Origin of the sequence: Georgenia sp. EYE_87 (assembly GCF_023148685.1) — a bacterium.
In the GTDB taxonomy this organism is placed as follows: Bacteria; Actinomycetota; Actinomycetes; order Actinomycetales; family Actinomycetaceae; genus Georgenia.
Window position 1 is genome coordinate 57672 of sequence record NZ_JAHXNL010000010.1, and the last position, 57671, is coordinate 115342.

General features: G+C 72.3%; 44 protein-coding genes (2 of these 44 cut by a window edge). 24 read left to right on the plus strand and 20 right to left on the minus strand.

The window, feature by feature from the left end; all coding sequences use genetic code 11:
- Nucleotides 1-1165, minus strand: the 5' portion of a protein-coding gene (locus KZX45_RS14565) for a polysaccharide pyruvyl transferase family protein (protein ID WP_248258478.1). The gene continues 140 nt to the left of window position 1, outside the view; 1165 of the gene's 1305 nt are visible here — the first part of the coding sequence; its start codon is at nucleotides 1163-1165; the stop codon falls past the left edge of the window.
- A gap of 195 nt (nucleotides 1166-1360) precedes the next feature.
- On the opposite strand from KZX45_RS14565, the gene KZX45_RS14570 reads away from it, so the two are divergent.
- Genes KZX45_RS14570 through KZX45_RS20365 form a run of 4 tightly spaced genes read left to right on the plus strand, consistent with a single transcriptional unit; the run spans nucleotide 1361 to nucleotide 8095 of the window.
- Nucleotides 1361-2314 (plus strand): class I SAM-dependent methyltransferase, encoded by a 954-nt coding sequence (locus tag KZX45_RS14570; protein WP_248258479.1) that lies wholly within the window; start codon nucleotides 1361-1363, stop codon nucleotides 2312-2314.
- On the plus strand, nucleotides 2311-3903 hold the full coding sequence (locus tag KZX45_RS14575) for a glycosyltransferase (RefSeq protein WP_248258480.1): 1593 nt from the start codon (nucleotides 2311-2313) through the stop codon (nucleotides 3901-3903). The genes KZX45_RS14570 and KZX45_RS14575 overlap by 4 nt, the downstream gene beginning before the upstream one ends.
- Nucleotides 3903-5261 carry a glycosyltransferase family 4 protein gene (locus KZX45_RS14580; protein WP_248258481.1) on the plus strand — a complete coding sequence of 453 codons (1359 nt, stop codon included), beginning with the start codon at nucleotides 3903-3905 and terminating at the stop codon, nucleotides 5259-5261. Before KZX45_RS14575 ends, KZX45_RS14580 begins: the two co-directional genes overlap by 1 nt.
- Nucleotides 5258-8095 carry a YfhO family protein gene (locus KZX45_RS20365; RefSeq protein ID WP_248258482.1) on the plus strand — a complete coding sequence of 946 codons (2838 nt, stop codon included), beginning with the start codon at nucleotides 5258-5260 and terminating at the stop codon, nucleotides 8093-8095. The genes KZX45_RS14580 and KZX45_RS20365 overlap by 4 nt, the downstream gene beginning before the upstream one ends.
- 168 nt (nucleotides 8096-8263) lie before the next feature.
- Here the strand turns inward: KZX45_RS20365 and rfbB are convergent, their stop codons facing one another.
- Both rfbB and KZX45_RS14595 read right to left on the minus strand, forming a co-directional pair.
- Entirely contained in the window at nucleotides 8264-9259 is a 996-nt protein-coding gene (gene rfbB / locus KZX45_RS14590) for a dTDP-glucose 4,6-dehydratase (RefSeq protein WP_248258483.1), read from the minus strand.
- 65 nt (nucleotides 9260-9324) lie between these two features.
- Nucleotides 9325-10647: a UDP-glucose/GDP-mannose dehydrogenase family protein gene (locus KZX45_RS14595; RefSeq protein WP_248258484.1), complete on the minus strand. Its 1323-nt coding sequence runs from the start codon at nucleotides 10645-10647 to the stop codon at nucleotides 9325-9327.
- A gap of 88 nt (nucleotides 10648-10735) precedes the next feature.
- On the opposite strand from KZX45_RS14595, the gene KZX45_RS14600 reads away from it, so the two are divergent.
- From KZX45_RS14600 to KZX45_RS14620, 5 genes are all read left to right on the plus strand, one after another.
- Nucleotides 10736-12967: an N-acetylmuramoyl-L-alanine amidase gene (locus KZX45_RS14600; RefSeq protein ID WP_248258485.1), complete on the plus strand. Its 2232-nt coding sequence runs from the start codon at nucleotides 10736-10738 to the stop codon at nucleotides 12965-12967.
- A gap of 43 nt (nucleotides 12968-13010) precedes the next feature.
- Nucleotides 13011-15626: a glycosyltransferase gene (locus KZX45_RS14605; RefSeq protein ID WP_248258486.1), complete on the plus strand. Its 2616-nt coding sequence runs from the start codon at nucleotides 13011-13013 to the stop codon at nucleotides 15624-15626.
- An 87-nt stretch (nucleotides 15627-15713) separates the two neighbouring features.
- Nucleotides 15714-16895, plus strand: a complete 1182-nt coding sequence (locus KZX45_RS14610) for a glycosyltransferase family 2 protein (protein WP_308221747.1) — start codon at nucleotides 15714-15716, stop codon at nucleotides 16893-16895.
- Entirely contained in the window at nucleotides 16892-18073 is a 1182-nt protein-coding gene (locus KZX45_RS20370; protein WP_248258487.1) for a glycosyltransferase, read from the plus strand. Before KZX45_RS14610 ends, KZX45_RS20370 begins: the two co-directional genes overlap by 4 nt.
- Nucleotides 18070-19017 (plus strand): lysylphosphatidylglycerol synthase domain-containing protein, encoded by a 948-nt coding sequence (locus KZX45_RS14620; RefSeq protein ID WP_248258488.1) that lies wholly within the window; start codon nucleotides 18070-18072, stop codon nucleotides 19015-19017. Before KZX45_RS20370 ends, KZX45_RS14620 begins: the two co-directional genes overlap by 4 nt.
- Nucleotides 19018-19277: 260 nt before the next feature.
- On the opposite strand, the gene KZX45_RS14625 is transcribed toward KZX45_RS14620, so the two are convergent.
- The 3 genes from KZX45_RS14625 to KZX45_RS14635 form a co-directional block, all read right to left on the minus strand.
- The gene (locus KZX45_RS14625) at nucleotides 19278-20204 is read right to left on the minus strand and encodes a glycosyltransferase family 2 protein (RefSeq protein ID WP_248258489.1); all 927 of its coding nucleotides are present in this window, start codon (nucleotides 20202-20204) and stop codon (nucleotides 19278-19280) included.
- Nucleotides 20201-20818, minus strand: a complete 618-nt coding sequence (locus KZX45_RS14630) for a dTDP-4-dehydrorhamnose 3,5-epimerase (RefSeq protein WP_248258490.1) — start codon at nucleotides 20816-20818, stop codon at nucleotides 20201-20203. The genes KZX45_RS14625 and KZX45_RS14630 overlap by 4 nt, the downstream gene beginning before the upstream one ends.
- A 77-nt stretch (nucleotides 20819-20895) precedes the next feature.
- A complete protein-coding gene (locus KZX45_RS14635) occupies nucleotides 20896-22833 on the minus strand; it encodes a SpoIID/LytB domain-containing protein (RefSeq protein WP_248258491.1) in 1938 nt (645 codons plus the stop codon).
- A gap of 215 nt (nucleotides 22834-23048) precedes the next feature.
- On the opposite strand from KZX45_RS14635, the gene rfbD reads away from it, so the two are divergent.
- Nucleotides 23049-23894 carry a dTDP-4-dehydrorhamnose reductase gene (rfbD, locus tag KZX45_RS14640; RefSeq protein ID WP_248258492.1) on the plus strand — a complete coding sequence of 282 codons (846 nt, stop codon included), beginning with the start codon at nucleotides 23049-23051 and terminating at the stop codon, nucleotides 23892-23894.
- 21 nt (nucleotides 23895-23915) lie between these two features.
- On the opposite strand, the gene KZX45_RS14645 is transcribed toward rfbD, so the two are convergent.
- The 3 genes from KZX45_RS14645 to KZX45_RS14655 all read right to left on the minus strand — a co-directional run bounded on the left by KZX45_RS14645 (nucleotide 23916) and on the right by KZX45_RS14655 (nucleotide 28602).
- Complete coding sequence (locus KZX45_RS14645; protein WP_248258493.1) at nucleotides 23916-24938, minus strand: hypothetical protein; 1023 nt, start codon at nucleotides 24936-24938, stop codon at nucleotides 23916-23918.
- 146 nt (nucleotides 24939-25084) lie between these two features.
- Complete coding sequence (rfbA, locus tag KZX45_RS14650) at nucleotides 25085-25954, minus strand: glucose-1-phosphate thymidylyltransferase RfbA (RefSeq protein WP_248258494.1); 870 nt, start codon at nucleotides 25952-25954, stop codon at nucleotides 25085-25087.
- Between the two features lie 95 nt (nucleotides 25955-26049).
- Nucleotides 26050-28602, minus strand: a complete 2553-nt coding sequence (locus KZX45_RS14655) for a BNR-4 repeat-containing protein (RefSeq protein WP_248258495.1) — start codon at nucleotides 28600-28602, stop codon at nucleotides 26050-26052.
- 259 nt (nucleotides 28603-28861) lie between these two features.
- Between KZX45_RS14655 and KZX45_RS14660 the strand changes: the two genes are divergently transcribed.
- From KZX45_RS14660 to KZX45_RS14675, 4 genes are all read left to right on the plus strand, one after another.
- On the plus strand, nucleotides 28862-30079 hold the full coding sequence (locus KZX45_RS14660; protein ID WP_248258496.1) for a gamma-glutamylcyclotransferase: 1218 nt from the start codon (nucleotides 28862-28864) through the stop codon (nucleotides 30077-30079).
- Between the two features lie 55 nt (nucleotides 30080-30134).
- The gene (locus KZX45_RS14665; RefSeq protein ID WP_248258497.1) at nucleotides 30135-30800 is read left to right on the plus strand and encodes a hypothetical protein; all 666 of its coding nucleotides are present in this window, start codon (nucleotides 30135-30137) and stop codon (nucleotides 30798-30800) included.
- Nucleotides 30797-31417 carry a hypothetical protein gene (locus KZX45_RS14670; protein WP_248258498.1) on the plus strand — a complete coding sequence of 207 codons (621 nt, stop codon included), beginning with the start codon at nucleotides 30797-30799 and terminating at the stop codon, nucleotides 31415-31417. The genes KZX45_RS14665 and KZX45_RS14670 overlap by 4 nt, the downstream gene beginning before the upstream one ends.
- 125 nt (nucleotides 31418-31542) lie before the next feature.
- On the plus strand, nucleotides 31543-33147 hold the full coding sequence (locus KZX45_RS14675) for an FG-GAP-like repeat-containing protein (protein WP_248258499.1): 1605 nt from the start codon (nucleotides 31543-31545) through the stop codon (nucleotides 33145-33147).
- A 13-nt stretch (nucleotides 33148-33160) separates the two neighbouring features.
- Here the strand turns inward: KZX45_RS14675 and KZX45_RS14680 are convergent, their stop codons facing one another.
- Together KZX45_RS14680 and KZX45_RS14685 are read right to left on the minus strand one after the other, a co-directional pair.
- Nucleotides 33161-33931 carry a TIGR03089 family protein gene (locus KZX45_RS14680; protein ID WP_248258500.1) on the minus strand — a complete coding sequence of 257 codons (771 nt, stop codon included), beginning with the start codon at nucleotides 33929-33931 and terminating at the stop codon, nucleotides 33161-33163.
- A gap of 49 nt (nucleotides 33932-33980) precedes the next feature.
- A complete protein-coding gene (locus KZX45_RS14685) occupies nucleotides 33981-34811 on the minus strand; it encodes an inositol monophosphatase family protein (protein WP_248258501.1) in 831 nt (276 codons plus the stop codon).
- Between the two features lie 338 nt (nucleotides 34812-35149).
- Here KZX45_RS14685 and KZX45_RS14690 point away from each other — a divergent pair, with 338 nt between their 5' ends.
- From KZX45_RS14690 to KZX45_RS14705, 4 genes are all read left to right on the plus strand, one after another.
- Complete coding sequence (locus KZX45_RS14690; protein WP_248258537.1) at nucleotides 35150-35395, plus strand: WhiB family transcriptional regulator; 246 nt, start codon at nucleotides 35150-35152, stop codon at nucleotides 35393-35395.
- A gap of 17 nt (nucleotides 35396-35412) precedes the next feature.
- Nucleotides 35413-38991: a glycosyltransferase gene (locus KZX45_RS14695; protein WP_248258502.1), complete on the plus strand. Its 3579-nt coding sequence runs from the start codon at nucleotides 35413-35415 to the stop codon at nucleotides 38989-38991.
- Complete coding sequence (locus KZX45_RS14700) at nucleotides 38991-40862, plus strand: DUF5719 family protein (RefSeq protein WP_248258503.1); 1872 nt, start codon at nucleotides 38991-38993, stop codon at nucleotides 40860-40862. Before KZX45_RS14695 ends, KZX45_RS14700 begins: the two co-directional genes overlap by 1 nt.
- Before the next feature lie 70 nt (nucleotides 40863-40932).
- A complete protein-coding gene (locus KZX45_RS14705) occupies nucleotides 40933-41706 on the plus strand; it encodes a hypothetical protein (RefSeq protein ID WP_248258504.1) in 774 nt (257 codons plus the stop codon).
- A 42-nt stretch (nucleotides 41707-41748) separates the two neighbouring features.
- Here the strand turns inward: KZX45_RS14705 and KZX45_RS14710 are convergent, their stop codons facing one another.
- From KZX45_RS14710 to KZX45_RS14735, 5 genes are all read right to left on the minus strand, one after another.
- The gene (locus KZX45_RS14710) at nucleotides 41749-42339 is read right to left on the minus strand and encodes a TetR/AcrR family transcriptional regulator (protein WP_248258505.1); all 591 of its coding nucleotides are present in this window, start codon (nucleotides 42337-42339) and stop codon (nucleotides 41749-41751) included.
- 127 nt (nucleotides 42340-42466) lie between these two features.
- On the minus strand, nucleotides 42467-44725 hold the full coding sequence (locus tag KZX45_RS20375) for a cytochrome P450 (RefSeq protein ID WP_308221748.1): 2259 nt from the start codon (nucleotides 44723-44725) through the stop codon (nucleotides 42467-42469).
- Nucleotides 44726-44822: 97 nt separating this feature from the next.
- Nucleotides 44823-46031 carry a serine hydrolase gene (locus KZX45_RS14725; protein ID WP_248258506.1) on the minus strand — a complete coding sequence of 403 codons (1209 nt, stop codon included), beginning with the start codon at nucleotides 46029-46031 and terminating at the stop codon, nucleotides 44823-44825.
- A gap of 49 nt (nucleotides 46032-46080) precedes the next feature.
- A complete protein-coding gene (locus KZX45_RS14730; RefSeq protein WP_248258507.1) occupies nucleotides 46081-46893 on the minus strand; it encodes an SDR family NAD(P)-dependent oxidoreductase in 813 nt (270 codons plus the stop codon).
- A gap of 354 nt (nucleotides 46894-47247) precedes the next feature.
- On the minus strand, nucleotides 47248-47709 hold the full coding sequence (locus KZX45_RS14735) for a metallopeptidase family protein (RefSeq protein ID WP_248258508.1): 462 nt from the start codon (nucleotides 47707-47709) through the stop codon (nucleotides 47248-47250).
- A 92-nt stretch (nucleotides 47710-47801) separates the two neighbouring features.
- Here KZX45_RS14735 and KZX45_RS14740 point away from each other — a divergent pair, with 92 nt between their 5' ends.
- The 3 genes from KZX45_RS14740 to KZX45_RS14750 all read left to right on the plus strand — a co-directional run bounded on the left by KZX45_RS14740 (nucleotide 47802) and on the right by KZX45_RS14750 (nucleotide 49627).
- On the plus strand, nucleotides 47802-48215 hold the full coding sequence (locus KZX45_RS14740) for a DUF3499 domain-containing protein (RefSeq protein WP_248258509.1): 414 nt from the start codon (nucleotides 47802-47804) through the stop codon (nucleotides 48213-48215).
- Between the two features lie 138 nt (nucleotides 48216-48353).
- Nucleotides 48354-48581, plus strand: coding sequence for a Trm112 family protein (locus KZX45_RS14745; protein ID WP_248258510.1), 228 nt, complete (start codon nucleotides 48354-48356; stop codon nucleotides 48579-48581).
- A gap of 65 nt (nucleotides 48582-48646) precedes the next feature.
- Nucleotides 48647-49627, plus strand: a complete 981-nt coding sequence (locus tag KZX45_RS14750; protein ID WP_248258511.1) for a cation diffusion facilitator family transporter — start codon at nucleotides 48647-48649, stop codon at nucleotides 49625-49627.
- Here the strand turns inward: KZX45_RS14750 and KZX45_RS14755 are convergent.
- The 4 genes from KZX45_RS14755 to KZX45_RS14770 form a co-directional block, all read right to left on the minus strand.
- Nucleotides 49624-50121, minus strand: a complete 498-nt coding sequence (locus KZX45_RS14755; protein ID WP_248258512.1) for a glycine betaine ABC transporter substrate-binding protein — start codon at nucleotides 50119-50121, stop codon at nucleotides 49624-49626. The two genes, KZX45_RS14750 and KZX45_RS14755, sit on opposite strands and share 4 nt — an antisense overlap.
- A 15-nt stretch (nucleotides 50122-50136) precedes the next feature.
- Complete coding sequence (locus KZX45_RS14760) at nucleotides 50137-51054, minus strand: glycine betaine ABC transporter substrate-binding protein (RefSeq protein WP_248258513.1); 918 nt, start codon at nucleotides 51052-51054, stop codon at nucleotides 50137-50139.
- Nucleotides 51055-51181: 127 nt separating this feature from the next.
- On the minus strand, nucleotides 51182-52054 hold the full coding sequence (locus KZX45_RS14765) for a proline/glycine betaine ABC transporter permease (protein WP_248258514.1): 873 nt from the start codon (nucleotides 52052-52054) through the stop codon (nucleotides 51182-51184).
- A complete protein-coding gene (locus KZX45_RS14770; RefSeq protein ID WP_248258515.1) occupies nucleotides 52051-53364 on the minus strand; it encodes a glycine betaine/L-proline ABC transporter ATP-binding protein in 1314 nt (437 codons plus the stop codon). The genes KZX45_RS14765 and KZX45_RS14770 overlap by 4 nt, the downstream gene beginning before the upstream one ends.
- 422 nt (nucleotides 53365-53786) lie before the next feature.
- Between KZX45_RS14770 and KZX45_RS14775 the strand changes: the two genes are divergently transcribed.
- The 3 genes in view from KZX45_RS14775 to KZX45_RS14785 are tightly spaced (each overlapping or abutting the next) and all read left to right on the plus strand, a layout consistent with a single transcriptional unit that may run on beyond the window.
- A complete protein-coding gene (locus KZX45_RS14775) occupies nucleotides 53787-54563 on the plus strand; it encodes a metalloregulator ArsR/SmtB family transcription factor (RefSeq protein WP_248258516.1) in 777 nt (258 codons plus the stop codon).
- Nucleotides 54560-55810, plus strand: coding sequence for a hypothetical protein (locus tag KZX45_RS14780; protein WP_248258517.1), 1251 nt, complete (start codon nucleotides 54560-54562; stop codon nucleotides 55808-55810). Before KZX45_RS14775 ends, KZX45_RS14780 begins: the two co-directional genes overlap by 4 nt.
- On the plus strand, nucleotides 55807-57671 hold the 5' portion of the coding sequence (locus KZX45_RS14785; protein ID WP_308221749.1) for a multicopper oxidase domain-containing protein. It continues 883 nt past the right edge of the window; the window shows 1865 of its 2748 coding nt (coding positions 1-1865); its start codon is at nucleotides 55807-55809; the stop codon falls past the right edge of the window. Before KZX45_RS14780 ends, KZX45_RS14785 begins: the two co-directional genes overlap by 4 nt.

Here is a 57671-nt window from a genome sequence, read left to right on the forward strand (position 1 = left end):
CGGCCAGCTCAGCCCGCAGCACGCGCTGCTCGGCGCCAAGGGCCCGCACCTGTGCCGTCAGGTCCCCGGTCCTGCGGTGAGCTTCCGCGAGCGCGACGTCGCGGTCGCGCACCACCGCCTCCTGCTGCTGCAGGAGGAAGGTTCTGACGGTGAGCGGGTCCTCCGCCGCGGGAAGAAGCTTCGGCTCTGCTGCGCCGTTCGTGGCGGTGGCCTGACCTTCGCCTCCCTCGTCCGTGCGCTCCTTCTGACCCCCCGCGAGGGCCGCGACACGGGCGAACGCCTCGTGCACCGCGTTCCTGTCGGCCGCGATCTGCGCTGAAAAGTCTGGGCGTTCCTCCTCCGTCTGCCGGACGAGGTCCTTCAGGGACGCGCCGTCGTGGAAGATGCGTTCGGACAGGCCGCGGTCGTCGAGGTAGTTGCGCACCTTGCGTTGGTCCGCCGTGATGAACGGCACGTTCTGGGAGTACGAGAAGATCGTGCCGTGCAGCGTCGAGACGACGACGTAGGACATCTGCCGCATGACGGCGTGCAGCTCGAGCGGGTCCAGCCGCGGCAGCACGACCGCGCGGGAGCGGTCGAAGGGGAGCGACTCCATGAAGCTGTCGTCGTAGTTGTAATGCGTGAAGGGGATGAATACCTTCGGCCGGTCGATCGCGTCCACAATCTCGACCAGCTCGGGCACGAGGCGCAGGGTGTGGGGAACTACGTGGATGCCCACCGCCGGCTCGTCGTCCGGAAGTCCTTCGATCCTGAAGTCGGGCGACTCGAGCGTGGTGGTCGTGCACGGCAGCAGCTGGGCGTCCGGGACGGCGGAACGCAGCACGTCCACCTCGCGCGAGGTGCGGGCGCTGACGAACTCGTAGTCGCGCAGGTACTCCAGCTGGTCCGCGTCGTCCCACACGCCGGCGGAGTTGAGGACGGCCGGGCCGGACGCGCGGAATCGGTCGTAGAAGGGGTCGCCCAGGGGCCGGATGAGGTCGCCCCCCCCGACGACGACCAGCCGGCCTCGCGTATCGACCTCCTCGAAGGGGGAGAGGACCTGCGTCGTGCCCACGCCGTGCCGGGCGAGCTCCTGGCCGACGGCGATACCGATGGCCCGATCACCCGTGTTGGGACTGACCGAGTCGTACAAGGCACCGACGTCGGTGCCGCTCCTGGCTGGCATGGGTGAACGAGTCTCCTTCGTCGACTTCGGGTCGCGGCGTGGTCTTCGTGCGTGCGGCCTGACGCTGGCATGCTAGGACACCGACGTCGTCGCGCCTCCGCGGCAGGGGGCTGCAGCCGTTCGTGGCGCCGTGCCCCGGAGCAAGCACCCGGAGCGCGATGCGATGATGTGCCCATGCTGAGGAGAGGAACTCCAGTGCGGAAGGATCTGTCCGTTGCCGGACAGGCGCAGATCGTCGAGGCCGTAGGGGAGCGGCGTACCGTCCTCGACGTCGGCCGCACGCTCGGTCCCGAGGCGCTGATCCTGGCCGAGCGGGGCTGCGCCGTCACTGCGATCAGCACCGACCCGCGGGTGGACGGGGAGCCGGCGTCCTACCTCGCACGGACGGTCGTCGCGCAGGACAGGCCGTTCGACCCCGCCGCCGTGCTGGACGAGAACGACATGTTCGACGTCGTCGTCCTCGGCGAGGAGCTGGCGCGCTCGGAGGATCCGGTCGCGCTGCTCAGGGCAGTGCAGCCGCACCTCCGGCCGGACGGCGAGCTCATCCTCTCCGCGCCCAACCTCACACACGGATCGGTACGGCTGGCCGCGCTGGCCGGGCGATGGGACCCCGCCAGAGGCCCGGTCCGGAACCACTTCGCCCTCGGCACGCTGGCGAGGCTCGTCCAGGAGGCGGGCCTGGAGGTGGCGGCGGTACGCGCTACCGTGGCCGACGCGTTGGCGACGCCCTACGACGTACCCGACGACGTTCCGTCCGTCAGCGTGCAGTGGGTGCGCAACCAGCCTGAGGCGGCGTACTTCCACTACGTCCTATCGGCCCGGCGGCCGGCGAGCGGCCCGGTACCTCGGACGGAGATTCCGGAGGTGCTCGCCGACGGCGCTGTGCAGCCGGTCCAGGACCACCACGCCGAGGCTGTGGCTCGGGCCGAGGCACGCACGGACGACCTGCGTCACCGGGTCCTCACGCAACGCGACCACATCATCGGCCTCGAGGCCACCGCGGCCAGGGCCACCGCGGAGCTCGCACGGGTGCGGCGCGAGGCCGAGCAGGAGATCGCTGAGCTCCGGGCCACCACGACCTGGCGGGCGGGGCGGCTGGCCGTCGCGCCGGTTGCGAAGGTGCGCAGTCTCCTGGGTGGCCGCCCATGACGGCCCCGATGTTCTCGGTCGTCACACCTGTCTACAACCCGCCGGTCGGGGCCCTTCGAGAGATGGTCGCCTCGGTCCTCGCACAGACGTACGGCTCGTTCGAGCTGATCCTGGTGGACGACTGCTCGCCCGACGCCGAGGTACGCACGGTGCTGCACGAGCTCGCCGCGGCGGATCGGCGGATCGTGCTGGTGGAGCGCGAGAAGAACGGCGGCATCGTCGCCGCGTCGAACACGGCGCTGGAGCAGGTGCGCGGCGAGTTCGTGGTCCTGGTGGACCACGACGACCTGATCGAGCCCCAGGCGCTCGCACGGGTTCGCGAGCGGCTCGACGCCGAGCCGGAGATCGACTACCTCTACACCAACGAGGACAAGGTCGACGACGCCGGCAGGCGGTTCGACGTCTTCCTGAAGCCCGACTGGTCGCCCGAACGGCTGCGTGGGCAGATGTACACGTCGCACCTGTCGGTGCTGCGGACCGAGCTCGTGCGTGCCGTCGGCGGGTTCCGGCCCGGCTTCGAGGGTTCCCAAGACCACGACCTGGTGCTTCGGGTGGTCGAACGGGCACGACAGGTCGCGCACGTCCCCGAGGTGCTGTACCACTGGCGCGCCCACCCCGGGTCGACGGCGGCGAACTATCAGGAGAAGTCTTACGCATGGCTCGCCGGGCAGCGGGCCGTGCAGGACCACGTCGACCGGGTGGGGATTCGCGCGACGGTCGAGCTCGGAGAGCTCCCCGGCACCTACCGGCTCGACCGGCGGGCGCCGTCGGGTCTGAGCGTCAGCGTCGTCATCCCGACGAACGGCTCGGCCGGGATGGTGTGGGGCGAGGAGCGGGTCTACGTCGTCGAGTGCGTCCGTTCGCTGCTCGAGCGGCTTGGCGGCGTCCATCTCGAGGTGGTCGTCGTCTACGACGAGCCGAGCACGCCCGGGGCGGTGCTCGAGGAGCTCGAGGAGATCGCCGGCGCCTCGCTGGTGCTGGTTCCCTACCGCCGCCCGTTCAACTTCTCGCAGAAGTGCAACGTCGGCTTCCTGGCGGCGACCGGTGACGTCGTCGTCCTTCTCAACGACGACCTCCAGGTCGTCTCGGACGGCTTCCTGGAGCAGCTCGTGGCGCCGCTGAGCGAGCCGGACGTCGGCATGACGGGGGCGCGGCTGCTCTTCGCGGACGGGACGCTCCAGCACGGAGGTCACCAGTACTCCCGCGGCGACATCACGCATGTGTTCCTGGGGGCCGACGGCACGTGGGGCGGGCCCTTCTCGGAGCTGACGATCAACCGGGAGTGCTCCGGGCTCACCGCTGCCGCCGCCGCGCTGAGGCGCGAGGTGTTCGAGGAGGTGGGGGGCTTCTGCGAGGCGCTGCCGGGCAACTTCAACGACGTCGACCTCTCGCGCAAGGTGGGCAGCGCCGGCTACCGCATGGTGTGGGTCGCGGGCGCCAGTGCGTACCACTTCGAGTCCCGCACGCGCGAACCGAGCGTGCGCAGGTGGGAGTACGAGAACCTGCTCGCGAGGTGGGACTTTTCGGGCGACGACCGGTACATGCCCGTCTCCCTGACTGGAGCGTTCCGCGAGAGGATCGGGCGGTAGTGGCCGCCGCCGTCCTGATCGCCACGCTGGACACCCTCGGTGACCGGATGGCGGGTCCCGCCATCCGTGCCTGGAAGATCGCCACGGCCCTGGCCGCCGAGAACGACGTTCACCTGGTGACGTTCGCCGCATGCGATCGCCGGGCGGAGCAGTTCACCGCACGGCACGTCTCCGTCCCCGAGTTCCGCGCCGAGGTCGAGGGCGCCGACGTCGTCATCATCCAGGGATACCTGCTCCGCAACTTCCCATGGCTGGCGGCCTCGGAGAAGGTCATCGTCGTCGATCTCTACGACCCGTTCCACCTCGAGAGCCTCGAGGTCCTGCGGAACCACCCCGAGGAGGAACGGCGCGGCGCGATGGCCGGGGCTCTGGCGGAGCTCCACGCCCAGCTGCGGAGGGGCGACCTGTTCCTCTGCGCGTCGGAGAAGCAGCGGGACCTCTGGCTCGGGCACCTGGCGATCGCGGGCAGGATCACCCCGGCGACGTACGACGCCGACCCCTCCCTGCGGGAGCTCGTCACCGTGGTCCCCTTCGGGCTCGACCCGGAACTGCCCGTCCGGCGGGCGCATGGGATCAAGGGCGTGGTGCCAGGGGTCGGTCCCGAGGACCCCGTAGTCCTCTGGGGCGGCGGTGTGTACAACTGGTTCGACCCGCTGACGGTGATCGACGCGGTCGCGCGCGTGCGCGAGCGCGTGCCCGCCGTCCGACTGTACTTCCTCGGGATGAAGCACCCGAACCCCGACGTCCCCGAGATGGCGATGGCGGTCGCGGCGAGACGGCGCGCGGACGAGCTCGGGCTGACCGGCCGGCACGTCTTCTTCAACGAGGAGTGGGTGCCCTACGAGCGGCGCGCCGACTACCTGCTGGACGCCGATGTCGCTGTGAGCGCCCACTTCGACCAGATCGAGACGGCCTTCAGCTTTCGCACGCGGATGCTGGACTACCTGTGGGCCGCACGGCCGATCGTCTGCACGGCGGGTGACACGTTCGGCGATCTGGTCGACGCCGAGGGCCTCGGAGCCTCCGTCGAGGCGGGCGACGTCGTCGGCCTCGCGGCGGCCCTCGAACGTCTGCTCACCGAGCCCGCGGCATGGCACCGTGCGCACGAGAATGCGCGGCGGGTTGCCGAGAACTACACGTGGCACGTGGCGCTGGCGCCGCTCGTCGAGTTCTGCCGCGCGCCGCGGCGGGCGCGGGACGCCGGGCAGCCGTCGCTCGCGCCGGTGACCGGGACGAGGACCGGTGCCCTCCTCCGCCGGACGCGCTCGGACGTGGCGGCCACCGTGCGGCACCTGCGCACGGGCGGGCCGCGTGCCGTCGCCAGCCGGATCGCCTGGCGACTCGGACGCTCCTCGTGAGTCGGCGTGGCGAGCGTCGCCAACCTGCCCGTCGTCCGCTCAGCGCTCTCACGGCGTGGCTCGCGCCCGTCCTGCTGCTGCTCGTCCTGGTGGGACCGGCTTTGGCCGGGCAGCAGGTGTTTGCGGCGGGCGACCTCATCGACCGCAACGCGGCCCCCTGGACCGAGTCGTCCACGGTGGAGGAGATCACCAACGTCTGCGTGTCCGACACCGTCGACTCCACGCTCCCGTCGGCGCTCGTCTTCCGTGACAGGGTGGCCGACGGGGACGTCGCGCCGCTGTGGGACAACTCCGCGTCGGCCGGGGCGCTGCTCGGCGCGGCGCCGCCGCAGGGGACCTCCTCACCCATCTTCCTCGCCACGCTGCCGTTCTCGGACACCTCCTTCACCGCCTGGATGAAGGTGCTGGAGACCGCCGTCGTCCTGACTGGCACCGTCCTGTGGGCCCGCCGTCTCGGCCTGAGCTCGGCTGCGGGTGCGGTGGCTGGTGTCGTCTACGCGTTCGGCGGCTTCATGGTCATGTGGACTAACTGGCCCCAGTCACGCACCGCGGCGTTCCTGCCCCTGCTCTTCTGGGCGCTCGAGCGCATCGTCCAGGACCGCACCCTCCGCTCTGCGCTGCCGCTCCCGCTGGTGGTGGCGGCGCTGGTTCTCGGTGGGTTTCCCACCGTGGTGGTGTACGGCGTGTACTTCGCCGCCGTCTACGCCATGGTTCGGCTGGTGGCGGAGAACCGGCGTCGCGCACGCTCGCGCACCCTCGACGGCCCCGTCGACCGCCCCGGAGACGGCACCGGAGGCCGGGTCTGGCGCGACTGGCTGAAGCCGCCCGCCCTCGCCGCGGTCGGCGGAGGGCTCGGAGCGCTCCTCGTCGCCTTCCAGCTGGTGCCCTGGTTCAAGCAGCTCACCGCGACGGACCTCAGTTACCGCGAGAACATGTGGGCCGGCACGTTCAGCTGGGGCGAGTTCCTCACTCTCGCCTACCCGCAGGCGCTCGGCACCTGCGCCTCGGACGCGCTGCGCTGGGGCTCGGTCATCCCGGTCGAGGGTGTCTCCTTCGTCGGCGCCGGGGCGCTCGTGCTGGTCGTCGCCGCGCTCATCCTTCCGGCTGCCGGTGGACGCATGGCGGGCACGCGGCCGGTCTTCCTTCTCGGTGGCCTCCTGACGCTCGCGGTCACCTTCGTGGGCGGCATGCTCAACTATCTGTTGCACCTCCTCCCGCTCATGGCGACGTCGCCGATGCACCGGATGCGCTCGGTCGGGATCCTGATGTTCGCGATGCTCGCGGCAGCCGGATTTGACGCGGTACGCCGATCCACCGGGGAACGGCGGTGGCTGCCCTGGGCCGGGGTTGTCGCTGCCGCCGCCGCACTCGTGCTTGCCGCCCTGGCGGTGTACCGGCTCGCGCCCACGCCGGAGGCCTGGGCGCAGGCTCGTACCCCCCTCGCCCTCGGCCTGGCCTGCGGAGCCGGCGTCGCCGCGGCGTGGGCCTGGATCATGTCCGGCATTCCCGGACGGCGGCTGGCGGCCGGCTTGATCCCGCTAGCCCTCCTGGTCGACGCCCTGGCTTTCACCACTGCCTACTGGCCCCGCAGCGAACCGGGCACGTTCTACCGGGAGACGGCCACGGGGCAGTTTCTCAGGGACAACCTCGGCCACGACCGGATGGTGGGAGCGGGCTACGCGTACTGGAACGGTGCGAACAAGGTGGCGGGCATCCGCTCGTTGTCCGGGCACACCTTCGTCCCCGCGCACTGGAAGGAACTGCTGGACCAGATCGACCCGACGATGTTCCTCACCCCGACGAACCACACCCTCAACGACCTCACCGCGCTCGACAGCCCGGCGCTGGACCGTCTGGCCGTGCGGTACGCCGTCATGGACACGACGTTGATCCCGCCGGGGCAGATTCTCGGTGTCGAGGACCAGGACCGGGCCGTCGCGGTGAAGCTCCAGCACCGGCCCGGAGAGCGCAAGCTGCCCGCGGGGACGGCGCTCAGGGGTGTCGTGGTGGAACTGACGCAGCCGGTGGGTGACATCGACGAGGACGACGCCCCGACGCATTTCGTCGCCGAGGTGCTCGACGACGCCGGGAACGTCCTCGTGACCGGCGAGCGGCGTATCCGCGACGGCGCCGCGGGCGTCCAGATGATCCCCGTCGACGGCGAGGAGTTGGCCGCACTCGACGTGACCCTCCACGTCCGCGTCCGTGCCGAGGGGGATCCGCCGCTCCAGGTCCTGGGCACCACTGCGCCGGACGCACAGGGCCAGCGGGCCTGGGTGGGCGTGCTCACCGCGGACGACAGGGGCCTTGACCTTGTGCACACCAGTGACGCACAGGTGGTCGAACGCGCCAGGGCCCTTCCCCGTTTCCGGTGGGCCCAGGAAGCCGCGACGTGCGAGACCGCGGAGGAGTGCGTCGCAGAAATGGGCGAGGTCTCGTCCGGCACCGTGCTCCTCGACCCGGCGGACGCGTCGAGGACGACCTTCGGGGGCGATCCGGCCGACGTGAGCGTGGAGCTGGACGGCGACGACCTGCAGCGTGTCCGTGTCAGCGCCATGGGGGACGGCATGCTCGTCGTGGCCGACGGTCTGCACGACGGCTGGGAAGCGTTCGTCGACGGGGAGCCGGTCGACATCGTGCGCGCGGACTACGCCATGAGGGGCGTTCCGGTGCCCGCCGGCGAGCACGTGGTGGAACTTGCGTACCACCCGCCCGGTTGGGGTCCGCTGTCGAAGGTGGCGGCCGTCACCGGCGTCGCCGTCTTCGGGCTGTGGGGCGTCCTCGCCTGGCGTGACCGACGGCATGGACGACGCCGGACCGTCGCGGCCGGCTAAAAGGCCTGATCGAAGGGGCGTCGCCCGATCGAACGGCGTCGCCGGATCTGAGAACCGTCGCGGGATCCGAGGTCGTTGCCGGATCGTCGGGGCGTTGCGTGATCGGCAGGGGCGGGGGCGGTCACGGTTGGAGCCGGCGGGCTCGCGTGCCGTGACCACCGCTGGCGCCTATTGGCCCTGAGCCGCGTACTTCGCCTCGACGGCGGCCTTCTGCGGGCGCCACCAGCTCTCGTTGTCCCGGTACCAGGCGATGGTGTCCTCGAGACCGGAACGGAAGTCCTTGAACTGCGGCTCCCAGCCGAGCTCCTCGCGCAGGCGCGTGTTGTCGATGGCGTAGCGCAGATCGTGCCCGGGGCGGTCCGCCACGTGCTCGTAGTCGTGCGGGTCGTGTCCCATGAGCTCGAGGATGAGCTCCACGACCTCCTTGTTGTTCTTCTCCCCGTCGGCGCCGATGAGGTACGTCTCGCCGGTCCGGCCCTGCTCGATGATGCGCCACACGGCGGTGTTGTGGTCGCGCACGTGGATCCAGTCGCGCACGTTCTGGCCCGCGCCGTAGAGCTTGGGCCGCACGCCGTCGATCAGGTTGGTGATCTGGCGGGGGATGAACTTCTCGATGTGCTGGTAGGGCCCGTAGTTGTTCGAGCAGTTCGAGATGGTGGCCTCGACGCCGAACGAGCGCACCCACGCCCGCACCAGCAGGTCGGAGCCTGCCTTGGTGGAGGAGTACGGCGAGGAGGGGTTGTACGGGGTCTGCTCGGTGAACTTCGCCGGGTCGTCCAGCTCGAGGTCGCCGTACACCTCGTCGGTGGAGATGTGGTGGTAGCGCACGCCGTGCCGGCGGACGGCCTCGAGCAGCGTGAACGTCCCGATCAGGTTCGTGGTGACGAACGGCGAGGGGTCGTTCAGGGAGTTGTCGTTGTGCGACTCCGCCGCGAAGTGCACGACCACGTCGGAGTCCCGCACCAGCGGGTCGACGACGTCGGCGTCGGCGATGTCCCCCTCCACCAGCGCGACCCGGTCCGTCACGTCCGCCAGGGAGGCGGGGTTGCCGGCGTAGGTGAGCTTGTCCAGGACCGTCACCCGGGCGTCGGGGTAGTCCGCGACGGTCTGGTGGACGAAGTTGGCGCCGATGAAACCGGCACCACCGGTGATGAGCACACGCACGTCAGGGCCTCCTCGGCCAGGTCGGGGTCGGAATGGGCCAGTGTAGGCGTTGGGCCTCGGAACGGTCAGGGGCGGCCGATGCCGGTGTAGGTCCAGCCGGCGGCGCGCCAGGTGGTGGGGTCGAGGGCGTTGCGGCCGTCGATGATCCAGGGGTTGGTCACGGCGTGCTTGAGGCGGGTGGGGTCGAGCTCCTTGAACTGCTTCCACTCGGTCAGGAGGAGGACGACGTCGGCGCCGGCGGCGGCGGCGTAGGCGTCGTCGGCGACGTGGGTGGTGGGGCGGGCGGCGCGGAGCTTGGGGCCGGCGGCGGGGTCGGTGATGACCACGGTGGCGCCCTCGCCGGAGATGCGGGCGGCGATGTCCAGGGCGGGGGAGTTGCGCATGTCGTCGCTGTCGGGCTTGAACGCCGCCCCGAGGACGGCGACCTTCTTGCCCTCGAAGGTGCCGCCGAGGCCGTCGCGGGCGGTGTTGACGACGTGGTCGCGGCGCCGGTCGTTGATGGAGTCGACCTCGCGCAGGAAGGTCAGGGCCTGGTCCACGCCGAGCTCGCCGGCGCGGGCCATGAAGGCGCGGATGTCCTTGGGCAGGCAGCCGCCGCCGAAGCCGATGCCGGCGCGCAGGAACTTCTTGCCGATGCGGTCGTCGTGGCCGATGGCCTCGGCCAGGGCGGTGACGTCGGCGCCGGTGGCCTCGCACAGCTCGGCCATGGCGTTGATGAAGGAGATCTTGGTGGCCAGGAAGGAGTTCGCGGCGACCTTGACCAGCTCGGCGGTGGCGTAGTCGGTGGTCAGGCGGGGGATGTCGGCGGCGAGGAGCTGCTTGTAGACGTCGTCCAGGACGGCCTGGGCGGACTCGGCCTGCTCGGGGTCCTTGGGCAGGCCGTAGACGATGCGGTCGGGGGAGATGGTGTCCTGCACGGCGAAGCCCTCGCGCAGGAACTCCGGGTTCCACACCAGCAGCGCCCCGGTGGGGGCGAGCGTCTCGGCGATGGTCGCGGCGGTGCCCACCGGCACGGTGGACTTGCCCACCACCAGGGTGGGGCCGTCGACGTGGTGGTTCAGGTGCGGGACCAGGGAGGCGACCGCGGAGTGGACGTAGGTCAGGTCCGCGGCGTAGCCGCCCTGGACCTGGGGGGTGCCGACGCCGATGAAGTGGACCTGGGCGTGGGCCAGGTCGGCGAAGTCGGTGGAGAAGCGCACCCGGCCCGCGTCCACGTTGCGCTTGAGGAGCTCGTCGAACCCGGGCTCGTGGAACGGCGAGACCCCCCGGGAGAGGGACTCGACCTTGGCGGCGTCGACGTCGATCCCGACCACGTCGTGGCCCAGCTCCGCCATGCACGCCGCGTGCACCGCACCCAGATACCCGCAACCGATCACCGAAATCTGCATGGGAGCACGGTACCGTCGAGCGGGGGTACGTGGAGCGAGCCGTTCGTCCTTCGCGTCCCTTCCGAGCAGGGCAACGGGGGAGAAACACATGTCTACGCTGAACGTGGTGGCTGGCGCGCTCGCAGTCGGTGTGCTCGTGGCCGGAGGAACTGCCGTCCCGACGCAGGCCGAGACGCCCGCGGGTGGTGCGCACGGACCCGCTCAGCCGCTGACCGTCATCTCGCTCACCGACGACGACGGGAGCCGCACCGGCGTCGCCGTCGCGGGGCTCGACGAGCTGGCGGTGGACTCGTCGGACGGTGCGGTCGACGACGTGCAGACCGGGTACACCGCCGCTCCCGCGGGGGCGGGCGCGGCCGGGATCGGGCGGGGGGTCGCTGCCGTGCGGCCTGCTGTCACCGGGACGGCCGCAGCGCTCGAGAACGTCGCGGTCCTCACGCCGCCGATGGCCACCGACGAGTTCATGGTGGCGGGTCTCACCTGGGAGGCGGGGGACCCCCTCCCCGCCGGCGGTCGCGTCTTTCTCCGGGTGCTCGAGGACGGCAGCTGGTCTGACTGGCTCGAGGTGGAGGAGGAGGACGGGGCGGACGAGGGCCGGGGCGGCAGGGCCGGCACGGACCCGTTCGTCACCGGCGGCGCCACGGCGGTCCAGATCCAGGTCACGGGCGACGCGGTGGACCTCCCGGCGGGCCTGGAGGTCAGCCTGATCCCGGCCGCACCGGATCCCGCCGCCCCCGAGACGGTCGTCACGGAGCCCACCGACGAGCCTGCGGAGCTCCCCGCCGGCGAACCGACCGCCACCACCGAGCCGGCCGCCTTCACCTCGCTCGGCGCCACCCGGGCCGGCGTCGTCGCCGCCGCGGTCACCACCGACCGGCCCGGCGCGTCCGGCACCGCACTCCCCGGCTCAACTGCCGCCGCCGCACCTGCGGGCGCGCTCCCCGCCACAGCCGCGTCGTTCGTGACGACCGCATCCGCGAGCGGCCCAACCACACCTGCCGCCGCTGCCGCGCCCCTGAGCGCCGTGGCCCCGGCGGCCGTGACCACGCCGCGCCCCGCCATCACCAGCCGGGCCGGCTGGGGGGCGGACGAGTCACTCATGGACTGGCGCCGGACCTACGCGCCCCTGCGGGCCACCGTGGTGCATCACACGGCGGGCTCGAACACCTACGCCTGGGACGAGTCGGCGTCGGTCGTACGTGGCATCTACCACTACCACGCCGTGACCAGGGGCTGGGGCGACATCGGCTACAACTTCCTCGTCGACAGGTGGGGCCGGGTGTTCGAGGGCCGGTCGGGCTCGCTCGCTGCGCCGGAGGGGCAGATGGTGGTGGGCGGCCACGCGCAGCCGTTCAACTCCGGGACGCTGGGGATCTCCGCCATGGGCACCTTCACCTCCAGCAGTACTCCCAGCCGCACGCCGATCCTCGACTCCATGGCCGACGTCGTCGCCTGGCAGTTCGCCCGGGCCGGCATCGACATGACCTCACCGAGCGGGCTGATCTCGAACGGGACCCCGACTCGCCCAGCGGGGCAGAACCTCCCGCGCATCTTCGGGCACAAGGACGTCAGCAACACCTCGTGCCCCGGCCTGTTCTACGGCGACCTCAGCCGACTATCGGTGAACGTGAACGCACGAATGCCGCAGCTGTTCCATCTCAACAATGCCTTCGGTCCTGTTGCGGACATCACCTTCCGGTACGGGGACAAAGGCGCGGAGGTCTTCGTCGGCGACTGGGACGGTGACGGTGTAGACAGCATCGCCACTCGTGTCGGCAACACCTTCGACATCAGGAACTCCAACTCCTACGGTCCCGCTGACCGGGTGGTCCCTTACGGCAAGGTTGGCGACACCGTGCTGGTGGGGGACTGGGACGGCGACGGGGTCGACACCTTCGCGGTGCGGCGGGGCAAGGAGTACTACGTCAAGAACTCTCTCACCTCGGGGCCGGCGGACGTGGTGATCGCTTACGGTCACGCCGGGGATCAGGTTCTCGTCGGTGACTGGAACGGTGACGGGCAGGACACCTTCACCGTGCGTCGTGGCCACCTCTACTACGTGAAGAACAGAATCGCGGGCGGTGAGGCGGACACCGTCGTGGGCTACGGCCGAGCTACCGACAGCGTTCTCGTCGGCGACTGGGACGGCGACGGCAACGACACGTTCGCCGTGAAGCGGACAGCGCGGTACTACATCAAGAACACCATCGCAGCGGGAGACGCCGACTTCGAACTGGTCTACGGCAGGCCGACCGACTGGGTCATTGTCGGCGACTGGAACGGTGACAGTGAGGACACGCTGGGGGTCGTGCGGCCCTGACGGCTTCACCTTCAAGCGACAGGCAGCCCCATACGATGCTCGGATGCGCGTCGTCCAGGTCTCGGCCCACTACCCGCCCAACTTCGTCTCCGGCGGGACACTGGTGCCCCAACGCATCGCCCGAGCACTCGCCGGCGCGGGAATTGAGAGCCTGGTCTACGCCGGGCATCTCGATCCAGCGCGACGACCGTTGGAGACGTGGACAGAGAATGACGGTGATGTCGCCGTCCGGTGGGTGGTGACGACCCCGTGGACCGGTTGGGCCGACCCCAGGAACAGCGAGAATCCCGCCGTCGAAACAGACTTCCGTGTATGGCTCGACGAGGTGCGCCCCGACGTCGTGCACCTCCACTCTCTCCAGACGCTCGGGGGCTCCCTCGTCCGTGCCGCGAAGGACTCCGGTGCACGAGTCGTCGTGACGATGCACGACTTCTGGTGGATCTGCGCTCGGCAGTTCCTGGCTACGAAAGAACTGCGGCCATGCTCCCTCGTGGTGAGCTGCGGAATCTGCCCGTGCGAGGTCGATCATGACTGGCTCGTTGCGCGGAACAAGGACCTCGGGCAGCACCTGGCCTGGGCCGACGTCGTTCTCGCGCCGTCGGGAAGCGCAGCGCGCGTCCTGGCGGCCAACGGTGTGCCCGCCGGTCGGCTACGGGTGGACGAGAACGGACTACCGGCGGACGCGCGGGCGATCGAGTACCCGACTAGCGGACCCGCAGTGCCTCACGCTCCCCAGCCGGGGAGCGCGCTCCGCCTGATGTTCGCCGGCGGTGACGACCCGATGAAGGGAGTGGGCCTCCTTCTCGACGCGACCGGCAAACTCGCAGACCTCGACGGCTGGTCCCTGGACATGTATGGAGTCACGGCTCGGCAAGGTGCACCCTCGCGGGTGCGCTTTTGCGGCGCGTACGCTCCAGCGGAGCTCGGCGCCGTCCTGGCCGCGCACGACATCCTTGTGCTGCCGTCGATCATGCGGGAGTCGCACTCGATCCTCACGCGCGAGGCGCTCGCCGCTGGGCTGGTTGTCGTCTGCTCCGACACACTCGGCCCCGAGGAAGCGGTCCGGCACGGAAGCAATGGGCTGGTATTTCCGGACGGCGACGTCGACGCACTTTCCACCGCCCTGCGCGCCCTGATCACGGACCCTGACGGAGCCCGCTCCATGATGGGCCGAGGGTCCGCCTCGCCCATCCGTAGCTTCGATGACCAGTTTGAGGGGTTGCTGGACCTCTACCACGAACTCGCTGCTGAGGCCGCGGGCACTCTCGAGGGTCAGCCTCCGGGCGCTCAGGGAGCCGTCGCGCAATCCGGCGGCGGGACGTACGGCGCCGACCGACCAGCACAGTCCGAGCAGAGCCCCGTCAAGCGTGTGCTCTTCGTTGTCGGGATCCAGGGAGCCCCGCTGCGTTACCGGGCCCAACTACCGGCCGAGGCGCTACGCATGCTGGGAATCACCGCTCAGGTCCGTCACTATCGCGATCCGGCGCTGCCTCGTCTGGTCGAGGATGCCGACGCCGTGGTGCTTTATCGGGTTCCCGCGACGAACCAGATTCTCGACCTGGTTGCCACGGCGCACAGCAGGAAGGATCCCGTGCCTGTGCTGTTCGACGTGGACGATCTCATCTTCGATCCAGGTCTCGAGAGCGAGGTCCACGGCCTGACCGCGCTGGACGCGAATGAGCGCACGCTGTGGTGGCGGGGAGTCGCCCGGTACCGGACCACGATGGAGGTGGCCGATGTCTTCGTGGGCTCCACGGATCAGCTCTGCAGCCACGCCACCGCTGTCTCTGGTCTGCCCGCCTACCGCTACGACAACGGCGTCGGCGTCCTGCTGGCACAAGCCTCCGATGCCGCCCTGGCGCGTGCGCGCACGCCTGGGCCGCTGCGCATCGGGTACTTCTCGGGCACCACCACGCATGACGCGGACTGGGCGGCCGTAGAGCCTGCTGTGCTTGCTGTCATGGCGGCTCGACCGCATGTCGAGCTGTGGCTGGGCGGCCATCTCCGCACCACGGACGCCCTGGATGCGGTTGCCGACCGCGTGCGGCGGCTGCCCTTCGTGCCCTGGCACGAGCTGCCGGGCTTGCTGCGCGACGTCGACGTCTGCCTCGCACCGCTGACCGACGGGAGCCGCTTCAACGAGGCGAAGTCGGCCATCAAATGGCTAGAGTCGGCGCTGGTGGAGACGGCCGTCGTCGCATCGCCCACCCAGCCGTTCCGGGAAGCGATCGATCATGGGCGTACCGGATTTCTTGCCACCGACGAGGCGGCGTGGCGCGAAGGGATCGGCATCTTGCTCGACGATGCCGCGCTCCGCCGTCGGATCGGCACGCAGGCTCGGCGTGAGGCGCTGCTCCGCTGGTCACCCCACCTACAGGGGCCGGCATACCTGGCGGTTCTGAAAGCCGCGATCGACCACGTGCGGGAGAATGGCCCGCGCCGCCCGAGTACCTGGGAGCCCGTGCACGACGACGAGCCCTACTCGGCGGCGGACGCCTGGGTGGAGAGGTACGCCGTCCCCATCGGCGACGGGCTGCGGATTCCCGCGGCCCTTCGGCATCACCCGTGGGTGCGCAAGCTCGGCGCGATGCGTCGTATCTACCGGGCGGCAGGCGGCCGCGCCGTCGCAGCGAAGGTTGCCGCGGCCCTCCGACGTTGATCTGGGCAGCCGCCCCCAGTTTCCTGCGCCTCGACGTGACGCGGCTTACGGCGGCTTCCGGGTCGGGTCCGTACACTTTCACGTGATGTGCGCCCCGGCCGTGGTTGGGCGCCGGATCCGTTATCGAGGGAACCCATGAAGCTGTTCGTCCAGATACCGTGCCTGAACGAGGAGGAGACACTCCCCCTCGTCCTGAGGTCGATCCCGCGCGAGATCCCCGGCATCGATGCAGTCGAGATCCTCGTGGTCGACGACGGCTCCAGCGACCGCACGGTCGAGGTGGCCCGCGAGCATGGGGTCGAGCACATCGTTCAGCACGCCCGGAACATGGGACTCGCACGATCATTCCGCGATGGCATCGATTACGCCCTCGCGAATGGCGCTGACATCGTCGTCAACACCGACGGAGACAACCAGTACCCGCAGGAGCGCATCGCCGACCTTGTCCAGCCGATCGTCCACGGCGACGCGGACGTGGTAATCGCAGACCGGCAGACCGCGAAGATCGCGCACTTCTCGCCGTTCAAGAAGGCCATGCAGAAGGTTGGCTCCGAGGTCGTCAACAAGGCTGCCGGAACGGATCTGCCTGACGCGGCCAGCGGCTTTCGGGCGTACTCCAAGGCGTCTCTGCTGCGTCTGAACGTCGTCACGCAGTTCAGCTACTGCATGGAGACGATCATCCAGGCGGGTAACAAGCGGCTCCGGATCGTGTCGCTACCAATCACGACCAACCCCAAGACCCGCGAGTCACGGCTCTTCAAGAACATCTGGCAGCACATGTTCAAGTCGGGCACCGCGATCACGCGTTCGTACCTGATGTTCAAGCCCCACATGATCCTCGGGTGGCTCGGCGCCGTCATGCTCGTGGTCGCGCTCATCCCGTTCCTGCGGTTCTTCGTCTTCTGGCTCATGGGCGACGCCGGTGGGCACGTGCAGTCCCTCATCTTCGGTACCGCCATGCTCGTCGGAGCGCTGCTGTGCTTCGCTCTGCTGGTCATCGCCGATCTTCTGCGGACCAACCGGGTCCTGCTCGAGGAGTCGCTCGAGCGACTCAAGGAGCTTCAGTACCGCCCGCCCGCCGAGGTCACGATCCGCCACGATGGCGACGCGCAGGATGTGACGTCGGTGCCGGCGACGGGCCTGCTCACACGGGTGCGCACGGAGAGCGCGAATCCGGCCATGGTCGACGGCCGTCGCGTCCCCGCCGACGCCGTGCCGGGTGCGCGCCCGGCGACGACGGCCACGGTCGAGACGGTGCCGCGCCGGTGAGAGTCCTCGCCTTCGGCACCTACGACGTTCGCTCCCACCCACGTGTCCAGGTCCTCATCGACGGCCTCCGGAGCCGTGGCCATGAGGTGGCGGAGGCCAACGCCCGGCTCGGGCTGTCGACCGCAGAGCGGGTCCGCATCCTGCGGGAGCCCTGGCGTGTGCCCGTCCTGGTCGGCCGGATCATCGCGTGCTGGGCATCGCTCGTCCTGCGTAGCCGCCGGTTCAGGGGGCCCGCCGGGCCAGACGCCGTTCTGATCGGCTACCTCGGGCATTTCGACGTGTTGCTCGCCCGAGCGCTTTTCCCGCGCACCACTCTCGTGCTCGACCACCTCATCTTCGCTGCGAACACTGCAGCGGACCGCGGCGCGGCGGGCGGCCTCCGTGAGCGAGCCCTCAGTCTTCTCGACCACCTCGCCCTGACTGCCGCCGACGTGATCGTCGTCGACACGGACGAGCACAGCGCCATGGTCCCCGAGCAGCTGCGCGAGCGGGCCGTAGTCGTCCCAGTCGGCGCTACGGACGACTGGTTCGCCGCCAGCGGGACTGCTGCGGCCATGTCGGACGGGGGGGAAGCGGGCCATCTCCCCAGCTTCGGCAGCGGCGAGCCGTATGTCGCTGGTGCGGGCGGCACGGTGCCGCTCTCGGTCGTCTTCTTCGGGCTCTTCACGCCTCTGCAGGGCAGCACGGTCATCGGCAGGGCCCTTCGTCTGCTTCACGAGCGAGGCGCGCCCGTGCACACAACCCTGATCGGCTCCGGGCAGGATGCCGCCGCAGTCCACGCGGATGTCGACGAGCTTCCCTCGGTCACATGGGTCGACTGGGTGGACGCAGACCAGTTGCCCGCCGTCGTCGCGGCTCACGACGTCTGCCTTGGGATCTTCGGCACCACCGACAAGGCACTCCGCGTCGTGCCCAACAAGGTGTATCAGGGCGCAGCTGCCGGTGCCGCCATCGTCACCTCCGCCACCGAGCCGCAGCGCCGTGTCCTCGGAGACGCGGCCGTGTTGACCCCGCCCGGCGACGCCGAGGCGCTCGCCGATGCGCTCGCGGAGCTGGCGGGTCGGCCCGAGAGGGTTCGACAGCTACGGCTGGCGGCCACCAGTCGGGCTTCCAGTGACTTCACCGCAGCAGCCGTCACCGGGCCCCTCCACCGCGTGCTGGTCGACGGCCGACGATGACGCGACTTCTGGTTCTGCTGCGCTCGCGGAGCCTACGCATCGGTTTCCTGCTCGCAGCCCTCGCGGCTGGTGTGTGGGCAGTGGGCTCGCAGTGGGGCGAAGTCCGCCTGGCGCTGGCCTCTATCCCGGTCAGCGCGGTATTCGGTGCCCTTGCACTAAGTCTCGTCTACGTCGTGCTGACCATGGCGTCGTGGCGTGTCCTCCTTACCGACCTCGGCTCCCGGCTCAGTCTCGGCGCGGCGTCTCAGGTCTTCTTCGTCTCCCAGGTCGGGAAGTACATCCCGGGTGGCGTATGGAACGTCCTCGCCGCCGCCGAGATGGGGGCCGACCACGCGATCCCGCGCCGACGCTCGGTCTCCGTGATGGTCGTTTCGATCCTCGTGTCGATCGTCACCGGGCTGGCGCTCGCCGTGCTCGCCATGGTTCTTGCGCCCCCCAGGGTGGCCCGCGACTTCGGCTGGGTCGGATGGTTCCTCCCGTTGTTCGCTGTCGTGCTTGCACCACCAATGCTCAATCGGCTTCTCGGAATCGTGCTGCGGCTCACCCGCCGTCCGCCGCTCGAACGGCCACTGACGATGCGCGGCGTTACCCTCGCTAGCGTGTGGTCGCTCCTGGCCTGGGTCGTCGCCGGCGCTCAGGTATGGCTGCTCGCCGGCGCTCTTGGGCTCGAACTCTCGGTCGGGACCTTCGCGCTCGCAGTCGGCGGTTACGCCCTGGCATGGACTGCAGGCTTTCTGGTGGTCGTAGTGCCCGCCGGCGTCGGGGTTCGCGAGGCTGTCCTCGCGGCGGTTCTCGCCACCCACCTCGAGTCTGGCGCCGTCGTCGTGGTTGTACTGCTCAGCCGTGTGCTGTTGACGGCCGCCGACCTCGCACTAGGGGTCACGGGGCTGGGGACCGGGCGGGCACGGCGTCGTGACACAGGAAGTCTGACGACCTCGTCATAGTGTGCCGGTACGCGTGGGCGATATGGCCGCCGCGCACAGCGAAACGAGACTGGGAATCAGTCGGTTCACCTATCGCGGCGCGGCCGGGAACCTCACCGCAGGGTTGGGGCCTTGCGGTCGAAATGTTCGAGGGCGACGCGCGTGCGACCCCCTCCCTTCCGAGCGATACCGCTGGATGCTCGTCAACGGCCCGCGGTCGGCTGCGAGATCAAGCCATGGCATCGGCCGCACGGCTTCATCCCGGAGCACTGGCACGTGGACTACGTCCGCTGGCGAAGCGGCCCGGCGCGGTCGCGCAGTCCGTCGGCGATGCCTCGCGCCATAAAGACGGTGCGGCGGCGACGCGGCGCGGTGAGCAGGGCGTTGAAAGCCACGTACTTAGCCAGCCAAACGACGTAGCCGAGACGCCACCATGGGCTCAGCAGACCAGAGCGGACCAGCAGGATGGTGTTACGCGCGAGGTAGTAGGTGCGCACGGGGGAGTGGACGTGCACCTCCTGCGCACGCCCCGGCAGCTTGGTCAGGCGGTCGCCGAGCTCGTGGGCGAGGTGCGCGTCGGTCACGGCGAACAGCGTGTAGCCTGCACGCCGCGCCCGCAGCCCCCACTCGAGATCGACATGGTCGATGAACCATGCGGCGTTCATGTCCCCGACCTCGTCCAGCGCCTCCATCTCGATGAGGCAGCCCGAGGCGATGAGGAACGCCGCGTCCACCATCCCGTCGTGCGCCTCCTGCGGCCGCGCCCGGCGCGGGCCCCAGCGCCGGGCCGCGTACACCATTTGCTCGGAGCTGGACCGGGTGTCGCTCGAGACCGGACCGACGGCCGCGACCCGGCCCCGCGACGCGGCGGCGCGGCGGAAACCGCTGACCAGCCGGTCCACCATGTCCGCGGCCGGGAGGGAGTCCTGGTCGGAGAGGAGGACCGCGTCGGCCGCGAGCTCCCGGGCGCGCGCGATGCCGACGTTCTGCGCGTGAGCGATCCCGAGGTTCTCACCCAGCTCGACGAGCTCGGCGCCGACGTCGAGGCACAGCCGGCCGAGCTCGGCACGTGCGGGCTCGGGAGAGCCGTTGTCGACCACGACCACGTGGGCGCACTGCCCGGCGAGCGCGGTGAGCAGCGGGCCGGTGTGGCGCGGGTCGGGTCGGTACGTCACCACGACGGCGACGACGCGCGGGTTCTCGATCACGCGCGCAGGGAGGCGAGGTACTCCTGCACCTGGTCGTACCGGGGGAGGATCCCCTGCTCCTGGGCGGTCATCAGGTCGGGCGCGTCGGTGTCCTTCTCCGAGAGCAGGAGCTCGAGCGGGGAACCGTCACGGCCCGTCGTCGGCCAGTCGATGGCGACGGTCGGGCACAGCGGGTTGACGCCGTGCTCGCGGCCGGGGGCATAGGGGGCGGAGCAGAGGTAGACGACGGTGGAGTCGTCCTCGAGCGAGCAGAAGGCGTGCCCGAGACCCTCCGAGAGGTAGATCGCCCGCCGGTCGACGTCGTCGAGCAGCACGCTGTCCCACTGGCCGAAGGTGGGGGAGCCGACCCGGATGTCGACGACGAAGTCGAGCACGGCCCCGCGCGGGCACATGACGTACTTGGCCTGCGACGGCGGGACGTCGGCGAAGTGGATCCCGCGCACCACGCCAGCCGCGGAGACCGAGGAGTTGGCCTGCTTCAGGCTCAGGGGGTGCCCGACCGCCTCGACGAAGGGGCCCTCCTTGAACGCCTCGAGGAACACCCCTCTCGGGTCGCCGAACAGCTTCGGGGTGATCTCCCACGAACCGGGAACCTTCAGCTCACGGAACTCCACATCTCCTCCTCCTGGCCCCTACGGGAGCTACGCCGGTGCCTCCGGAGCGCCCGGCGGCTGCCCCAGCGTATCGATCGTCAAGGGAGTCGTCGCACGCCGAGCGTGTCGGTGCCGTTACCGTCCCAGTCGCCCACCAGAACGATGTCCGTCGCACGTCCGAAGCTCAGCACGCGGTCTGCCGCGCCGCTTGCGATCGTGTTCTTGATGTGGAACTGGTTGCCCCGCCTCACGGTGAAGGTGTCCGTGCCGTTCCCGTCCCAGTCCCCGGCGTATACGTCGTCGGTGGCACGACCGTAAGGAACGACGGTGTCGGCGGCTCCGCCGGAGATCGAGTTCTTCACGTGGTACAGGTTGCCCCGGCGGACGGCGAACGTGTCTGTATCGTTGCCGTCCCAGTCTCCGACCACGACGGCGTCGCTCGCTCGCCCGTACGCGATGACCTTGTCCGCCGGTCCGCCGGTGACCGAGTTCTTTACGTGGTACTCGTTGCCGCGCCGTACGGCGAAGGTGTCCTTGCCGTCACCGTCCCAGTCGCCGACGAGCACCGTGTCACCGGGACGGCCGTAGGCGAATGTCACGTCCGCCTGGCCACCACGCAGTGTGTTCGTGACGAAGAATGTGTTGGCGCGCCGCACGGCGAGTGTGTCCGTGCCGTCGCCGTCCCAGTCGCCGACGAACACCTCGTCGGTGTACCTGCCGTACTGGAACTCGTGGTTGGCCTCCGACGTCCAGGCATCGTTGAGGAAGAAGCCGTAGCGCAACTGGGGAGGAGCGGTCGGCCGCCACCAGTGGGAGAACATCCTGAAGGCGGCGTCCCCGGTCGAGGTCAGTTCAACGTTCTCGGTCGTGCACTCAAGGCGTATCTTCTGAATGCGACCACCAAGCTCGCCGTTGCCGTCGCGGGAGACGACGACGAGGTTGCGCAGGCTGCCGCCGGAGGGGCACTTCTTCGCGACCGTGCTGACCTGCAGACGGTCGGTCCAGCGCGTCCGGGAGTCCCCGGTCGCGGTGCCGGTGTAGGGGTCGGGCCGCGCGACGAGGTAGGGCTTGCTGCCCTGCCGCGAGTAGCCACCGTTGGTGGCGGAGAACTGGGTGAAGGCGACCTGCCCGTCGTACCAACGGACCTCGCCCGCCGTGTCGCTGACGGCCTTGTCGGTGCTGGCCGCCTCCTTGGACGCCGGCTTGAAGTCCGCGCCGTCGGCGACGACGGCGGCACGCCCGCCGTAGACCTGGCACTGGGTCGTGTCGCAGGTGTCGAAGTGCTTGGCCTTGTGCTCGGTCAGGGCGTAGCTGCGGGCCGCGACGGCCTGCGCCCGGAGCGCGTCGGCGTGCCAGCCCGACGGGGACTCCCGGGGCACGACGCCGCGCAGGTAGTCCTCGAGCGGGAGGTGGTTGACGACGTCGAACGCCGTGGGGACCGACGCGCTGCCGACCAGGCGCAAGTTCCCGCGGTACCAGGTGCCGTCCGTCTCGTCCTGACGCGGAAAGACGGCCACGCCATCGCCGGTGGAGAACGTGAGCTGGCTGGCGCTCGACGTGTAGGTCGCCCGGACCGTGCCGTTGATCCGGTCGCGCTGCTCGATGGTGTACCCGGGAGCGTCCCGCCTGACCGTGAAGCGCCCCACGGCCTCGTTGACCACCCGGGCGCCGGTGGTCGAGTCCGTGACGGTCATCTTCTGCCCGGCCGGAACACCGAGGGTGACCGTGCCCGTCGGTGCGTAGGCGGTCAGCGCGACCCGGATGTCCGAGTTGGGCACCGTGCTCATCGTCGTGCCGGGGTAGTAGAAGTCCAGGATCGAGCGATACCCGACGCCCTGCTGCGCCGCGCCGAGCGCGCCCCACTGGGACATGCCGATGCCGTGGCCCCAGCCGCGCCCGTCGACGTCCCAGTAGCCGCTGGCCGGCGCCGGGTAGACCTCCTCGGCGGCGGCAGCCGGCCGGGCGCCGGTGACGACGCCGGCGAGGGCGAGGGTGCCCGCCAGCGCGACGGAGGCAAGCAGTCGAACGGTTCGCATGGAGGTCCTTTGTCGAGCGACGAGGAGGGGCGTTGGCGGACCCGCTCGTCTCCGGGTTCTTGATGCGGCGTGCGGGTGGTTTCGGAGGTCGGCCTCACGGTATCGCGCGCGGGGTGATAACGGACAGGGGTCTGCGCCTCACCCGGGAGACGCCGCGCCCTGCCCGGCCCGCCGCTCGTTAGGCTGCTCAGGAATTCGCGACGAAAGGGCGACAGATGCGTTGGTTAGTGACGGGTGCTGCCGGGATGCTGGGCACCGACCTGGTCGAACGGCTCAACACGGCGCACGAGGTGCGCGCCACGAGGCACGCCGACCTCGACATCACGGACGAGCGCTCGGTCGCCGCGGCGGTGCGTGACGTGGACGTCGTCGTCAACTGTGCGGCGTGGACCGCGGTGGACGACGCGGAGACCGACGAGGCGGCGGCGTTCACCCTCAACGCGGTCGGCCCGCAGCTCCTCGCCCGCGCCGCGCACCGGGCCGGGGCCCGGATGGTGCAGATCTCGACGGACTACGTCTTCGACGGCAGCGCGACGGAGCCCTACGCCGAGGACGCGCCGCTCGCTCCGGCGTCGGCCTACGGGCGGACCAAGGGGGCCGGCGAGTGGGCGGTGCGGGCGGAGTCCCCGGACCACCTCGTCGTGCGCACGGCCTGGCTCTACGGCGCGCACGGAGGCTGCTTCCCGAAGACGATGGCGCGACTGGCCGCGGACCGCGACGAGCTCCAGGTGGTGGCGGACCAGGTCGGGCAGCCCACCTGGACGGTCGACGTCGCCGACCTCGTGGTGCGTCTGGTGGAAGCCGGCGCACCCTCCGGCACCTACCACGCCACCTCGGGTGGCCAGGTGTCCTGGCACGGGTTCACGCAGCGCATCGTCGCCGCGCTGGGCAAGGACCCGGCCATGGTCCGGGAGACGACGTCGGACGCCTTCGTGCGCCCGGCGCCACGGCCCGCGTACAGCGTGCTCGGCCACGAGGCGCTCGAGCGTGCCGGGGTCGCCCCGATCGGCGCCTGGGACGAGCGATGGGACGCTGCGGCGTCGACCGTCCTGGCTGGCTGAGCCGCTCGCTCCGGGGCCGCTTCAGTCTGACCAGATGCTGTACTCCGTGACGAGCCAGCGCTGCCCGTCCCACGTCAGCGCCGTGGTCCCGACCGCCTGGTGGTCGAAGTCCTCCGCGTCCACCTTGCACACCGCTGTCGTGGCGGTCGGTGTCAGGCACTCGCCCACCGAGAACGGCCCCTGCACCTCGTAGAACTCGCCGAAGGCGTACATCATCTCTCTGGCCGCGTCGGGGGACGCCCAGCGGGCCAGCTCCGCCTCGTCGAGGGCCACGGCCGCCGCGACGGCGCGCTCCGCCACACCGCGGTAGAGCTCGTTCCGCCGCACGCCCAGCGAGTCCCGCCCGTCACCGTTCCAGTCGCCCACGAGCGTGGTGTCGCTCGCGCGACCGTAGACGACCGTCATGTCGGCCGGTCCTGGACGGATCTCGTTGGCGACGAAGTACTGGGCGCCCCGCCGGACCGTGAACGTGTCGTCCTCGTCGCCGTCCCAGTCGCCGACGTAGACCGTGTCGGTGGTCCTGCCGTAGACGGCCACCCGGTCGGCCGCACCCGGGGTAAGCGAGTTCTTCACGTGGTACGCCGACCCACGGCGCACGGCGAACGTGTCGTCCCCGTCGCCGTCCCAGTCCCCGACCAGCACCACGTCGTCCGCGCGCCCGTAGACGACGACGTCGTCCGCCGGTCCGCCGGAGAGGGAGTTCTTCACGTGGTAGGCGGCGCCGCGGCGGACGGCCAGCGTGTCGGTGCCGTCCCCGTCCCAGTCCCCCACGAGGACCACGTCGTCCGGCCGGCCGTAGGTGACGACGCGGTCCGCCCCACCGCCGCCGTGAGCGTTGCGGAAGTAGTAGGTCGCTCCCCGGCGGACGGCGAGGGTGTCCGTGCCGTCGCCGTCCCAGTCACCCACATAGATGCGGTCGGACGGACGACCGTACGAGTACGTCAGGTCCGCCCGGGTCGAGAAGGTGTTGGAGAGGTGGTAGTCGCTGCCGGAGCCGCCCACCTCGCCGCCCTTGGCTGCCGCCGGGCCCGCCGTGAGAGCCACGGCAGAAAGGGCACCGACGGCCGCCACAGCCGTCACACGTCGAGACGTCATCATCTCTCCCCAGATCGGGTCGGGCCTCCCCGCCGGCGCCCGCTCGAGCGTTCACCACGTTAACCGACCCGGGGCGCGTTGCACAGGGCGTGAGATCAGAGGCGGTGCGTCAGCAGCGCCATCAGGTACTCGCCGTACCCGGACTTGCGCAGCGGTTCCGCGCGCTCGGCGAGCTCGTCGTCGGAGAGCCAGCCCTTGCGCCAGGCGACCTCCTCGGGGCAGCCGATCTTCAGGCCCTGCCGGGCCTCGACCGTGCGGACGAAGGCGGTGGCGTCGGCCAGGGAGTCGAAGGTGCCGGTGTCGAGCCACGCGGTGCCGCGGGGGAGGACCTCAACCTTGAGCCGACCCTGCTCGAGGTAGGCCTTGTTGACGTCCGTGATCTCGTACTCCCCCCGGGCCGAGGGTTCGAGGTTCTTGGCGATCTCGACGACGTCGTTGTCGTAGAAGTACAGCCCGGGCACGGCGTAGGAGCTCTTGGGCTCGGCGGGCTTCTCCTCGAGGGAGATCGCCCGGAAGTCCTCGTCGAACTCGACGACGCCGTACGCCGTCGGGTCGGAGACGTGGTAGGCGAAGACGGCTCCGCCGTCGATGTTCTCGAAGCGGGCGAGGGTCTTGCCCATGCCGGGGCCGGAGAAGATGTTGTCGCCGAGCACCAGGGCGGCGGAGTCCTCGCCGACGAACTCCTCGCCCAGGACGAAGGCCTGCGCGAGCCCGTTGGGGACATCCTGGACGGTGTAGGAGATCGAGATGCCGAACTGGGAGCCGTCGCCCAGGAGGCGGCGGAAGGACTCGGCGTCGTGCGGGGTGGTGATCACGAGCACGTCGCGGATCCCGGCGAGCATCAGGGTGGTCAACGGGTAGTAGACCATCGGCTTGTCGTAGACCGGGACGAGCTGCTTGCTGACGCCCTGGGTGATCGGGTGCAACCGGGTGCCGGACCCGCCGGCCAGAATGATTCCTCGCATGGGCCCCTAGTCTGCCGCATCGGACTCTGCCCGGCCGACGCGGCTTCCGGGACCCGTGGGGCGGGGACTGCCGTCGATGCGCCGCCGCGAGGGCGTCACCCCGCCGAGGCGCCGAGCAGATGCCTGTCCACGGCGAGCACGTAGACGAACTGCGGCGGGTACTCCTCGAGGCCCTCCCCGTCGACCTGCGTGACATTCTGGACGAACACGTCGAGCTCTCTTTCAGAGCGCCAGAGATCCAGGTCGTAGCTCGGCTCCCACTCGCCGAGCGAGTCCTCGGTGAGATCGGCTATCTCCCACTCCTCCGCGTCCCCGTGCCGGGTGGCGAGCGACGCTTTGCTCCCGCGCTCCGCGTCGCGGATCACGAGGTGGATCGTCGCGTCGTCGCCCACTCCGCTCACGAGGATCTGCGGCCGAGCGATCGGAACAGCCTTAGTGCCGCCGCCACCCAGATGGAACGCGGTGCGTCGGATCCCCGTGTCGATGACCTCCCAGCCGGACGCGGCGGGCCCTGGCGGATCCGTCGGCTCCCCGGCCTGCTCAGTCGGCTCTGCCGTTGGGGAGGCGGTCGGTTCTGCTGTTGGGGACGCGGTCGACTCCACCGTCGGAGATTCACTCGGTTCTGCTGCGCGCGAGGCGGTCGGGTCCGCGCTGGGCTCCGGGCTCGGCTCGGCTTCGAGGAAGTCCGGCCGCACGACGCGGTACTGCACCGGCCCGCTGCCCTCCCGCCAGTATGAGGCGACGTACGGCTTGTCGTCGTCGTCGACGGTCATCGACGTCTGATTCATCAAGGAGCTGGCCTGCGGCACCACGGCAGCCACCTCCGCGTTGGTGTAGGTGATGGGTACCGCGTAGCTGCTGCCGTCTGACTTCTCCCAGGTCCTGCCGGTGGAGTCGACGGATCGGGCATAGAGGACGTTGTGATTCGTCTTCACGTCCGGGGTGTCGCGCCACGTCCAGCTAAGATGGAGCCGGCCCTTGGAGTCCACGGCCGCCTGCCAGTACGCGGAGCGCTGGTCCTGACCATCGATAAGATTGTCGTGCAGCCGCGCCCAGCGCGCCCGTGAGGTGTCGTAGCGGTTGAGCACCAGGTTGCCGTTGCCGGAGGCGCCGTCGCGGTACAGGAAGAACAGGTCACCGTCCGGCAGCCGGAAGAACTCTGGGTAGGTCACCACTCCTTCGTGGCTCCCTACCATGAGTCGTTCGCGCCCTAGCTCGAGCGAACCGGGCGCCACGGATCGCGCGTAGCGGAGTGGGCTGTTGTGGTGGCTCCACGCCACGTGCAGGTAACCCGCGCCGTCGACCGCGATGCTGATTGAGTTGTGCGCGTCCACGACGTTGCCCAGGTACGGCGTCCACTCGTACTCCCAGGCGCCTTCATCGCGGTCGCGCCGTGCCAGCACCAGCTGCCCCGACGGGTTGTAGTAGGCCGCGAACTGCATCGTCCGCCCGTCGATCTCCGCGGTTGTCAGGGAGCTCTTCCGGAATGCAGTGGCATTGACGGAGTTGTTCGCCCAACCAGGTGTCAGTCGCGAGAGGGTCGCCGCCTCCTCCACCGCCGTCGTCTCGCCCACGGCCTGGCTGATGCGGGAGTAGTTTCGATTGCGCCCGTCCCAGTCGCCGACGAGCACGACGTCGTCGGCGCGACCGTAGTTGGTGACCAGGTCTGCGGCCCCGTCCCGCAGAGAGTCCTTGATGTGGTACTCGTTGCCACGTCGCACCGTGAACGAGTCCCTGCCGTCGCCGTTCCAGTCGCCGACCAGCACGCTGTCGTCGGGGCGGCCGTAGGTGATGATCTGGTCGGCCCTGCCGCCGGAGATGCTGTTCTTGACGTGGTACTCGGCGCCGCGGCGTACGGCGAGGGTGTCGATGCCGTCGCCGTTCCAGTCGCCGACCAGCACGCTGTCCTCGGGGCGGCCGTAGGTGATGATCTGGTCGGCCCTGCCGCCGGAGATGCTGTTCTTGACGTGGAACTCGGCGCCGCGGCGTACGGCGAGCGTGTCGGTACCGTCGCCGTTCCAGTCGCCCACCAGCACGACGTCTGCCGAGCGGCCGTAGGCAATGGTGTCGTGTGCCTCGCCCGATGAGATCTCGTTCTTGAGGTAGTACGTCGACGCGCGCCGTACCCCGAGGGAGTCCTGACCCCAGTCGCGGCGCACGGTGAGGGTCATCCCTTCGAACTCCTGGACCCAGCGGTCGCCCTCTACACGCTCTCGGCCCACCGGCGCTCCCAGGGACTCGACGGCGCCACGCGAGTCGTACACCCGGAACATTGGGTAGATGACCGGGAAGGCGCCGTGCTCCGAGATGTACAGATTGCCGAGTTGGAACTCCTGGTAGGCGACGCCGGAGTCCGTGGTCGTCACTTCTCCGACCGGGTAGCCGAGCCTGCCGTGACCGCCGTTCGCGGAAAAGGCCTTGAACATGTTGCCGACCACCGGGTAACGGCCCGCCGGGCTGACGTAGAACCGGCCGTAGAGGTGATCGCGCGCATAAGCGTTGAGCCCGACCTGGTACTGGCCAGACGTCGCAGGTCCGAGGTCGTGCGTGCCGTTGTTCCAGACCCAGGTCTCGAGCGGCCCGACCGGCTCCTCCGGCTCCGTCGCCGCGACCGCCGGCGCGGCCGCGATCGCCGAGGCTGCGGCCATCGCCAGCACCGCTGTGCGCCGCCACCGCCAAGGGGACCCTGGCAGGTCCGGTTTCGCGCCGCCTACGTTCCGATTCACCAGGGAACGGTAACCGACGAAGACTGTCGGCGAGCCCCAATGCTCGGCGCTTGCTCCACGCACCTGCACGGGGTGTGCGAGTGCCGACGCTCGTGCGGCGCGTCTTCACCCGTGTCAGCCCACCGCTGCGTACCTTGAATCCGGACGACGACGTTTTTCCGACGCGGCAGATGGGAAATCGATGGCGGGCCTCAGGATCGCAGAAGGGCTGGTTATCGGCATCCTCCTCGCTGGCCTCGTGGTCGGAGGAAGCCCCTCCGCCACGGCCAAGGGTGGCGAGATCGGCGGGACCGGCCAGCTCTATCTGTTCTCCGACGACTTCGGTACGAGCGCCAGCCGCGAGCTGATCTACGGCAGATCCTGGGATCGCGTGCTGGTGGGCGACTGGGACGGGGACGGCAGGGACACTCTGGCGGTGCGGCGGGACAGGAGCTACCACATCAAGAACAGCCTGACCGGTGGTGCAGCGGACCGTGTGGTGGATTACGGCCGCGACGACGACGTGGTGCTGGTCGGTGACTGGGACGGGGACGGCAGGGACACTCTGGCGGTGCGGCGGGGGAGCCTGTACTTCTTCAAGGACGACCTGTCGGGCGGTACGGCGGACAGGGTGGTGGGCTATGGCCGCGACGACGACGTGGTGCTGGTCGGTGACTGGGACGGGGACGGCAGGGACACCCTCGCGGTGCGGCGGGGGAGCCTGTACTTCTTCAAGGACGACCTGATTGCCGGTGCAGCCGACCGGGTGGTGGGTTACGGCCGCCCCGCCGACGTCGTAGTCGTGGGGGACTGGGACGGAAACGACGCCGACAGCCTCGCTGTCCGCCGGGAGAACTACTACTTCGTCGCGAACGGTTTCGGCGGCGGCGAGGCAGACCTTGTGGTGCCCTACGGCCGGGCGAGTGATGCCGCCCTCGTGGGCGACTGGGACGCCGACGGCACGGACACGCTGGGCCTGCGCCGCCCGTCGCCCGTTCCGGCCCAGCCCACCAGCCAGCCCCCGGTGCTCGCCTACGGCACGCTCCGCAGCGGCCAGAGTGCCCACTCGGTGATCGGCCGCACCGTCAAGGAGGCGCTCAGCCGCGCCCCGGGCCTGGACCTGTACATGATCAGCGGGTACAGCTTCCCGTGGGCCGTCCCGAACGCCGTGAACACCGCAGGTATCGCCGGAGAGCTGTTCTGGTTCCCCTCCTCCACCTACTGGAGCGACATCGCCCGGCTGGACCGGTACGAGCGGTACGACCCCTCGAGGCCGGCGAGCGACCAGCTCTACACCAGGGAGCGCCGCGCCACGTCGTACGGGGTGGGTGCATGGGTCTACGTCGCGACGCCCCGCTGGGCGAGCATCGCCCGCGACCGGGGCACCCGGATCCCGTCGGGGGACTACGTCAGATGGTGACCGCCGCCACGAGCACGTCCGGCCCGTGCCCGGCGGCCAGGACGAAGGAGCCCGGATGCGCAGGATGACATTCCCCGCCCTCACCGGCGGTCTGGCACTGGGGATCGGAGCGCTGCTCTCCGCGCAGGCGCCCGGGGCCGGCGACGCCCTGCCCGCGGAGACATCGACCTCCCCGAACTCCTCGCAGTCCTCCTCCGAGAGCCTCGACGTGGCGACCACCGCCCCGGACGGGGTCGGAGCGGGCCCCGTGGAGGTGTCGGGACGCGGCCACGTCCTGAAGGACCTCGGCGAGCCCGCCGGGCTGACGAGCACCCGCGGCGACGACGTGATCTTCCAGATCAGCATCGACGCGGCACGGGTGACGGCCACCTGCCCGGGCCGGGGCGTCGACGTCTCGCCGGCGAACGGGCACTTCCTCGTCCTCGAGGTCACCGCCACGCTGAGCGAGGAGGCCGCGAACGCCGCCGACCCGGGCCAGGACGTGTACATGCCCCTGGTCGCCGAGACCTTCGACATCATCGGCCCCGGCGGCGCGCCCCAGGAGACCACGGTCACCGACGCCTCCTGGGCGTGCTTCGAGGGCGACGAGCTCCTCCCGCCGTTCCTCGAGCCTGGCACGACCGTCTCCGGCAAGGTCGTCCTGGACGCCGCCAACGACAGCGGCCGGGTCGTCTACGCGCCGGACGGCGCGGCGGGGTGGGAGTGGGAGTTCCCGGGATGAGAGGCGCGCTGCACGTCACCGCACTGGCGGCGGCCGTGCTGGCCCTGTCGGCCTGCGCGCCGGTGGAGGACGGCAGGGGCCCGGTCCCCCCGGCCGGGAACGCGTCGCCGACGGCGGACGGGGCGCCCGGCACCGGCCCGGGGCAGGCGTCCGCGGCGTCGGGGCCCGCCAGCCGCGGACATGAGGTCGTCGTGCCCGGGACGACGGTCCGGCACAGCACCGACATCGCGGGGGCGGAGCTGGAGATGACCGTGGCGGGCGTGGAGGTGCTGGAGAGCTGCCCGGGCCGCGGCCTCGAGGTCGAACCGCGCCTGGGCCAGTTCGTGGTCCTCGACGTCAGGGCCTCGCTCGTCGGCCCGGACGGGGGAGCGCCCGGTGCCGACGCCTTCGCCGCGCTCACTCCCGACGTCTTCGGCATCGCCGCGCCGGACGGGCGCGTCCAGGAGATCGTCGTCACGGAGGGGGCGTGGGGCTGCTACGAGGACGCGGAGCTGCTGCCCCCGTTCGTCGATCCGGGCGAGACGGTCCGCGGGAAGGTCGTGCTTGACTCCGCCACGGAGCACGGCTGGGTGATCTACGCGCCGGAGCCGACCACAGGCTGGGAGTGGAAGTTCTGAAGATCGGAGGACAATGCTGGATGGGCGTCGTCTGAAGTCCTCTTCCGGCCCGCCGGCGGCACATGAGGAGGACAATTCCTGGCATCCGGCGGGCTCGGCAGCCGGGTGGCGTCAAGGGGACGACGATGGTGCAGCGTCGCGGAATCTCGGCTGGTCGGCGTGCGGCGGGGTGGCTGGCTGCCCTGCTCCTGGCCCTCGTCGGCATCACGCCCCTGCTGCCCGCCGCCCCGGCGTCGGCGGCCACCCTGTACGGCCATGACATCTCCTGGCCGCAGTGCCCGGCACCCGGCGGCTTCGGGCTCCCGATGCCGCCGGCGTCGAGCCAGTTCGTCATCGTCGGCCTGACGAGGGGGCTCGCGTTCACGGAGAACCCGTGCCTGGCGGACCAGGTGGCGTGGGTGCGCGCGAACAGCAAGCCCGCGCACGCCTACGCCATGGCCACGTTCCCCACGGCGTCGCAGCTCAGCACCTACCGCAACGCCGGGCCCTGGCACGGCACCACCCGCGCCGCGCAGCTCAGCAACGTCGGCTACGCCGAGGCGACGGCGGCCGTCGCGTCGCTGAGGAAGGTCACCTGGCGCCCGCCCGTGGTCTGGATCGACGTCGAGCCGCGCCCGGCGCAGCCCTGGCCGAGCGCGACGGCGCAGCAGCGGCTGGAGAACCGGTACGTGGTCGAGGGCCTCATGCGCGGGCTGCGCGAGGCGGGCTTCTCCTACGGCCTGTACTCCTACGCCACGGGCTGGCAGGAGATCACCGGCGGCTGGCGGCTCCCCGCCGTCCCCGTCTGGGCCACCGCCGGCCGACTCGACTATCCGACCGAGGCGGCGGACCGCTGCACCCAGCCGAGCTTCTCCGGCGGGCGGGTCCACCTCTCGCAGTGGTACGACGACACCCGCGACTACGACCGCACCTGCGGCACCTACGCCTTCACGCCGCTGCCCGTCCCTCCCGCTTCCATGACCGGCTCGTCCAGCGACCTGGACGGTGACTGGCGCAACGACGTCCTCGCTCGCTCCGGCGACGGCGGGCTCTGGCTCTACCGCGGCAACGGGACCGGCGGCTGGCTGCCCCGGCAGCAGATCGGCAACGGCTGGAACGGCATGGACGTCATCGACACCGCCGGCGACTTCAGCGGCGACGGCCGCCCCGACGTCCTCGCCCGCGAGCAGGCCACCGGGTACCTGTGGCTCTACCGGGGCAACGGGACGGGCGGGTGGCTGCCGCGGGTGCGGGTCGGCACCGGCTGGAACGGCATGAGCGCGATCTTCTCGCCCGGCGACCTCGACGGCGACGCGCGTGTCGACGTCCTGGCCCGCGTCCGCTCCACCGGCGAGCTGTGGCTCTACCGCGGCAACGGGACCGGCGGCTGGCTGCCCCGGGTGCGCGTCGGCACGGGCTGGAACGGCATGAGCGCGCTGCTCGGGCCCGGGGACCTCACCGGCGACGGCGCGGCGGACGTGCTGGCCCGCGAGGCCGGCACCGGCCGGCTCGTGCTCTACCCCGGCGACGGCCGGGGCGGGTGGAGGCCGCGCATCACCTACGGTCCCGGCTGGAACGCGATGAGCGCGCTCGTCGGCCCGGGCGACTTCACCGGCGACCGCGTCCCCGACCTGCTCGCCCGCGAGGCCGCGACCGGGTACCTGTGGCTCTACCCGGGCAACGGGGCCGGCGGCTGGCAGGCGCGGGTGCGCGTCGGCGTGGGCTGGCAGTCCATGACCGCGCTGGCCTGAACGGCCGGAGCGGCTACCAGCGCAGGTCCACCCGCTCGTCGGCGGCGATCCGCTCCAGCGTCGGCTCGTCGGTCCCCGGCTCGGTCAGCACCAGCGACCCGCCCGACCGCCACACCGCCAGCGCCTGCTCGAGGAGCGCGGCCAGGTCCCGGGGCATCACGAGTGCCCGTACCGGCACGGCGTCGTCGTCGTCCTCCTCGCCCTCGGGCGGGCGCCCGAGCTCGAGGGTGCCGCGCGCCCAGTCCGCGAGCTCGCCGAAGGTCGCCTCCAGGCCCGCCCCGACGAGTGCGACGTCGTCGTCCTCGGGCTCCGAGACGTAGCCGAGCTGGTCGCCGTAGCTCATCAGCTCGGCGGCGGCGTCGATCACCTCGGCCGGCAGCTCGGGCCCGTCCCAGGACATGGCGAGGGCCGGGAGCGCGACGGCGAGCACCAGGTCCGCATCGTCGACGCCGGGCGCCTCCTCGGGGTTGGTGGTGACGACGACGTCGACGTCCTCGACCTCCTCGTCCGGCAGGACCACGCGTGCCCCGGTGGTCCACGCAGCCAGCGCCCAGACCAGCGTGCGCCAGTGGACGGGCAGGTCCAGGACCACGGTGGTGCCGGGCCCGGCGTCGACCTCCTCCACGAGCAGGTTCGCCGCCTTCGTCACCCAGTTGGCCAGGACGCGCCCCGAGAGCTCGGTCCGCTCGCCGTCCGAGCCGTACCAGGTCAGCCTGGGTGAGGCGCCGTCGTGGCCGAACGCGTCCAGGAGGCGGCCGGGGAGCGTGTCGGGGTGGGTGGTCATGCCTCTGAGGGTACGGCGCGAACGCGGGTCCGTGCCGTCCGATTCCGGTCTACTCGATCGGGTGCCGGTGGTCGCGGACGATCTCCGTGACCTGCGGATACTCGGCGTCCCCGGCGAACGCGGCGTAGTGCGGCGCCTCGTACACGGCCGTCGTCAGCTCCGCGCCGTCGAGGTAGCCGCGGAAGCTGCCGCCGGCCTGGCGCACGAGCAGCGCGCCGGCGGCGATGTCCCACGGGTGGGTGGAGGTGCCGAACGTGCAGTCCGCCCAGCCGGCCGCGACGTGGGCCAGCGCCAGCGCGCCGGAGCCGCCCCGGCGCACCGAGCGGAACTCGTCCACGAGCCTCGCGAACCGCTCCCCGGCGGCGGGACCGGCGGCGACGTCGCGCGCCGCGGGGTAGTCGGTCAGCAGGGTGGCGCCGGAGGCGTGCGGCGCCCCGGCGGAGCGCAGCGTCCGGCCGTCCAGCCACGCCCCGGTCAGGTCGGCGGCGAAGAGGTTCTCCGCGACGGGGTCGTAGATGACCCCGGCCGTCAGCTCGCCGTCGACGGCGGCCGCGATCGAGACGCAGAACTGCGCGATCCCGCGGGCGAAGTTGGCGGTGCCGTCGATGGGGTCGACCAGCCACAGCACCGACCCGTCGCCCACGCTGCCGCCCTCCTCGCCAAGAATCCGCGAGTCCGGGTGGAGGCGGAGGATCGCGGCGCGCAGGATCTCCTCGCTGGCCGTGTCGTACCTGGTCACCAGGTCGTGGTGGTCCCGCTTGAACGCCACCTCCACCTGCGCGCGGAACGCCTCGCGGAGCATGGGCCCGACGGCGGTCGCGGCCTCGGCGGCCACCTCCCGCAGCGCGGTGGAGAGGGCGGTGAGGTCGGTCACGGGCACGGCTGTCCTCCATCGTCGGTGTGCGGCCATCCTGCCAGGGCCCCGACGGCGGGGCAGGGGCCCGCCGGGAGCCGCCGGGCGGTGCGGCTCTGGCAAGATTGCGGATCTGGTCACCGCCGTTCCCGACACGCCGGGCGACACGCCGCAGAGCGTCCTCGAGGGCGATTTTCCGCCCCATATAGCACCCATACCGCTTGACGAACGAGGATGACACGCGTGTAATTCAGGGGTCAGGTCCGCTGGAGGGAAGGGAAGAAGCCGTGTGGAACATTCTCGGTGATGGTCCGCTGACCTTCGGCATGCCGGAGGAGGCGCAGGGGGCCGAGGTGCTGAGCCTCATGGGCACCGACGTCCTCGACGAGGGCGCGCTCGCCTGGCAGGACCGTGCCCTGTGCGCGCAGACGGACCCCGAGGCGTTCTTCCCCGAGAAGGGCGGCTCCACCCGCGAGGCCAAGCGCGTGTGTACCTCCTGCGAGGTGCGTGCCGAGTGCCTCGAGTACGCGCTGGAGAACGACGAGCGGTTCGGCATCTGGGGCGGGCTGTCCGAGCGCGAGCGTCGCAAGCTCAAGCGCCGCGCCGTCTGACCCGGCCGCCTCGCTTCATGGCGGCCCAGACCACCACACCCGTTCGGCCCTCCACGCTCGCCGTGGTGGTCAGCGCCGGCGTCTCCGTCTACCTCCAGCGCACGCTCGCCGCGCTCGCGGCCCAGACCCATCTGCCCGAGGTCGTCCTCGTGGTCGACGTCGGCGCGCCCGGACGCGACCTGGGCACCGGCGTGCCGGTCCACGACGCCGTGGCCGGCGCCCGCCTCGACGAGGTCACCCGTGTGCGCGTCGTCCGCGCGCCCGAGGCGGCCACGTTCGGCGAGGCCGTGCGCCAGGGCCTCGAGCAGTACGGCGAGCTCGTCGAGCGCGCCGCCGAGCGGGCCCGCAAGCGCGAGCGGGCCACCGGGTCGCTCAGCGGCTCCTGGTCGCGGGTGACCGGGGAGCTGACGCCGGTGACCACCGGGGAGATCCGCGCCGTGGGGGTGCTCGGGCACGCCCCCGACCCCGGGGCGCGCCCGGACTGGCTCTGGCTCCTGCACGACGACTCAGCGCCCCACCCGGCCGCGCTCGACCAGCTCCTCCACGCCGCGGAGTCCGGCCGCTCCGTCGCGATCCTTGGCGCCAAGCAGCGGGACTGGGCGGAGCCGGACCGGCTCCTCGAGGTCGGGGTCCGCGCCACCCGCACCGCGCGCCGCGTCGCCGACATCGAGCCCGGAGAGATCGACCAGGGTCAGCACGACCACCGCGAGGACGTCCTCGCCGTCGGCACCGCGGGCGCCCTGGTCCGGCGTGCCGTGTGGGAGGAGCTCGGCGGGACCGACCCGGCCCTCGGGCCGTTCGGCGACGGCCTCGAGCTCTCCCGACGCGCCCGCCTCGCCGGCCACCGCGTGGTCGTGGTGCCCACCGCCGTCGTCCACCACGCCCGGGCCTCCTACCTCGGGCTGCGGGGCGGGCCGACGGCGCAGCCGGGGGAGGCCCTGGCGGCCGACGGGCCGGACGCGCGCCGGTCCTTCCTGGCCCGCCGCCGGGCGCAGCTGTACAACGGCCTGGTCGCCGCCCCCGCGGCGCTCGTGCCGGTGCTCGTCGCGGGGCTCCTGCTGCTGGCGCCGCTGCGCGCCCTGTGGCGCGTGGCCACCAAGGAGATCGGGCTCGCCGGCGCGGAGATCGCCGCCGCGCTGGCCGTCCTCGCCCAGCTCGGCGCGCTCCGGCGGGCCCGGCGGCGGACGGCCCGCGTGCGCCGCATCCCGGCCCGGGCGCTCGTGCCGCTCCAGGCGAGCGGGCAGGAGATCCGGCGCGCCAAGCGGGACGTCCGCCGCACCGCCGCGGCCGCCCGCCACGCCGCCCAGGCCCCGAGCGAGCTCGAGATCGCCGAGCGTGCCGCGCTCGCGCGCCGCCGCCGCACGGGCGCCACCCTCACCCTGGTCCTCCTCACGGCCCTCGCGCTGGCGGCGTTCGCGCCGCTGGTCCTCGCCGGCCCGCTGACGGGCGGGGCCCTGCTGCCCGCCGACGCGACCTGGGGCGAGCTCTGGCGGGCCGCCCGCACCGACTGGGTCGGCGCGGGTGACGGTCACCCGGGGCCGGCCGACCCCCTGCTGCAGGTGCTGGCCGTGGCGATGCTGCCGCTGGCGCCGTTCGGGGCGTCGGCCAACGCGCTCGTCACCGCCCTGGTGGTCCTCGCCGTCCCGCTCGCCGGGCTCGGCGCGTGGTTCGCGGCCGGCGCGGCGACCCGCTCGGTGGGGCTGCGGGCCTGGGCGGCGGTGACCTGGGCGCTGGCCCCGGCCCTGCTGCTGGCCGCCGGGCAGGGCCGCCTCGGCGCCCTCCTCGCCCACGTGCTGCTCCCGTGGGTGGCGCTCGGGATCGCGCGCGCCGTGGCGGTCGACCGCCGCGACGTCGTGCTCTCGGGGATGGTCGGTGCCAGGCGCACCGCCCGCGCCCGTGCGGCCGAGGCCGCGCGCGCGGGAGAGGTGAGCCGGGATGCGGAGGTGCCGGACCTCGAGGGCCCCGCCGCGCCGGACGGCGCCGTCACCACCAGCCGCACCCGGGCGGGGTCGATCGCCGCGGGCGCCGGGGCGGCCCTGGCGCTGGCCGGCGCGGCGGCCGGCGCGCCCGTGCTGCTGCCGGCGTCGCTCGTGACCGTCGTCCTGCTCGCCCTGGTGGTCCCGCGGCGACGGCGGGTGCTGCTCGCCGTCCCGCTGCCTGCGCTCGTCGTGCTCGGCCCCCTCGTCGCGGCCGCCGTGAGCGACGTCGGGGCTGGCAGCTGGCGTCTGCTGCTCGCCGACCCCGGGGTGGCCCTCGCCTCCGACGCCGGACCCTCCTGGCTCGCCGTGCTCGGCTGGCCGGTCGAGCCCCCTCCGCTGCCCGGCCTCGGCGCTGACGGCGCCGCGGCCGTCCTGGCGCAGTGGGGGACGGCGCTGGGCGGAGCCACGCTCGCCGTGGGCGCTCTGCTCGCGCTGCTGCGCGGGACCGGACGGGCGTGGGCCGTGCGCGCGGGCTGGCTGGTCGCGCTCGTGGGGCTGGTCGCCGCGCTGGTCGCGGCGCGCACCGACGTCGCCGTCGGCGCCGGGCCGGACGGCGTGACGCAGGTGGTGCGCGGCTGGGCCGGCCCCGGGACGTCGCTCGTGGTCCTGGGCCTGCTCGTCGCCGTCGTCTCGGCGGGGGACGGCCTGCGTGCCGCGCTGGGCAGCCGAACCTTCGGCGTCGGGCAGGTCGCTGTCGCGGTCCTGGCGCCGGTGCTCGTGCTCGGCCCCCTGGGCACCGCCGCCGGGTGGCTGGCCTCCGTCCACCAGGGCGGCGACGACGCACCTACGCAGGTCCTGGCCGTCCACGGACGGGGAGCCGCCCCGGTGCCCGCCGTCGCCGCCGAGATGCAGGGCTCGGGGGCCCGTTCGCGCGTGCTCGCCCTCAGCCCCGCGGGCGAGACCCTGCGCGCCGAGATCTGGCGCGGCGCCGGGCCGCAGCTGACGGCCGCGTCGGCCGTCGCGGCCCTGCGCGACCTCGCCCCGGACGAGCTCGACGCGGCGGACGCCGAGATCGCGCGGACCGTCGCCGCGATGTCCGTGGGCGCGGGCGAGGACGTCGCCGAGGTGCTCGGGGGCCACGCCGTCGGCATCGTCGTCGTCCCGCCGGAGCCCGCCGACGTGCCCGCCGGCATGGAGCCGACCACCACCGAGCGGGCGGCGCTGATCGAGCAGCTCGACGCGACCGCGGGCCTCGACCGGGTCACCGAGAACGAGTCCGGCGTCATCTGGCGGGTCTCGCGCGAGTCCGGGCAGCCCGGCTCGGCCAGCTCGGTGGCGCGCGCCCGCGTGGTCGACGCGGACGGCGCCTGGGAGCAGGACGTCGAGGCGGGGCCGACCCGGATCGGCACCGAGCTGCCCTCCGGGCCCGAGGGTCGCACCCTCGTGCTCGCCGAGCGCGCCGACCCCGGCTGGCGCGCCTGGTACGACGGCCGGCCGCTGCGCGCGACCACCGACGGGTGGCGCCAGGCCTTCGAGCTGCCCGCCCACACCGGCACTCTGACCGTGAGCCACGAGGCGCCGGGCGGCACGGCGTGGGCGTGGGTGCAGGGCATCGTCGTCGGCCTCACCGTGCTGCTGGCCCTGCCGATACGCCGACGCCGGACGGAGGTGGAGTGATGCGCGAGGACCAGGGCCGCGGGCCGGGCCGCGAGGAGGACCCGGTCGGGGAGAACGTGGGGGAGCGGACGACGGCGGAGCCGGACGCAGCGGTGGACGGGACCGCGGCCGGCGAGACTGCCGAGCCCGGCGCCGACGTGCCCCCCACCGGCGCCTCCCCCGACGGGCCGGGTGAGCCGACCGCCGCGGACGCCGCCGCCGACGCTTCGCCCGAGGACGACGCCGTTACCGACGTTCCGCCCGAGGTCGACGCTGCCGACGCTTCGCCCGAGGACGACGCCGATCCGGCGGACGATGCCGCCCCGGTCGCGTCCGTGTCCGAGCCCCGCCCCTCGCGGCGGCGGAGCGTCGCCCGCGGCCTCGGCCTGACCGTCTCCGGCCTGGCGCTGGTCGCGGCCGCCGCCGGCGCCGTCGTCGGTGCCGCTGCCTGGCCGGCGGGCGAGCGGCAGCCGGTCGAGGCGGGGGTGGTTGACGTTCCCGCCGGGCCGGTCGCCGCGGTGTGCGCGGGTCCGCCCGCGCTCACGGCGGGAGAGGGGATGTCGGTCGACCCCGAGCTCGACCCTGCCGACGTCACCCCCACCACGCTGACGCAGCTGCTCACCCTGCCCCGCGGGGACGCCGGAGCCGCCCAGGCCACCTACACCCCGCTCGACGGCGAGCCGCAGGAGCTCGCGCGCGCCGGGCAGGTCCGGGCGCTCGAGGTCCACGACGCCGGCGGCGGTGCGCTCCTGCGCGCCGAGCCGGTCGGTGACGTCGCCGCGCTCCCCGCCGGCGCCACCCTCACCCGCACCGACGCCGGGGACCTGCGCGGCCTGGCCGCCGCCCCGTGCCAGGGGCCGCAGAGCACCACCTGGCTGGTCGGCGGCGGCACGGACCTCGGCCAGAGCGCCCAGCTCGTGCTCACCAACACCGGTGACACGCCGGCCACCGTCACCGCGACGATGTGGACGACCCTCGGCCTCGCCGACGCCGCCCGGCTCGCCGAGATCGTCGTCGCCCCGCACAGCGAGACGACCGTGCTGCTGGAGGGCGTCGCCACCGGCGACCCCGCCCTCGCGCTGCGCGTGGACGCCACCGGCGGCCAGGTCGCCGCCCGAGTGCAGGACCACCAGCTCGACGGTCTCGTGGGAGCGGGCGTCGCCGTCGTCACCCCCGCCGCCCCGCCCGCGCTCACCGTGACGGTCCCCGGCGTGGTGCTGACCGAGTCCGGGACGGACGATCCCGCCGCCTCCGCCGTACGCCTGGTCAACCCCGGCGAGGAGACGGCGACCGCGTCCGTGACCCTGCTCGGCCCCGACGGCGAGGTCGAGGTGCCCGGGGCCGAGGACGTCGTGCTCGACCCCGGAGCCGTGCTCGACCTCACGCTCGCCGGCGTCGACGCCGGCGCGTACGCCGTCGAGATCACCGCCGACCGGCCGGTGACCGGCGCCGTCGTCCTGGCCCGGGTCGGCAGGGCCGGCGAGCTCGACCCCGACGTCCCGCCGGTCGAGCGGGCGTGGACCCCCGCGGCCGACCCGGCAGCCACAGGCGTCCTGCTCACGCCGGGGCTCGGCGAGGTCGTCGACGCCGCGACCCTGACCCTGACCAACCCGGGCGCGGACGACGTCGAGACCGAGCTCGTCCCGGTCGGCGACGGCGGGACGCTGGGTGAGCCGGTGGGCGTCACCGTGCCCGGCCGCAGCACCGTCACCGCCGACGCCGCGAAGCTCGCCGGGGGGACGGTCGCCGTGCAGGTGCGTACCGAGGGAGGGACCGGCGTCCTCGCCGCCAGCGTGCTCACCGCGGAGGCGGGCGACGGCGAGCTGGTCAGCGTGCTGCCGCTCTCGCCGGACCCGCACGCCGCCCGCTCGGTGCGCGTCGAGGTGCGCTGACCGACCGGCTCGCGTGCGTCGGCCGTTCACCTCCCGGCCATGACGAGTTCACGTGCCTACCATGCTCGGCATGGACGCCCAGGGTCGGCCCGCCGGCGGGGTCGCCGACGTCGAGCGCGACCCGGCGCCGACCGGGCTCCCGTGGCGGGGCGTGCTGCTCGTCCTCTGCGCCGGCTCCCTCCTGCTCGTCGCGTCGAGCTGGGTCACCCTCGAGCTCGTCACTCACCCCTTCTTCCAGGTCGGCGGGGGCGGGCACGCGTACCTCAACGTCGGCGTCGAGGGCAACGTGCCGAGCTGGTGGTCCGTCGCCATGCTCGTCGCGGGGGGCGCGGCTTTCCTCGCGGCAGGATGGCTGAGCCGGGCGACGGGCCACGGAAGGGTGCTCACGTGGTGGTCGGTGGGCGCGATCCTGGTGCTGTTCGCCCTGGACGAGGGCACCATGCTGCACGAGAAGCTCTACGAGCCGGCGCAGAGATTCGCCTCGACGGACGACATCCCCTTCGTGTGGCTCGTCCTGGGGGTTCCGCTGGCGGTCGCCGTCGTCGCGGTCTTCCTGCTCCTCGCGCGAGGACTGCCGCGGAGCACGCGCCAGCTGCTGGCCGTCGGCATCGTGGTCTTCTTCGCCGGGGCCGTGGGCCTGGAGGCGGTGGCCAGCTTCATGCACACGCGCGGGGCGGGGCAGAGCGCCGCGCTCGTCGCGATCTACCACGCGGAGGAGCTGCTGGAGATGCTCGGGGCCGCGCTCATCGCGGTCGCCCCGCTGCGGGCGGTGCACACCCGTCGACTCGAGGGCGGTCTCCTCCTGGACATGGCACCGGCTCACGCCGACGGGGACGGCGTCTGAGCGGGCGTGCCGAACCTCAGGAGCGCGACGGAGCCGCCGGGGTCACCTGCGCAGCAGCACGAGCCACTGCTCCGCCAGCGCCCGCACCACGGCGTCGAAGTTCGCGTCGTGCCCGCGCACGATCGCGAAGTGAAAGTTCCGGTCGACGGACATCTCGAGGGCGACGGCGTGGACGTGGGCCTGCGCCCGGGCCGCCTCGTCGGGCTGCCGGTCGAGCAGTCGTGTCATCGACGCGGCCGTGCGCTGGACCATGGCGAACCACTCGTCGGCCACCGCGGGCTCGTTGGCGAGCGCCTGCTCCATCGCGGCGTACTCGTTGCGGGAACGTCGCCACTGCTCGGCGTGCCGGTGCAGCCAGGCGCTCACTGCTTCGAGATCTGGGTCGACCAGGGCGTCGAGGGCGCGGTAGTCGGCGGCCACCCCGGCCTCGAGGTCCCTCATGAGGCCGACGACGACCTCGGCCTTGGACCGGAAGTGGAGGTAGAAGGTCGCCCGGGAGACGCCGGCAGCGCGGGCGATGGCCTCGGCGCTCGTCGCCGGGTATCCCTGCTCGACGAAGAGCTCACGGGCCGCGCGCACGAGCTCCTCGCGGGTGGCCCGCTTCTGCTCGATCCTCGTCATCGGCGCAGCCACGCCATCTCCTCGCTCGGGGTAGGGGTCCGACGGTCCCGAACCCTAGCGGGGACGACGGCGCAGCCGCGCCTGCGCCGTCGTCCCGGGGCGGGTCCGTCCCACCGCGGGGCGACGGACCGCCGCTCGCTCAGCGCTCGAGGACCAGGCGCGGGCACCCCTTCTCCGCCCGGGAGACGCAGATCATCATCGTGGCGTTCGCGTCCTGCTCCGCCGGGGTGAGGATGGAGTCGCGGTGGTCGGCGCGGCCGGTGACGATCCGCGTCTCGCAGGTGCCGCAGGTGCCCTCCTGGCACGAGGAGAGCGCCGAGATGCCCGCCTCCTCGGCCACCTCGAGGATCGACCGGCCGGGCGGGACCATGGCGGTGACGCCCGACTCGGCGAACTCGACCTCGAACTCGGTGTCGGGCTCGCTGCGTGCCACCGTCCTCGGGGCGAACCGCTCGGTGTGCAGCGACCCGATCGGCCAGTGCGCGCTCGCCGCCTCGACCGCCTGGAGCAGGGGCTCGGGCCCGCAGCAGTAGATCAGCGTGTCCGGCGCGACCTCGCCCAGGAGTCCGCCCAGGTCGAGCAGGCCGTGCTCGTCCTGCGGGCGCACCTGGACCTTCTCGCCGTAGGCGGCGAGCTCGTCCAGGAAGGCCATCGAGCTGCGGGTGCGCCCGCCGTAGAGCAGCGTCCACTCCGCGCCCTGCGCCTCGGCCGCCTCGATCATCGGCAGGATCGGCGTGATGCCGATGCCGCCGGCGACGAAGACGTACCGGGGCGAGTCGCGGAACCGGAAGTTGTTCCGGGGCCAGCTGACCGTGACCGTCGAGCCCGCGCGCACGTCGTCGTGGAGGAAGATCGACCCGCCGCGGCTCGCCGGCTCGCGCAGCACCCCGATGCGCCAGCTCTCCGGCCGGGCCGGGGAGGAGCACAGCGAGTACTGGCAGACCCGGCCCGCGCCGTCGGCCCCCGTGCGGACGTCGATGTGGGCGCCGGGCTTCCACTCCGGCAGGGCCTCGCCGTCCGGATGCCCGAGCACGAGCGAGACGACGCCGTCGGAGGCCTCGGTGCGTTCGAGGACGGTCAGGTCCATCTGGCGCAGCACCTTCTTCTGCTGGCGCGCGACGTCGGTGACGTCCCACTCGACCGGCAGGTTCCGGCGCACGGGCAGCAGCGCCATGCGGACGAACTCCAGCGGCACCTCGGCCGCCGGTCGCAGGGACGGCAGCCGCTCGAAGAGCACCTTCAGCGCCGTCGCGCCCTGCACGCGAGCGAGCGACTGGCCCAGGCAGGTGTGCCGGCCCTGCGTGAACGTCAGGTGGTCCTCCGGGTCCGGGCGGTGGGTGTCGAACTCGAACGGCCGCGGCGTCCGGGAGGGGTCCGTGTTGGCGCTGGCGAGGGCCAGCCACACCATGTCGCCCTTCCTGATCTGCGCGTCGCCGATCTCGACGTCCACCTGCGCCTGTCGGGAGGCGAACGTCGAGGAGGGGCGGCGGCGGACCGTCTCCTCGAAGACGCGCGGCCACAGCTCGGGGTCCGCGAGCGCGTCGACCAGCGCCTCGGGGTTCCGGTCGAGGAAGAGCACGGCGTTCGCGATCGCCTGCGTGGTGGAGTCGACTCCGGCGGCGGCGAACTCGGTCAGGTGCAGCGCGATCTGCGCGGCGCTCAGCGTGGGCGTGCCGTCCTTCTCGCGCACCGCGGCCATGTCCGAGATGAGGTCCTCGCCCGGGCTCTCCCGGCGCTGCTCGACGATCTCGCGCAGGTACAGGCTCGACGCGACGTAGCGGTCCCACACCTCCGAGCGGCGCGGCTCGGGCAACGGCTCCTGGGCGCTGGCCAGCACGGCGAAGAAGTCGTCGCGCAGCTGGCGCATCATGGCGTCGTCCTCGTAACCGAGGCCCATGTGCGCCATGATCGTCTGCGTCGTCAGCTCCAGGGCGTACTCGGTGACGAGGTTCGCGCTGCCTTTGGCCTCGAACTTGTCGATCACGCGGTGGGCGCGGGCCTCGATCTCGGGCTGGAGGGCCTCCATGCGGGCCTTGGTGAACCCCCGCTGGGCCACGAAGCGGTGCACGGTGTGGGTGGGCGGGTCCGAGCCCACGAGCATCTGCGAGATCAGCTCGGGGGGCATGACGTCCCGGTACTGCTCGGGCACGTCGATGAGGCCGCTGTTGGCGCCGGAGGTGAACTTCTGCCAGTCGCCGAGGATGGCCTCGGCGTCCTCGCGCCGAGTGACGATCCAGGCGCCGAGGTAGGGGTAGAAGAACACGGGGTGCTCGTCTCGCACGGCGGCGAAGTGTCGGGCGGGGTCGCTGTAGTAGTCGTCGCCCATGGCGTCGAAGCCGTGCGCGACGGGGCAGCGGGCGGGCGGGGCGCCGGCGGTGGGCGCTTCGGTGGTCGTCATCTCTCGACTCCTGTGTCGGGGTGGCTGGTGTGGCGTGTGGCGGTTGGGGCGGCCGCGGTCCGGCGTCGGCCGTCGCCGGGGGCTGGGCGGTCGGTGGTCAGAGGGCGGCCGCGACGGCCATGGTCGAGATCTTCTGGAAACGGGCCACGTTCTCCGACTCCTCCATGACGCCGGCGGACAGGAACACGAGGGTCAGATCCCGGTCCGGGTCGATCCAGAACAGCGAGGACCCGGCGCCGTAGTTGCCGTGCGTGCGCGGCGACGTGAACGGCCCGAAGAAGTTCGGGGCGGTCCCCGTGCCGCTGAGGGAGAACCCGAGCCCGAAGTTGCCGGCCGGGATCTCCCAGCCGCGCGCCACGGCCATCTGCGCGTACAGGTCGTTGGGCATGTCGCCGGTCTGCAGGGTGGTCGCCTGCTCCAGGACAGCCGGCGCGATGAGGTGCTCGCCGTCGACCTCTCCCTTGCGGCGGATCATCTCGGCGAAGGTGAGGACATCGGCGGCCGTGCTGACCGAGCCCACCCAGGGCATCTCGGCGTCCTCGGTGATGTAGCGGTTGAGGCACTCGATGTCCTCCGGTGAGAGGAAGCCGCCCTCGGGCAGGTACACCTTCAGCGGCACGGCCTCCCCCGCCAGGGCTGTCGGCAGCCCGAAGGACGTGCGCGTCATGCCGAGCGGCTCGAAGATCAGCTGGCGGGCCAGGTCGCGGAAGGAGTCGGCGCCGTAGGCCCGGCGCACCATCTCGCCCATGAGCGCGTGGTTGATCGACGGGGCGTAGTTGAGGTTCGTGCCCGGCTCGAACAGCACGTCCACGCGGCTGAGCGCCTCTATGACGTCCGCCAGGTTGCCGAAGCGATCCGGGCCGAGGCCGGGGTTCGGTGTCGGCGGCATGCCGGAGCGGTGGGTGAGCAGGTGCGCCAGGTTGATCTTGTCCTTGCGCAGCATGTGGAAGGGGTCGGTGCCGAGGAACTCGGGGATGAGGTCGACCACACGGGTGGACAGCGCGATCCTGCCTTCGCCCAGCGCGCGGTAGGCCATGGCGTTGGTGAAGGCCTTGGTCAGGGAGAGCACCCGGAACACGGCGTCCGGCTGGAGGGGGCGGCCGGTGGCACGCTCGGCGTAGCCGATCGTCTCGTCGAGGACGACCTGGCCGTGCCGGGCGAGGACGACGTGGACGCCGTCGTAGGAGCCGGCCTCGATGTCCCGGGCGATCTCGTCGGTGAGGCGGCCGAGGGCGCGGCGGTCGACGTCGTCGAGCGTGGTGACGGCCGGGACGGCCGCGGGCCGCGGGTCTGCGGTGGTGGTCATGCTGGTCTTCCTTCCCCGTGGTTCGTGGTCGGCGCGTCGTCGCGGCGCGTCACTGCATGACGAGCCCGCCGGAGGGCGAGATCGTCTGGCCGGTGTAGTAGGAGCCCTCGTCGCTGGCGAGGAACAGGACCGTCTGCGCGACCTCGGCCGGGGTCGCGGTACGGCGGATGGGCTGCATGCCCACGAGGAAGTCGATGAACTCCTCGTCGCTCTGGCGGAACAGCGGGGTGTCGACGGCGCCGGGGGCGAGCGCGTTGACTCGGATGTTGAACGGGGCCAGCTCGATCGCTGTCTCCCGGGTGAGCCCGAGCACGCCGGCCTTGGAGGCCGGGTAGTACGCGGGCATGGCCACGCCCATGAGCGCGGCAGCCGACGAGAAGTTGACGATGGCGCCCCCGCCGGTGCGCTTCATCAGCGGTGCGGCCGAGCGGGTGGTGAAGAACGGGCCGTGCAGGTTGATCCTCACGACGCGGTCGAAGTCCTCGTCGCTGATGTGCTCGAGGAACTCGGGCCGGTGCTGACGGCCCTCCTTCATCGCCACGAAGCCGGCGTAGTTCTGCTCGTTGAGCTGGTCCAGCGCCACCTTGTTCGGGGCGTTGACGCCTGCGGCGTTGACCAGCACGTCCAAGCGGCCCTGCTCGGCGTCCAACCGATCGAACGCGGCGCGCACGGCGGCTCCGTCGGAGATGTCCAGAGGAACCGAGACCGAACGGGGGATCGCGGCGAAGGACTCGGCGAGCCGGTCCGCGGAGATGTCCGCCCCGTACACGACGGCGCCCTCGACGGCGAAGGCCTCCGCGGCGGCCAGGCCCATGCCGGACGCGGCGCCGGTGACGAAGGCGACCTTGTTCTCGAACCTCACGTGCTCCTCCTCGAGTGCATGGAGGTGGGAACTCGGTGACCCACCTCACGTGCGGAGCACCCTCGCACACTCACTAGACACCTGTCTACCGAGTTGCTGACGGGCTGTCGCGAACCGCGCGGTCCAGCCGAGACGCCACGACCCGGAGACCGCCACGACCCGGGACCGCCACGACCCGGGACCGCCACGACCCGAGACCGCCACGTGAGGGTGCCGCCACGTGAAGGGGCCGTCACGTGAAGGGGCCGTCACGAACCGGGCGGGGCCGTTCCACCTCGGGGCGCGGGAGGGCCCCGTCCGGGACGGAGAAACGGCGGACGACGGGGGCCGTGCCGCCCCCGTCGGTCGCCCGCGTCAGTCGCCCGGGTACTCCGGGTCGATGTCCTCCGGCGCGCGCCCGAGCATCCCGGCCACCTGCTCGACGAGCACGATGCGCACCAGGAGCTCCGTCTCCTCCGCGTCCTCGGAGCGGGCGAGCACGGGACGGCGGTAGACCACGACGCGGTGGGTCAGCCCGGCTGGCGGGTCGGCGGGGAAGTAGCGGCCCAGCGCCACGGTGCGGTGCTCCCACGGTGCCGGGTCCGAGGGCGGCACCTCCTCGACGGCGAACTCGACGCCGCTGAGCTCCTTCGGCCAACGCTTCTCGAGCCGCCGGACGCAGCGCAGCACCGTGTCGTCGAACTTGTCGGCGCGGGTGCGCCAGGCCGGCAGGGTCGGCGGGACGAGCGGGCCGCGCAGGCCGCGGCCGCGGCGGTCGCGACGGCGGGCGCCCCTCCGACCGGGGAGCGCCGGGACCGGCAGCTGGGACTCGCTCACCTCCCGAGAGTAACGGGGTGCGCAGACCGGCAGCGTGCCCCCGCGGCGTGGAAGCCGGGCCGTGCGGTCGGGAGGGGGTAACGTCGCACGACGTGAGAGCCGTCCGCCAGTGCACCAGGTCCGCCTGCGACCGCGCAGCCGTCGCCACGCTCACGTACGTGTACGCGGACTCCACGGCGGTGCTCGGCCCGCTGTCGTCCAGCGCCGAGCCGCACGCCTACGACCTGTGCGACGTCCACGCGAAGCGCCTCACCGTGCCGCGCGGCTGGGACGTTGTGCGCCTGGCCACGGAGTTCGTGCCCGCGGCGCCGTCCGACGACGACCTCGTCGCCCTCGCCAACGCGGTCCGCGAGGCGTCCCGGTCCACGCCGCACACCAGCGTGCCGGCGCAACGGCCCGGTTCCGCGGTGCCCGCACCCGTCACGCACCGACTGCCCGATCCCGCCGCCGACGGCGAGATCACACGCCGCGGGCACCTGCGCGTGCTCCAGGGTGACGCCGACTGACCTGCCGCGCCCCAGGCCGCGCCCTGCCGCGGCTCCGGGCCGCGGCTCCGCCCAGGCCGCGCCCTGCCGCGGCTCCGGGCCGCGGCTCCGCCGTCGCCCGCGGGTAGTGTGGCGGGCAGACCGACCGAGGAGAGCACGATGAGCCAGACCCCCCGCGCGCCGCGATCCGCCCAGATCCTGGGCATCGACCCGTGGGTCCGGCACGTGCTGCGTTGCCCCGTCACCGGGGCCGACCTCGTCGACGGCACCGGGCCGGACGGCCAGCCCGAGCTGGTCTCCACGAGCGAGGTCAACAAGCTCGCCTACCCCGTGCGCGACGGCGTGCCGATCCTCCTCGAGTCCGAGGCCCGCCGCCTCGACGCGTGAGCGGCAGCCCCATGGCCTAGCCTTTCCCCGGGCCGGACAACGCCGGCCGGAAGAGGGGAGCTGGCATGGCAACGAGCGGCGGTACCAAGGCGGTCGTGACCGCGCTGGCGGCGAACATCGGTATCGCGATCGCCAAGTTCATCGGCTACCTGCTCACAGGGTCGAGCTCCATGCTGGCCGAGTCGGTCCACTCGGTCGCGGACTCCTCGAACCAGGCCCTGCTGCTCGTCGCCGGAAAGAGCGCGAAGCGCAAGGCGTCCGAGGTCCATCAGTTCGGGTACGGCCGGGTGCGGTACGTCGCGGCGTTCGTGGTCTCGATCGTCCTGTTCACCCTCGGTGGTCTCTTCGCCCTCTACGAGGCGTGGCACAAGTACAGCGACCCGCACCCGATCGACTCGTGGCAGTGGGTGCCCATCGCGGTGCTCCTCGCCGCGGTGGTGATGGAGGGCTTCGCCCTCCGCACCGCGCTGAAGGAGGCTGAGCACGCCCGGGGCAGCATGACGCTGTTCCAGTACATCAAGGCCTCCCGCTCGCCCGAGATCCCGACGATCGTGCTGGAGGACACCGGCGCCCTGCTCGGCCTCGTCTTCGGCCTGTTCGGCGTCGGGATGACCCTCGCCACCGGCGACGGGCGCTGGGACGCCGTCGGCTCCGCCGCCATCGGCGTGCTGCTCGTGGTGATCGCGATCTTCCTCGCCCGGGAGATGACGTCGATGCTCATCGGTGAGTCCGCCATGCCGCAGCACCACGACGCGATCGAGCGTGCGATCGCCGGGGACGGCGTGGAGCGTGTGATCCACATGCGGACCATGCACCTCGGTCCGGACGAGGTGCTGGTGGCCGCCAAGATCGGGGTTTCCCGGGGCGCCAGCGCCAGCCAGGTCGCGGACGCCATCGACGCGGCGGAGCGTCGCATCCGTGACGCGGTGCCGCTCAGGACCCAGATCTATCTCGAGCCCGACCTGTACGAGCGCGGGCACGTGCCGGACGACGCCGCTGGCGCACCGACGAACGGTGCCGCCGGAGCCGCCGGCAACGGGCACTAGATGACCCGAGGGGTCCGTACCGGTGCCGGTTCGAACCCCTTCGGGCAGTCAGGCGGCGGGTACTCCGCCTCGTGGGCGGTGTCCGGGTGCTCCTCGGAGAACCCTGCCGTGGCGATCGTGTGGACCTCCTCCGCGTCGCCGAGCGCACCCTCGGGGTCCTCGAGGTTCTTGAGGTCGTACTCCTGGCACGCCCAGTGCGGCCGCCACAGCGTGACGGCGATGTCCTCGCCCGAGGCGAGGGCCGAGTCGAGCTCGGCCAGCATGGCCGGGGAGGATGAGACGAGGTACTCCATGCTCTCCAGGCCGTAGGTCGGGATCACCGCTTCCTGGGTGATCCTCGTCAGGCCGGCGCCCGCCTCGATGCCGACGACCGAGGCCCGTCGGCGCGACGGGGCGAGCGGCGGCCGTGGTCGTGCGGTCAGCGTCCGGACAGACCGGTGGCCCGCGGTCAGCGACCGCGGGCCACCTGTCTGTGCGGTGGCCGCCGCGGTCACGGCGGCCACCTCGGGTCACTCGATGCCGACGCTCGAGAGGAAGTCGGGGTTCTCCTCGAGCCAGGTGTCGACGGAGCCCGCGTTGTCCTCGCCGCCGTTCTCGTTGAACATGAGGTTCTCGAGGGAGTGCAGGTCGTCGCTGGACATCTCGAAGCCGCTGATCATCTCGGCGACCTCGGGGTACTCGGCCGAGAACGCCTTGTTGGCGTAGGTGTGGATCGACTCCGCCTCGCCCAGGGTGCCCTCGGGGTCCTCGAGGTCCTTGATCGGGAACTCGTCGTACGCCCAGTGCGGGCGCCACAGCGTCACGGCGATGTTCTCCCCGGCAGCGGTGGCCGACTCGAGCTCGGCGAGCATGGCCGGCGTCGAGGAGACGATGTAGTCCATGCCCTCGAGACCGTAGGTGGGGATCACGGCCTCCTGCGTGGTCTTGGTCAGGCCCGCGCCCGACTCGATGCCCACGAGGCGGTTGTCGAACAGGTCGGCGTTCTCGGCCAGCTCGTCGAGGGAGTCGATGGGCGCGTCCTCGTTGACCGCGATGGTCAGCGCGGCCTCCTCGTTCCAGGTGCCGAGGTCCTCGAGGTCGTCGCCGTACTGCTCCAGGTACGACGCGTGGGTCAGCGGCAGCCACGTGTCGAAGTTGAGGTCGTAGTCGCCCTCGGCGAGCGCCGTGAACACGACACCGGCGTCGGCGGTCTCCATGTTCACCTCGTAGCCGGCCTCCGTGAGGATGTGCTCCCAGAGGTGGGAGACGGCGATGCCCTCGTCCCAGCCGGAGTGGATGCCGATGCTGATCGGCTCCGCGTTCTCCGGGCCGGTCGCGGCGGCGTCAGCCTCGCTGCCGTCCCCTTCCGCCGAGCCGCAGGCGGCCAGGGTCAGTGCGAGGGCGGTGGTGGTCGCGAGGAGAGCCCCGCGCCGCTTGAGATTCTGCATTCCGTTGTCCTTCCGTGAGCGCAGGTGCGCTCTGGTTGTTAGCCGGTGTGGCAGGTTCTTTCAGAGTGGTGACGGCGGAGGCGCGTGGCGCCGGGCCGTCGGAGTGCTTGCCCTTCGCGCGCCGTGGTCAGGCGTCGGCCGCGCGCAGCTTGAGCGCACGCGAGACGGGCGAGCGGTCGCCGAGGGCCGCGGTGACGCGGTCGAGGTACATCGCGAGGATGACGACGGCGAGCCCCGCCTCGACGCCCAGCCCGATGTTGACGCTCTGCAGCGACTGCACCACCGGCTGGCCGAGGCCGGGGGCGCCGACCATGCCGGAGATGACGACCATGGACAGGGCGAGCATGATCACCTGGTTGATGCCGGCCATGATGGTGGGCATGGCCAGCGGCAGCTGGACCTGCCGCAGGATGCGGCGCGGGGTGGCGCCGAAGGCGTGGCCCGCCTCGACGACCTCCTGGTCCACCTGCCGGACGCCGAGCTCGGTGAACCGCACCCCGGGAGCCATCGAGAAGATGATGGTCGCGACGATGCCGGGGACCACGCCGACCCGGAAGAGGATCACGGCGGGCAGCAGGTAGACGAACGCGGGCATGGTCTGCATGAAGTCGAGCACCGGGCGGAGCACCGCCGAGACGGTGGCGTTGCGCGCGGCCCAGATGCCCAGCGGGATGCCGATGACGATCGCGAAGGCGCTGGCGACCAGGACGAGCGCGAGCGTGGACATCGCGGCGGACCACTGGTCCACGCCGTGGATGACGGCGAACCCCAGCAGGGACCCGACGGCGAGCTTCCACCCCTTGGCCGCGAAAGCCAGGCCGGCGAGCACCAGGGCGACGATCCAGAAGGGTGGCGCGCCGAAGGCGAGCGCGAGCACGTCGAAGAGGGAGCTCAGGGCGGCGCCGACGCCGTCGAAGAATCCGTCGAAGGTGTCCGTGAGCCACCCGACGAAGGTGTCGACCCACGTGCCGAGCGGGATGCGGAAGAACTGCCCGGTCATCGCGCGCCTCCTTCCGTCGTCGCGGACGCGTGCTCGTCGACCGCTCCGTCCTGCGTGCTGCCGGGTTGCTCGGCGAGCAGCGTCCCGGCGTCGGCCGGGGGCTCGGCGGGCCTGACATCGGACCCGGCGCTGTCCGCGTTCGCGGGCACCATGGCCTCGAGCAGCGCGACGCGGGGGACGACGCCGAGGAGCTTGCCGCCGTCGTCGACGACCGCCAGGGGCAGCCGGGCCTCGGCCGCCGGGGCGAACATCTCCGCCAGCGGGGCGTCGGGGCCGACGGCGGAGTGGTCGGGGTGGACCAGCCCGTCGAGGGTGTCCGCACCCCGGCGCTGGGCGCTGAGCAGCTCGTCGTCGTAGACGGAGCCGTGCAGGATCCGGCGCTTGTCGACGACGTAGGCGGCGGAGACCTGGGCCTGCCGCATCTCGTGGAGGGCGACGGCGGGACCGGCGCCGCGCGGCACGGTGACCACCGGGCGGCTCATGAAGGAACCGGCGGTGAGGACCCGGGAGCGGTCGACGTCGGCGACGAACCTCGCCACGTAGTCGTCGGCGGGCTCGGAGAGAATCTTCTCCGCGGTCCCGACCTGCACGATGCGCCCGTCGCGCATGACGGCGATGCGGTCACCCAGGTACATGGCCTCGTTGAGGTCATGGGTGATGAAGACGATCGTCTTGCCGAGGGTCGCCTGCAGCTCGACCAGCTGGTCCTGCATCTCCCTGCGGATCAGCGGGTCGAGGGCGGAGAACGCCTCGTCCATCAGCAGGATGTCGGTGTCCGCCGCGAGCGCGCGGGCCAGGCCGACCCGCTGGCGCATGCCGCCGGAGAGCTGGGACGGCAGGTGGTCCTCCCAGCCCGCCAGCCCGGTCATGCCGAGCGCCTCCGCGGCGCGGGCCCGGCGCTCCTCGCGCGCGACGCCCTGGATCTCCAGCGGGTACGCCGCGTTGTCGAGCACCGTGCGGTGGGGCAGCAGCGCGAAGTGCTGGAAGACCATCGACACCTTCGTGCGGCGGATCTCGCGCAGCTGGGCGGCGGAGACGTCGGAGATGTCCGAGCCGTCGACGGTGATGCGGCCGGCGGTCGGCGGCAGCAGACCGTTGAGCATGCGGATCAGGGTCGACTTGCCGGAGCCGGACAGGCCCATGACGACGAACGTCTCACCCTTCTCCACCTCGAAGGAGGCGTCGATGACCGCGGCGGTGCCGAGGGGCTTGACGTCGTCGCGGCTGCGGCCGTCCTGCAGCCGTCTGACCGCCTCCTGCGATCGTCGGCCGAATACCTTGTACACGTGCTGGGCGCTGATGGCGCTCACATTCACCTCGTGGTCGTCGTGGACGCGCGGGCGCTCCGCCCGGGGTTCGCGCGCGCCCGCTGCGTCGTCGCCCGGCCGCCCTGGGGGAGGCGGCCCGTGGCGGACCCTGCGGCGTCAGGAACCAGTGGCTCCGGCGCGGGGCCCGGCCGTTGGCGTAAGTGCGGACACGCCACCATGTCATCGATCGCCGCCGGGCGGGTGCCCCGGTTCGTGCCCGCGGATCGGTGGTTTCACGCGCCCTCGCGCGGAAAGGTCGTGCTCGGCCCGACGTCGGGATCGTTACCACTTCGTTACTGTATGCGTCCGAAAAGTGAGGTTCGTCATGCGGGCGGACCTGATCGCGTCGGGGATGGGCCGAACCTCCGCGTGAGATGCGACGAAGGTCCTGGCGTGCGCCTACCGCAATAAGTACGGTATGGCGTGTGTTAAAACTCGGTCCGCGTCCCTCCCGTGCCGACGCCCGTGCGCACCTGTCGACCCCGCGCCGCGCCGTGCTCGACCTGCTCGTCGAGGAGCAGGAGCCGATGACGGTCGCCCAGGTCGCGCAGACCCTCGACCAGCACCCCAACACCGTGCGCGAGCATCTCGAGGCGCTCGCCCACGCGGGGCTGGCGCAGCGGGACCGGCTCGCCCCGGTGGGCCGCGGCCGGCCCGCGTCGGTGTACACCTACGCGCCGGAGGCCTCCTTCACGAGCCCGGAGTACGCGGTGCTCGCCCAGGTGATCGTCGGCTACCTGACCCAGGTGCTGCCGGACGGTCCGGTCCTGCGCCAGCACTCGCGGGAGGCGGGCCGCCACTGGGGCCGGGCGATCCTCGAGCGGGCCGGGTCGGAGCGCCCACCCGAGTCACGCGGGACCGGCGCCGCTGTCGCCTACCTGCGCCGACTGCTCGAGCGCACCGGCTTCGCGCCGGAGGCCACGCGGGAGGGGACGGACCACACCCTGCGGCTGCCGCGCTGCCCGGTCCTCGAGCTCGCCAAGGACCGGCCCGAGGTGGTGTGCAGCGCCCACCTGGGGATGGCGCGCGAGATCCTGGAGACCACGGGCGGGGTCGAGCCCGGCCGGGTCACCCTCGAGGCCTTCACCGAGCCCGGTGCGTGCCTGCTGCACGTGCGGGCCGGCGCGCAGACCGGCGAGGAGGGTCTCGTCGTCGGCCCGGTCGAGAACGCGCCCGCACCAGCCGTCCCGTACGGGGCGTGAGCCGGGTGAGCTCCCCGACGGCGGACCCGCGCCCCGCACCTCCGGCCTCGCCGGCCCGCGTGGCCGCTCGCCCGCCCGGCCCGGCGGGGACCGGCCGGACCTCGGGCGGCACGCCGGGCGTGCGACCGCTGCGCACCCGCACAGGGTTCCGCCTGGCCTTCCTCGTCCCCGGCGCGGTCGCCCTGCTGCTCGGGCTCGACGCCGCCCTGGGCCTGCTCGGCCTGCCCCAGGTGCTCGGCCCGCTCCTGAGCCTCGGGCGCCTCCCGGACGTGCACGGGCCGCTCATGGTGCTCGGGTTCGTCGGGACCCTCATCTCCCTGGAGCGCGCGGTCGCCCTGGGCCTGCCATGGGGCTACGCCTCGCCCGCGGTCTCCGGCCTCGCCGCGCTTGCGGTCGTCTCCTCGCTGCCGCTCGGCGTCGGGCAGGGGCTCCTCGTGCTCGCCCAGGTCCTCGCGCTGCTCGTCTACCGCCAGCTGCTCGCCCGGCAGGTCGCCGCCGCGGTGACCATCCAGGTGCTCGGCGCCGTCGCGGCCCTGGGGGCGGCGCTCCTGTGGGCCGGCGGCGTGCCGGTGCCCGCGCTGACACCGTGGCTCGTGGCCTACCTCGTGCTCACCATCTTCGGCGAGCGGCTCGAGCTCGCCCGCACCGAGGTGCTCTCGCCCGCCGCCTCCCGCGTGGCGCTCGCCGCGTCCCTCGCCGTGCTGGGCTCCGCCGTCGTCTCCCTCCTCGCCCCGGGCGTCGGGTTCAGCCTGACGGGGCTGAGCCTGCTCGCCGTCGCCGGGTGGCTCGCGGCCAGGGACGTCGCGCGCCGGACCGTGCGGGCCACCGGCCTGCCGCGATTCATCGCCGCCTGCCTGCTCGCCGGGTACGCGTGGCTGGCCGTGGGGGGTGCGGTCTGGACGCTCGGTGGTGCGGTCACCTCCGGCCGCGGCTACGACGCCGTCCTGCACGCCGTCATGCTCGGCTTCGTCATGTCCATGATCATGGCGCACGCCCCGGTGATCTTCCCGGCGGTGCTGCGCCGCCCGCTGCCCTACCACCCCGTCATGTACGTCCCCGCCGCGCTGCTGCACGCCTCGCTCGTGCTGCGCCTCGCCGTCGGGGACGCCCGCGACGTCGAGGCCGTCGTGCAGGTCGGCGGGGTGGGCAACATCGTCGCGGTGCTGGCCTTCGTGGCCGTCGCCGCCTGGTCGGTGCTCGCCGCGCCCCGCGCGGCCCGCACCACAGCGTCAGGAGCGCGCCCGTGACCATCCCCGTCGGCCCCCCGTCCATGCGTCCCGGCGGCGTCCCCGGCCCGGACGCGGCGCCCGGTCTCGCGGGTCCCACGGCCGGTTCCGCCGCCGGCCGACCGGGGGCGCCGGTCCGGGCCGGGCTGGACCGGCGAACCTGGCACGTGCGGGCGAACGCCGTCGTCGTCGCCTGGTTCCTGGCTGCGTTCGCCGTCGCGGTCGCGCACCGCTGGGTGCCGGAGTACGGCTGGCTGCTGGTCCACCTCATGCTGCTCGGCGCGGTCACCTCGGCGATCCTCATCTGGTCCAGCCACTTCGCCGACACCCTCCTCGGCCGGCCCGCACCTGGCGGGCAGCCGTTCATGGTGGCGCGCCTGGCGGCGCACAACGTCGGCGCCGTGGGCGTCATCGCGGGGATCCTCACCGCCGCGGACGCGCTCACCGCCGCCGGCGGGGCGCTCGTCGCGCTGGTGGGGCTGGTGCACGGCGGCGTCATCCTGCGCCAGCGGCGCGGGGCGCTCATGGCCCGCTTCGGCAAGCTCTCGCTGTTCTACGTCGCCGCGGTCGCCTTCCTGGCGCTCGGCGCCGGCTTCGGCGTGCTCCTGGCCCGCGCGTCCGCCGACGCCGACGCCCAGGCCCGGCTCTACGTCGGTCACGTGGGCACGATGCTGCTCGGGTTCGTCGGCCTGACCGTGCTCGGCACGCTCGTGGTCCTGTGGCCGACCATGCTGCGCACCAAGATGGTCCCCGGCGCCCCGCTCGCCGCCGGCCGCGCCCTGCGGGTCCTCGTCGCCGGGGTGCTGGCCGTCGCCGCCGGGGCGCTCGCCGGCCTCGCGCCGGTCGTGGCCGCCGGGACGCTCGCATACCTCGTCGGCCTGGTGCTGCTCGCCCGCCCCATGGTGACCATCGCCCGCGGCAAGCCGCCCCGCTCCTTCGCCACGCTGTCCGCCGCGTGCGCGGTGGGCTGGGCCGCCTTCTGCGTCGCCGCGCTGGGGGTCGTGCTTCTGGCCGCACCGACCTGGCCCGACGCCGTCGAGGGCCTCGGGCTCCTCGCCGCCCCGTTCGCCGCCGGCTTCGCCGGGCAGGTGCTCCTCGGGGCGCTGAGCTACCTCGCGCCGGTCATGCTCGGCGGCGGTCCGTCCGTGGTGCGCGCCGTGAACGAGGAGATGGACCGCGGCGCCGTGGCCCGGGTGGTCACGGTCAACCTGTGCCTGATCATGTTCGTCGTCCCGGTGCCCTCGCTGGTGCGGGTGACGACGTCGATGCTCGGGCTCGCGGCGATGGCCGCCTTCCTCGTGCTGCTCGCCCGGGCCCTGCGGGCCCGACGGCGCCTGGGGCGTCGCGGCGACCTGCTCGCCCCGGGGATCCCCACCGGCCCGCCGCCGGTGCGCCGTCGTCTGGGCGGGGCGTGGGGCGTGGGCGCCGTCGCGATCGCCGTGGTCCTCGGCGTCGCCGGCGACCCGGCCGCCGCGGGGCTGGGGGCCGGCTCGGCGGCCGGGGAGGTCGCCGCCACCGGTGGGACCACCACCGTCCAGGTCTCGGTCGAGGGCATGCGGTTCACGCCGTCGGTCGTCGAGGTCCCGGCCGGCGACGAGCTGGTCATCGAGCTGACCAACACCGGCACCGACGTCCACGACCTCGTGCTCGAGACCGGCGCGACCACCGGGCGGCTCAGCGTGGGGGAGACCCGGACCCTCGAGGCCGGCGTCATCGGGCGTGACGTCGACGGCTGGTGCTCCGTGGCCGGCCACCGGCAGATGGGCATGACGCTCGCCATCGTGGCGGTCGGCGCCCCCGGCGCGGCGGCCGACGGCGGGACGGCCGCCGGCCACGACACGCCCGGGTCCGCCGACGCGGGCGCGGGTGCCGCCGGGCTGCT

Coding starts and splice junctions, on each gene's coding strand:
- KZX45_RS14575 (WP_248258480.1), top strand. CDS start 2,311: ATGACGGCCCCGATGTTCTCGGTCGTCACACCTGTCTACAACCCGCCG.
- KZX45_RS14595 (WP_248258484.1), bottom strand. CDS start 10,647: ATGCAGATTTCGGTGATCGGTTGCGGGTATCTGGGTGCGGTGCACGCG.
- KZX45_RS14600 (WP_248258485.1), top strand. CDS start 10,736: ATGTCTACGCTGAACGTGGTGGCTGGCGCGCTCGCAGTCGGTGTGCTC.
- KZX45_RS14605 (WP_248258486.1), top strand. CDS start 13,011: ATGCGCGTCGTCCAGGTCTCGGCCCACTACCCGCCCAACTTCGTCTCC.
- KZX45_RS14620 (WP_248258488.1), top strand. CDS start 18,070: ATGACGCGACTTCTGGTTCTGCTGCGCTCGCGGAGCCTACGCATCGGT.
- KZX45_RS14635 (WP_248258491.1), bottom strand. CDS start 22,833: ATGCGAACCGTTCGACTGCTTGCCTCCGTCGCGCTGGCGGGCACCCTC.
- rfbD (WP_248258492.1), top strand. CDS start 23,049: ATGCGTTGGTTAGTGACGGGTGCTGCCGGGATGCTGGGCACCGACCTG.
- rfbA (WP_248258494.1), bottom strand. CDS start 25,954: ATGCGAGGAATCATTCTGGCCGGCGGGTCCGGCACCCGGTTGCACCCG.
- KZX45_RS14655 (WP_248258495.1), bottom strand. CDS start 28,602: ATGGCCGCAGCCTCGGCGATCGCGGCCGCGCCGGCGGTCGCGGCGACG.
- KZX45_RS14660 (WP_248258496.1), top strand. CDS start 28,862: ATGGCGGGCCTCAGGATCGCAGAAGGGCTGGTTATCGGCATCCTCCTC.
- KZX45_RS14665 (WP_248258497.1), top strand. CDS start 30,135: ATGCGCAGGATGACATTCCCCGCCCTCACCGGCGGTCTGGCACTGGGG.
- KZX45_RS14670 (WP_248258498.1), top strand. CDS start 30,797: ATGAGAGGCGCGCTGCACGTCACCGCACTGGCGGCGGCCGTGCTGGCC.
- KZX45_RS14675 (WP_248258499.1), top strand. CDS start 31,543: ATGGTGCAGCGTCGCGGAATCTCGGCTGGTCGGCGTGCGGCGGGGTGG.
- KZX45_RS14680 (WP_248258500.1), bottom strand. CDS start 33,931: ATGACCACCCACCCCGACACGCTCCCCGGCCGCCTCCTGGACGCGTTC.
- KZX45_RS14690 (WP_248258537.1), top strand. CDS start 35,150: ATGGGCACCGACGTCCTCGACGAGGGCGCGCTCGCCTGGCAGGACCGT.
- KZX45_RS14695 (WP_248258502.1), top strand. CDS start 35,413: ATGGCGGCCCAGACCACCACACCCGTTCGGCCCTCCACGCTCGCCGTG.
- KZX45_RS14700 (WP_248258503.1), top strand. CDS start 38,991: ATGCGCGAGGACCAGGGCCGCGGGCCGGGCCGCGAGGAGGACCCGGTC.
- KZX45_RS14705 (WP_248258504.1), top strand. CDS start 40,933: ATGGACGCCCAGGGTCGGCCCGCCGGCGGGGTCGCCGACGTCGAGCGC.
- KZX45_RS20375 (WP_308221748.1), bottom strand. CDS start 44,725: ATGACGACCACCGAAGCGCCCACCGCCGGCGCCCCGCCCGCCCGCTGC.
- KZX45_RS14725 (WP_248258506.1), bottom strand. CDS start 46,031: ATGACCACCACCGCAGACCCGCGGCCCGCGGCCGTCCCGGCCGTCACC.
- KZX45_RS14745 (WP_248258510.1), top strand. CDS start 48,354: ATGAGCCAGACCCCCCGCGCGCCGCGATCCGCCCAGATCCTGGGCATC.
- KZX45_RS14750 (WP_248258511.1), top strand. CDS start 48,647: ATGGCAACGAGCGGCGGTACCAAGGCGGTCGTGACCGCGCTGGCGGCG.
- KZX45_RS14760 (WP_248258513.1), bottom strand. CDS start 51,054: ATGCAGAATCTCAAGCGGCGCGGGGCTCTCCTCGCGACCACCACCGCC.
- KZX45_RS14765 (WP_248258514.1), bottom strand. CDS start 52,054: ATGACCGGGCAGTTCTTCCGCATCCCGCTCGGCACGTGGGTCGACACC.